We start from the raw sequence: 57,671 nt of genomic DNA, 5'->3' as shown, positions 1-57,671 counted from the left end.
CAATAAGACGGTAACTTTTTCGGCAAAGGAGGTAAAAGAACCAGTGAGTACGACAACGCCGGAACCAACTGCAAGTGGTACTACAACGCCGACGACGCAAGATCAAATCTCCGAACTTGAGAAGCAACGGGATAAATTAACCTATGAACTTCTGAGTTGGCCGAGCAAATATGATTTAAGTAATCTGACAGATGAACAGAAAAAAGAAGCAGAGGAAATGAAAAGGAAAATTGACGATCTTCAAAAACAAATCGACGCTCTGAAAGAACAATTGAAATAATGAGTTCGGTTAGCTTCTGGATAATTGTAGTGTTGTTATTGATTTGCTTAGCTGGCGGCATCGAAGAATGGATTAGGAGAGGAAAAGGAGAGCGGCTTATTTCATACGTTTTCTTCTTCTTCTCTGCATGCTTTATATATCTACTGGTTAAGAAACTATCCGAATAAAACAAAAGGACTCCTCATCATGAGGGGTCCTTTGATTTTAAAAGGATGTAAGCAATACATACACCCTTTATATCATCCAATCTGGATGGGATGAATTCTGTCCGTTAAGCACGGAAAGTATTAAACGTTTCTCATATCGTCCCAGAATTCGTTGTTGTTCTTATTCTGGTCTTCCATATAGAAGTTGAAATAATAATCACGCCAGTATTCCTGAGTTGCGTACTCATTTTCGTATCCAGGAATAGTTAAAATATAGTTGAAGAACCGATTAAAAGCTCGTTCTTCTTTGGCTCGCAGATCCCTTATGTCTTCGCGTCTAGACTTTATCGTCTTAAGAACGTTCTCGTGATTTTTTTCCGGATCGTTAAGTAATTCTTCTAGGTAGGTGAGATCACCTTCAGCTTCCTGTCGATGAATTCTTGTCTCGGCATAGATTTCAAAAAGAGCGTCTGACCTTTTGTTGTTAAGGGATCTCCCAATAATGAAATCGATGGACTCGTCTAACACTTCGGCGATCATATAAAGAGCTTCTAAGTTTGGTTGCCCAGTTCCCTTTTCGAATCGGCCATAATATTGCTGAGATACGCCGATTTTATCAGCCATTTCTTTTTGGGTTAACCCCTTAAGTTCACGTAACCATTTGAGTCGAGAAGAGAATAGCTCGATAAGCGTCACAAAGAACACCTTCCATATTTACGAAGTATACTATATGGTGTATCATATAACTCAGGAGGTGATAACATGGCAAAGCCTAAAACCAAGATCGAGTATCTGCGAAAAATAAACTTCCTTAGCCAGAAGGAAGTAGCGGATACATTAGGGATGTCGCAGCAGTATTATGGACGACTTGAAAAGCGCCCTGAGAAATTATCGCTTGGTGTTGCTCTTGAGTTGAAGGCACTCCTCAAAGTAAATCACATCGACGATCTACTCGGCGAAGTCAGCTAACAACTATATGGTTAGTGTAACACCAATCACAGATTTTAAACAGGGAGGAACACGAGTGGATAATCAACTGATGATGTTTGAAGGAAGTCATGAGGTTATGATTCTCCTACAAAGTGATGTCGATTTTGATTTTAAAGGGGAATTTCTGATCCGCGCGAAAGACATTGCTCATGTATTGGAATATCAAGGTTCATCAGCAACTCAAGAAGTACTTAAATTCACCAAAGAAGATCAAGTGTTCATAGTAAGGAATTCTAATATGGTGAATCGCCATATTAGATTGCACAATACCGGAGAGACATTCGTCACAAATTTAGCACTGAATCGAATCTTGGGTAAATCGGAAAAGCCTAAGGCTGAATCATTCCAGGATTGGCTTTATGAAGACATCCTCCCAAGTGTACAGAAAAATGGTCGTTACGAGGTTGGATCTGGGCATAATTCAGGAAGGTACAGGTCGTGGCTAAAGCAAGCGGAGGATCACATTAAGTTCGCTAAATTACTTTCGACTACGGCGGGAGTTAAGCCCGGAATCGCTTTGGCTGCTGCGATAAGTGAAGCCGAGAAAGAGACTGGTGTGTCTCTTGATGTGTACAAGAAGCTCCTTCCGGCCGCAGATCATGAAACAGGAATTCTTACTCCGACTCTGATTGCAGAGAAAACCGGAATGAAGAGCGGTATTGCAGTTAACAAACTACTTGAGGAACTTGGCCTCCAATACATCGAGAAGACGATAAGGAAGTCTAAGAGCACCGGAAAGGATAAAGAGGTTAAGACATGGAGGCTTACCGAAGAAGGTAAGAAGTACGGCGAAGAATTCCCGTTTGTAAGGAATGGGCATAGTGGCTATCAAATCAAATGGAGTGAAGATGTACTTGAACTCATTCAACGTAAATCTGCATAAAAAGAACCTTTCCTAATAGTCTTGGCGGACAGGAAAGGTTCAGCACCAGAAGGGCGAAGCGCCCATATAGCTAAAGTATACCGCATATGGGCGCCCCCTGACAATCAGGAGGGTAACATGAGCGTAATTGAAGAAGCATTCGTCAAACGTATCGAAGAAGTGGAGGAAATCAACCACGATTACCTTGTCGCATCAGGTCTTCAAGAAAGATATGTAAACCTCTATGAAGCAGTAATGAAGTTGGTTCCCGAATGTGCTGTAAAGCTTCTTCTCGAACTCGATTCAGTAATGGTGAATATTGAGTTAGGCATTCAGGCACGAGCTTACAAGCTTGGATTGATCGACGGTATGACACTTCTCGGAAAATGAAATAAGTGACTCCACGATTTCGTGGGGTCATTTTTATATTCGAAAGGAGGAACACCATATGGCATCGGCAACATCACCGGGATATGATCTCTCTGTACGACAGGCATTACGTGGAAAAGGGGTATCCGACTCCGATATCGGATACAACAAAGCGACCGGATATGTCACTGTCGGCGGACAGAACTTCCTAAAGCCCGCTAAAGCATACTCCGGCACATCGTTCACGGATCAGAATTCCTTTAACTCTGCCTGGAACGATTATCAGAAGGCGAAGACGCAACCTATGACTACGGCAACGCCGTCGTATACACCGGCTACAACGGCTACACCGACGGTATTGCAATACAACCCATACAACACGAATAACCCCTACGATAGCCAATACAGCGAACTACTCTCGTCATTACTGAATCAGGCACGCAATCCTACGCCTGTAAGTGTGAGTGATATCTACAATTCGCCTCAATACGCTGCACAACAAGCACAAGCGCAGAGACAGGCTCAGCAAGGCATTAGAGCAGCGCAAGAGGCGATGGGTGCATCTGGTTTCGGACGATCTACGGCGCTCGCAGAACGGGCACAGGGAATCCAAAACGACGCGAATGCGTACTTGGAGACACAAGTTCTTCCGCAACTCATGTCACAAGCACAGAATGAGCGTCAACAGCAGTTGCAGAATCAGTTGACGTTGCTGAACCAACTCCAAAGCGCGCAGGGTGTATATGATAATCGCTATAACAATGCCCAGGACTTAGCACTCCAAAAGGGACAACTAACCGGTTCTTACCTTGATCCGTCTGTGTCGTCTCTTATCGGTCAAATCTTGCAAGAGAAACAGAATTACGGTTCGGCACAAGATGCAACATCGCGCCAACAAGCCAACGTCAATGCAAATGCTCTACGTTCTCAGTTGGCTGCTCTTGGCGTTGATCCTTCGTTGTTCGGTGCTAATCAAACGCTGGCACAAGCACAGGCAAACATGAGTCGTGCAGGAACACAGACGCTAGCCGCTCGTAACCAACAATTTGACCAAGACGTTACCATGGCCGAACTAACCGGCAGATTGCCAGATGGTACACCTACAAATGCATATCAACAGCAACAACTCGCTAACTTGTGGACAGTGGCAGAACAGACCGGCGTGATCCCGAACGAGCTGGCCGATATGTACGGTATCCCACGTGGCACACAGACACAAGCGGCTAAACAGTTTGCGCTTAACTATGCACTTGATGAACAAAGAACAAACGCAAGCATAGCGAATCAAGAAGCACAGACGGCGCTCGACTATCAGCGCTATAACGATTCGCTATGGAATCCGCAAGGGGCGACGAGTACAAGCGGACTAACGCCGAATCAAGCCTATGACGCTATTCGTTCGCAGTACCTTGTGACTGATCCGGATACGAAGAAAAGCTACATCACCAAGAACAAGGACGAGCGCAAAAACATGATCGCTCAGATTATCGCGCTTGGAATGCCTGATGCACAGACTGACCAACTGGCCGCGGCTCTTGGTATCACGTCTAAGGAATGGCAGGATGTAACGGGTGTTCCGTTGGGGGAGTAGCGACCGGCAACGTAAAAGTGCCAACACGTTACGCCGGATTGATTAACTCGGCTACTGAAAAATACGGATTGCCTAGCGGATTGCTTGCGGCGGTGGCACAGGCCGAATCCTCTTGGAATCCGAATGCAGTAAGTAGCGCAGGCGCTAGAGGATTGTTCCAGTTCATGCCGGCTACGGCTAAGGGATATGGCATCGACCCGACGAATCCAGTACAGGCCACGGACGCGGCCGGCAAGATGCTGTCCGGTCTTATGGCGAAGTACGATGGAGACTTGTCTAAGGCGCTGGCGGCTTATAATTGGGGCGGTGGAAACTTGGATAAGGCTATCAAGAAATACGGTTCTAATTGGCTATCCCACGCTCCAACAGAGACACAGAAGTACATTCGAAAAATCCTTGGATAACGGGCGGTGAACACATTGGCATCTAAATACGATAAGTTCCGTGAACAGTATGCTGATAAGTTTCAGTCTTATAATCGGCAATACACCGGAGGCGCCACTAGAACGCCAACATCACAGCCCGTTACACAGGGAAGTAAGTACGATTCCGTTCGTTCCAAGATTAGGGACGGCGGCATTGAATCTGTTACGAAGCCGCAGACAACCGTGCTGAAGAACCTGGTTACAACGATCGGAAAAGCTGTGGCAAAGAATGCTGCATCTCCAGCACCGCAGAGAACGATTCAGCTTACTCCAGAACAACAACGTTTGAAGAGTTCCGGTCTGGATGCTCAGGGAATTCAGAATAGTATCAAGTCCTTCGATGTAAATACAGCAAAAGCAGCAGCGAATAACTTTAGGGCACAACAATCACCTGTAGATAAATTCTTGGATGAGCGTAAAGAGGCGAATGAATCGGCTCCGAAACTGATCCGGGACTTCGCAAACACAATGGATTATCTAATTTACGGAAATAAATATGGCCGTGAAATCGCCGGTATCGGACAAGGCGCACTTACATCCACGACAGGGCTTTCTCCTGAGGATGTGGGTACGCCTTCTGTCGGTTCTCCAGTTTCAAAAGGAATCGGTACCGTCGTAGGAATCGCAGCTAATCCGGCTCAAATTCCCGGCGGCATGATTAACGCCCCGTATGCGGCCCCTATAACCCAAACAATAGCAGGTACAGTAGGGAGTAGGGTTGCCAACCCAACAGCGTCTAGAATCGCCACAGAGGCTACTAGAGAGGCTATCGCTGGTGTACCTGTGAGCGTAGGTCAATCGCTGATGACTGGGCAAACGAGTCCACGTGAATTGGCAGAAAGCGTAGCGCTTGGAGCCGGTCTTGGTGCTGGTGGAGGATCGTTATTGCGCGGGGTAGCAGAAGCTGCACAAGTAGGCGTAAACGCGCTTAGACCTACGCTAGAGGAAATTACAAAGAACCAGTTAATGGCTGTTCGCAACTCGATGGCTAAGAGTTTTCCGACGGCATTGCGTAATCCTGGCGCACAACAACAACTGGATAAGGTCATGTCAGAGATTCAGCCAATTGTTACGGAACGAATTACACCGCCGCTTGAGAACGATAACGAATTGGCGAAGTGGGTACGAAATAACTTTGATCCGAATATGTCCTTGAACGAGGTCCGTAAGCTCTCATACGACGATCTGGCAGAGATGGCGAAGGAACTGAGCAACCGCAAGGGAATCGTCTATGATGAGGCTGTAAAAGTCGCCAGAGAGCGCGGATATGACTTGCCCGCATTGTTGGAGGGTAAAGGCAATACAATCGCTCAGAAAGGCTCACAGATACGTAGCCAGAGGGCTTATGGGGTACGCACCGAGGAACTACCTAATGTGCGTAGAAATATCCCTGATACCAACGTTCCCGATGAAACGCAGCCTACAAATCTAAGTTGGTTTCAACGTTTATTCGGAAACCAGGGTGTCGGTATCCGTGCCGGATCGAGGAACGTAAAAACCGGGACCCAGCAACAAATCGTCAACAATGCGCTTAAGAGTGATAAGGAAGGCGTTATAAACGCTATCGGTACTGCTGGACGTAATACGTATCAAACGCTTGTTGACTCTCTAAGTCCTATCAAAAGAGCGTTCGGCCAGAAAGCCTATGACATTGCGATGGACGCTAACCGCGCTAGTAACATTGCAAACACGATCATCCATGACAAATTCGTGGATCTCGAAGGCAATGTTCTCGGAAAAGGAATGTCCGAAATCTTCAAGCAAGTTCCGCGCGGACTGGATAACGAAGCGATTGATTACCTTGTTCTACGGGATGCAAAATCGCGTGTAGCAAGAGGCGAAAAGGTCTACGAAGATCGGCTAGATATGAACGATGAGTTTAAGATTCAAAAACGAATTGAGGATTACGAAAGAAAGTACCCGGTTCTTAAGGAGTTGGGTACGGACTGGGATGCATTTACGAAGAACATTCGCCAAGTATACGGTCTTGATTCTGGCCTACTGAACGCTGAACAAGTAAAGGCGATGGAAACGTTGCGACCTAATTATGCACCGATGCGCCGTCAATTCAAACTGTCTGAACGTGTAAAGCGTACATTCGGCGGAACAAATACCGGGTTTAGCGGCCAGAAAGCGCCGATTCAATCCGTTTCTCCAACCGGTTCGGTAAGGAAGATCGTTGACCCTCGTCGTACCATTATGGAAGCGACCGAAAAATGGGTTCAGAACAGCATGAACAATCGTGTCATGCAGTACATTGGCGATGAAGTCATGGCGAACCCCGATGCGCTCAAGGATATTGCAGAGATTGTTCGGACGCCTACCAAGACGGCAAACAAGATGGCGAAGGCATTCGCAGACGCCGATGATCTTGCGAATGCTATCGCTGCCGGGAATGAGGAGCAGTTCCTTGATGACTTGTCCAAGCAATTCCGAAAATTGTTTGATAAGGCCAAAGCCGGAGACGATACCGTTCTAACCTACATGAAGAATGGGCAACCAGTCGCAATCCGAATAAAAGACCCCGAAGCTATTCGCGCTCTCGCATCACTTGGACCGCAGCAAACGGGATTTATCGTCAAGGCATTGGGAGGACTCAGCAACCTTACAAAACGCTCTGCCACTGGTTTGTTGGCTCCGTTGTTCGCAGTACGACAACTCACCGTCGATCTTCCGCAAGCGCTGATCCAATCGCCTAATGCGGTCAGACACTTGGGGGATTATACCCATGCTCTCGTAAGCAGTATTGTCGAAGCTGTACCTGGTCTTCGAAACACCAAGTTAGCTAGTTTAGCGACAGATTTCCGGCGTTCTGGCGGTGTATATTCCTCTTTGCTCAAAACAGAGAAGGGGATTAACAAAAGCTTACGAGGCATGAAGCGAAATCCTTACCTTTCTCCTGCGGGCGTTGCACAAGGCGTTACAGCAACGGTTAAGGCTCCGTTTAAGGCGCTGGAGAAGGTAGGAGACGTAGCAGAGAACTTGAACAGGATCGCGGCTTATAAAGGCTCCTTAAGAGCTTCTGGCAACGTCAGAACACCGGAGAGTGTGCGTAATGCCATTAATGCAGCACGAGATATTACGACTAACTTTTCTCGTAAGGGCACGGCAGCAAAGGAACTGGAGAGTCTTATTCCTTATAACAACGCCGCCGTTCAAGGTCTTCGCCGGTTCCTGGTCACATACAAAAAGCATCCAGTTAAAGCTACTATAGGTACATTAGCACTTGCAGTAGCTCCTAAGATGCTCGAATATGCGACGTTTGGAAATGATCCCGACTATCAGCGCATTCCCGCACGGGACCGCTACCGCAAACTGTTTATCTCCAAGCGTCCTGATGGGTCGTTTGTGAGTATCCAGATGCCGCCCGAATATAACGCCATTGGAGCCCTTACGGAAGACTTGATGCGTCGTTATATCGGGGATGATCCACAAGCGATGAAAGGCGTAGCCGATGCTCTCATGAACGCTTATACGCCTCCTGCTGTGGCTGGACTGGCACAAGGGGCAACACAAGGAGGAGGGATCGATCAAAGTATTTGGGGCGCTGCGAACGCAACGTCGCTCGGTCCTATCGCTGGTGTCGCCGCTAACCAGTCCTTTACTGGTTCTCCAATCGTTCCGAAGTCAATGGAGGACGTATCACCGCAATATCAATATGACGAGAAGACGACGGTCGCAGCGAAAAAATTAGGAAGCATCTTGAAATGGTCGCCCAAGAAAATTGATTATCTTCTCAGACAATATACAGGTGATATCGGGCGCTATATCCTACCTCTTACTTCGACTACGGGGAGCGCGGAAGTACAGAAGACGCTTGCGAAAAACTTCATTACCGATCCTATCTATACCAACACGCTTACCGATGATTATTACAAAGCCAAGGATTTAATAAACCGTGTCGAAGAGGATAACAAAGCGGTTGGTAAGGCGCTTCCGTCGTGGTATTCGGAGGACATCCATAAGCTTATGACTTCGACGGCCAAGGATACAATCGGAGCGCAACTTAAGGAACTGAACACGCAGAAGAAAACCATTAACGCGGATAAACTCATGAGCAACCGCGAGAAGGCCAATAAACTGCGGGATATTCAAGTTCAGATTAACAGTCTGTACACCGACATTCTATCCCGACTTGAAGATGCAGGAGTACCGATTAGGGGGCGCTAATTAGCGTCCCTTTCTCATTGAAAGGAGAATCGCATGATAAAGATGGTGATACGATTTTGCCATTGTTGCGATGTAGAGGTGGATAAATGCAAGTACCTGACGCGCCTCCGTCAATTCGGGATAGGCAAGGATAACGACTTGCTTAACGCACTCTCTTATGAAATAGAGGTGCCATCATGTACGAGCTTTACGAGTGGATCAGGCAGCATCGGCACAATCCTGTAACATGGGCCGCATTAGTTCCGCTCATTATCATCATCTTAGATAAGCTTGGACGGGAGTTTATAACCGATCAGGTCAAGAGATTGCTTCATATTCAGCATAGAGATGAGTTTAAAGAGTATATCGCCAATCAGAAGCGAATCGAGCGGAAGATTGATCGTCTTGCATTATATATGGAGGTGCCAGAATGGAATGTAGAAGAGACAAGCTATACCGCCAATACGGTAAAGACTTCGTCGATATTATCACGCTTGGGGCGATTAAGTGCCCAGTATGTAAAACAATTCACTATGCGGAGGCGAAAAAACATGAACTATAAGACGCTTATCCCATCCCTTATCGGCGCTATTAAGCTGATTCTACAGCCTTTTGGAGTCGATCTAAGCGAGATTACAGATGAGCAAATCAACCTCGTTGTGAACGGAATCTCCGCTCTGCTGGTTATCTGGGGCATCTTTGCGAAGCACATCAAGAAAGGAGCGAAAAAGAGTGACGCTACCAACAACCTTAACGTACCCATCGAATCTGCTGAGTAACCTATCGTCAGTCCAGATTGTAGACTTGCGACCGGTACTTCCGACTAATCCTAAGTACACGTGGGAATCGCTGAATGGCTTCCGTAATCTCAACGATCTGACGACCATCGTATTCCATCACGACGCCTTGTCTAAGGCCAGTACACGCGGCTACGATAACCGTACATTGGCTACCAGGATAGCACAGAGTCACATCAACACCAAGAAGAACCGGTCGGAAGGAGACGCAGGTTTCCCATACCACGCTTGGATTCGCAACGGCGTTATCCATATCACGAATAACCTTGAAGCCCTTACCTACGGGGTGGCATCGAACAACGGATACACGGTTCATATTTGTGTCTCTGGAGACTATGCGAATCACGATACACTTACGGATCAGGACCGAAATGCGCTGTATGCGGCATACTTTCTGTACAAGCAATGGCTACCGAAGTTCCGTCAGTTGATGGGCCATAAGGAGCTTAGTCCGACCGCATGTCCCGGCTACGATATGGCTAAGGTACGCAAGGATATCGCATCAATCGAACTCGAAATGTCGCTCAACAATACGCCGAATACGGCTCTAGCGCGTATCTTCGGGTTCCATACGCGGTATCAGGACTTGTACAATAAGGCAGTAAACGCCAAAGACCCGAACCAAGCAGCTGCACAGGCGAAGCTTCTGGACATTATCCAAGTGGCAATCGATAAAGGGTACTATGTGCCGCAATAATTTCCTTGACAAAACATCGATACAACCAAATTGCCGAAAAACCAGAAAAAATACAACCAAAAGAAAAGGGCTTGCTCCCATGAGGGGGTGAGCCTATTTATTTTTGTCTATTGAATAGTCATATGACTAAATGGATGCTATAATCAGGTAAAGGAGGAATAGCATGATACGGAATAAGACGATTAAATTCGATATGGAAAAGCCGGAAGAAAAGGAATTATGGGACTGGCTCCAGATGCAGCCTCATGGTGATTTCAGCGTAATTACAAAACAATTCTGGCGACTTAGTAAAGAAAAGGGATCGCAGTTACATAAATTATTGCATGATGAGTATTGGGATGATCTTAGGAAGAAAACTGAGATGAAGGAGTGAAGTTAGTGAGAATTGTAAATAGAAAGGAGTTCCTACATCTCCCGTCTGGAACCGTTTACTCTAGATTCCAACCCATGATGATCGAAGGGCTAATGGTAAAGGGAGACTCATTAAGCAACGATTGGACTTACTCTAACCTAATTGAAGATGTAGACGCGAATAGTTCTGAAGAATTTTCCAATATACTTCTAGATGCAATGGACAACGGGACATCATTCAGCATGGATCTTGAATGTTACGGACGCGATGGTTCGTATGATGATTCTTCCATGTTCGCCATTTATGATAGAGACGATGTGGAACGACTTGTTGACAGACTGCAATCGATTCTAAGAAGTTATCAAAAGGAGGAACAGAAATGAGCCGTATAGATAATATAAGGAAACGACTGCAAATTAAAATTGGAATTGAACAAATGAAAGAACTTCCAGCAGGTTCGAAGAACATACTGTTAGATGATATTCAATATTTACTATCTAAACTAGAGATTGCAGAGAAGGCATTGGAAGTATCAAGGAAGATAATTGAACATCACGCAGAAGTTGTAGATGATGAATGGGGATCAGGTTCACAAAAGAACTTTGCTCAGTTAAAAGAAGAAGGCGAGATACCAAAAGAATGGTATATCGTTGATGATGCACTCAAACAAATAAAAGAGGGATGATGAAAATGAAAGCATACATTTACGCACGTACATCAACGGAATTACAAGACCCAGCAAGTCAAGTTGAATTGTGTCAAAAATACGCCGAAGAAAATGGATATGAAGTAAAGGATGTATTTATAGATAGGGGATATTCAGCGACCGATGATAGACCTAGATTCAGCAAACTAAATGAAGCGCTTGAAAAAGAAAAAGCAGTTGTTATCGTTGCACATATTGACCGTCTATTTGAACGAGATAAAGATAAGTTCCAAGAGTTCAATTTCAAATATGAAGTTAAATCAGTAAAGGGATGATTCCGCATCATCCCTTTAATACACCTTCTGCCACTTTGGACGTTCCATATCTACTTTATACGGTGGAAACTCCGGTGGATTCCTCTCCAGCTTATCCGCAAATCCTTCCATCATCGCTTGTATCTCCTCATCGGCCACGCGCCGTTTAACCCCGAACCGTTCCTTTGCCCCTCGCGTTGCTACATTAATGTAGATCATATCTCCTTGATCCTCTATCCAAGTGGATATGCCGAGTGTACGCAGCTCCTTCTTCACGTCCTGCAACCTCGTCCGATAATACCGGCCAAGTGCCTTGTTAAACATGATGGCTGCGTCCTTTAATGTGATATGCCGCGATTCGGTTAGTTCCTGGATGCTCTCTACAAGCTTCGGGAGTAAAAGTGTGATGTGCATGTGTTCGCGGATTAGGTTTGTGGTATTCTCGTCGAGTTCGATCATGGGATTCACCTCATGATTATTTTACACAGAACACACGTTCTTATTCAATAGTTATTCACATCACATTTTTTATCACACGAATATTACTCACTCATATACAACCTTACCAATGGGTACAAGATAAAACATTGAGATTACTCATTTTTCCAAAGGATTGCGCATAAATGACCTTTTAGCTTAAAATAAGCGGAAGTGAGCTTGTCCGGACTGTCCGGGGCAAGCGAAGAGAGAGAAGCAAGGAGGACCCTTCGTGGCCGAACAAATAGACCTGTTCGCCAAATCGGCGGCACAGGCGGGAACGGAATACGGCGCCGACGACATCCAGGTGCTGGAAGGTTTGACGGCCGTGCGCAAGCGGCCGGGTATGTACATCGGCAGCACGACCTCGTCCGGCTTGCACCATCTGGTGTGGGAGATCGTGGACAACGCGGTGGACGAGCATCTGGCCAAGTTTTGCTCGCGGATCGACGTCACCGTGCATGCGGACAACTCCGTCACGGTGCAGGACAACGGGCGCGGCATTCCGACCGGGATGCACAAGACGGGAATTCCGACGCCCCAAGTCGTGTATACGATCCTGCACGCGGGCGGCAAATTCGGAGGCGGCGGCTACAAGAAATCGGGAGGCCTGCACGGCGTCGGCGCTTCCGTAACGAACGCGCTGTCCGAATGGCTGGAGGTCGAGATCTACCGCGACGGCAAAATACATAAAATGCGGTTCGAGACGTGGACGGACACGGCCGGCAAGGAGCACGTCGGCGAACCGGTCACCGGGCTCGAGGTGCTGGGCAACACGAACAAGACCGGCACGAAGGTGACGTTCAAGCCGGACCCGAAGGTTTTCCACGGCAACGTGAACTTGAACTACGATACGCTCGCCGAGCGCTTGCAGGAGATCGCCTTCCTGAACTCGGGGCTCAAGGTCGTGCTTAAGGACCAGCGGGCCGGCGGGAAGGAAGAGACGTTCTACTACGAAGGCGGCGCGAGCCAGTTCGTCCAGTTCCTGAACGAGGACAAAACGGTGCTGCACGACGTTATCCACTTCTCCGCCGAGAAGGACGACATCGAGGTCGAGGTGGCGCTGCAGTACAACGACGGCTACACCGAGACGATCGCCTCGTTCGTCAACTCGATTCCGACGCGCGGCGGCGGCACGCACGAGACCGGCTTCAAGACGGCGTACACCCGCGTCATGAACGAATACGCGCGCAAGACCGGGCAGCTTAAGGAGAAGGATAAGAATCTCGAAGGCAACGACCTGCGCGAAGGGATGATGGCCGTCATCAACATCAAGATGGCGGACGTCGAATTCGTCGGCCAGACGAAGGACCAGCTCGGGAGCGCTTCCGCGCGCAGCGCGACGGATGCGGTCGTCTCCGAGAAGATGGCCGTGTTCCTGGAGGAGAATCCGCAGGTCGGCCAATCGCTCATCCGCAAGGCGATTCAGGCGTCCAGGGCGCGCGAGGCGGCCCGCAAGGCGCGCGACGAGATTCGCAGCGGCAAGAAGCGGAGCGACAGCCCGAGCCTCGGCGGCAAGCTGTCGCCGGCTCAATCGAAGGACAGCTCGCGCAACGAGCTGTTCATCGTCGAAGGCGACTCCGCGGGCGGCTCGGCCAAGCAGGGGCGCGATTCGAAGTATCAGGCGATCCTGCCGCTCAAGGGCAAGCCGATGAACCCGGAGAAGGCGAAGCTCGTCGACATTCTCAAGAACGACGAGTACAAGGCGATCATCGCGACGATCGGGGCGGGCATCGGCTCGGAATTCGACGTCGAGGAGAGCAATTACTCCAAGATCATCATCATGACGGACGCCGACACGGACGGCGCGCATATTCAGGTCCTTTTGCTCACCTTCTTCTACCGGTACATGAAGTCGCTGATCGACGCGGGCAAGGTGTTCATCGCCCAGCCGCCCCTGTATAAGATCACGCGCAAGTCCGGCAAGCTGGAGACCGTCCGGTACGCCTGGACGGACGAGCAGCTGCAGAATTACATGAAGGAGATCGGCAAGGGCGCGGAGCTGCAGCGGTACAAGGGTCTCGGCGAGATGAACCCGGAGCAGCTGTGGGAGACGACGATGAATCCGGAGACGCGCACGCTTCTGCAGGTGCAGATCGAGGACGCCGCCAAGGCCGAGCGCCGCGTGTCGACGCTGATGGGCGACAAGGTCGATCCGCGCAAACGGTGGATCATCGACAATGTCGATTTCACCGAGTACGAGGAGTAGGACGGCCACCCGCATAGAAGAAAGGGGCGTTGACGCTTGAGTTTGCTGGAACAGTTTTTGCCGGCGTTCCTGGAGGAGGTCGTTGGAGACCGCTTCGGGCGCTATTCCAAATACATTATTCAAGACCGGGCCATTCCCGACGTGCGCGACGGCTTGAAGCCGGTGCAGCGGCGCATTCTGTACGCGATGTACGATTCGGGCAATACGCCCGACAAGCCGTATCGCAAGTCCGCGAAGACGGTCGGGGACGTCATGGGCAACTATCATCCCCACGGCGACTCGTCCATCTACGACGGCATGGTGCGCATGGCGCAGCCGTGGAAGATGGCGCACACTCTTGTCGACGGCCACGGCAACTGGGGCTCGATGGACGACGATCCGCCGGCCGCCATGCGTTATACCGAGGCGCGCCTGTCGCCGATCGCGATGGAGCTGCTGCGCGACATCGAGAAGCGTACCGTGCTTTTCAAAGACAACTTCGACAATACGGCGAAGGAGCCGGTCGTGCTTCCGGCCCGGTTCCCGAACCTTCTCGTCAACGGAGTCAGCGGCATCTCGTCCGGCTTCGCGACGGAGATTCCGCCACATAATCTGCGCGAGGTCATTAACGCTTGCGTGGCGCTTATGGACAAGCCGGACATGACCGTAGCCGAGCTCATGGGCGTGCTGCGCGGCCCCGACTTCCCGACGGGCGGCCTTATCATGGGCGAAGAGGGCATCCGCGACGCCTACGAGACCGGCAAAGGGCGGATTTACATCCGCTCCAAGACGGCCATCGAGGATTTGCGCGGCGGCAAGCAGCAGATCGTCGTCACCGAGATTCCGTATCAGGTGGTCAAATCCAAGCTCGTCGCGGCGATCGACAACCTGCGGGCGGAGAAGAAGGTCGAAGGCATCGCCGAAGTCCGGGACGAGAGCGGCCGGAACGGCCTGCGCATCGTCATCGAGCTGAAGAAGGAAGCGGACGCGGAGGGCATTCTCGCCTATTTGCTCAAGAAGACCGACCTTCAGGTCGTCTACAACTTCAACATGGTCGCCATCGTCAACAAGGCGCCGCGCCAGCTCGGCCTGAAGCCGATTCTGGAGGCGTATATCGCCCACCAGAAGGAAGTTGTCACGCACCGGACGCAGTTCGACCTGGAGAAGGCGGAGGACCGCGCCCACGTGCTCGAAGGGCTCGTCAAGGCGCTCAACCTGCTGGACGAGGTCATCGAGACGATCAAGGCGTCGAAGAACCGCCAGGACGCTCAGAACAACCTCGTCGCCAAGTTCGGCTTCTCCGAGCGTCAGGCCGACGCGATTCTGACTTTGCAGTTGTACCGCCTGACCAATCTCGAGATTACGTCGCTCGAGAAGGAGCATGCGGACACGCTGAAGAAGATCAACCAGCTTCGCTCGATCCTCGACAATCCGAAGAAGCTGCTCGGCGTCATCAAGGACGAGCTCGGCGAGATCAGCGGCAAGTTCGGCATCGACCGCCGTTCGGTCATCCAAGGCGAGGTCGAGGAGCTGAAGGTCAATCTCGAAGTAACCGTTCCTTCGGAAGACGTCGTCATGACGCTGAGCCGCCAAGGCTACGTGAAAAGGACGAGTCTGCTCTCCTTCACCCGTTCGGGAGGAGACCTGGGCAGCTCCGGCGTCAAGGAAGGCGATGTCATCCGTTGGACGCTCCAGCCGAACACGCTCGACTCGCTGCTTCTGTTCACGCAGAAGGGCCAGTACTTCCTGCTTCCGGTTCACCAGATCCCGGAATTCAAGTGGAAGGACACCGGCACCGCGATCGTCAACCTGCTGCCGCTGTCCAAGGATGACCGCATCGTCTCGGTCATCCCGACCAAGCCCGGCGACTGGAACGCCGCGGCCGCCGCAGGGCCTGAGGGCTCCGCCCTCGTGTTCGTCACGAAGCGCGGCCAGGTGAAGCGCACCTTGCTCGCGGAATACGCGACGAACCGGAGCACCGCCATCTCCGCGGCCAAGGTCGCGGACGGGGACGAGATCGTCTCCGTCTACCGCAGCGACGCCCCGGAGGAGATCCTGCTCGTGACGGAGCAGGGGATGAGCATTCGCTTCCTGGAGAGCGAGGTCAGTCTGCAGGGCCGCGTGGCCGGAGGCGTTCGCGGCATCTCCTTGAAGGAAGGCGACGGCGTCGCCGCGGCCTTCCCGGTGTCTGGCGACGAGGGCGAGATTCTCGTTCTCACCGATCTCGGCTATGCCAAGCGCTCGCTGCTGATCGACTATCCGCAGCAGGGGCGCGGCGGCAAGGGCATCCAGACGTTCGAGTTCAAGGAAGGCAAACGCGTCAAACCGAACGGCAACCGTCTCGTCTCGGCTTACCACGTCAAGGAAGCCGCAGCGTTGGGGGCGGTAACGGCCGGAGGCGTATACGGGGAGTTCAACTCGGAGGATGCGCCGATCGACGATCGCCGCTCCATCGGCAAGTCGGTGCTAGCCGTCGATCGCGGAGACCCGCTGACGGAATCGTTCCGCAAGCCGACATTGACCTTATAGCGGGGCGAGGGTCCATTCGTGCAATGGCCTCGCTTTAACGCGAAAGCGGCCCCATATCCCCATCGCTCAGGAGGGGAATCGGGCCGCTTTGCTCTATTCGTTTTTATATCAACAGTGCCATTATCCCTCCGACTCAGGGACGGTAATCCTGTTAGATTCGCAACCGCTATCCCTCCGGCTCAGGGACGATCATCTTATTTGATTCGCATGGTGCCATTATCCCCGCGATTCAGGGGCAGACCGCTTGCGAGTAAGGATCATGTGCCTTTATCCCCTTGACTCAGGTACATGCATTTTACAAACTGCGATCATGTGACATTATCCCCTTGAGTCAGGGGGTGTACAGTCTGTTAGCATGCAAAGTCTTGGGCGTCGATCCCACCGGCTCGGTAGGGAAAGAATGCCAACGGTTACGCAGCGGGCGAGGTATTATTTTTCGCTAATACGGTATGCCTCTGAGTCAATGGGATAATAGAATCACGAGCTGCGTAAACCGTGAGGCGCTCCTGAGTAAGCGGGATAATGGCATCGCACTTTACAGGAGCCATAGTAACATCCTGATTCTAGGGGATAATGGCGCCGTTGAGTCGCTTGCTAGACGGATGCATCCCCTGAGCCGATGGGATAATGGCATCGAAGAGTTTATCGCTAGCTGAGATGCCCTGACTCAAGGGGATAATGGCACCTTTGTTCCGAGCGGAATGAATGCCTACCTGAGCCGGAGGGATAACGGGACAAGTTGGGGGAACGAGATTTCTATTAGATTAGATGACCTGAGCAGAAGGGATAAGGGGCGCGTTAATCGTACGGGCCGTCGCCGGAATCTGTACGGTCGATCCACTTGAGCAGCATCTCCAGCACGACCCAGAGCGGAACCGGCTCCTCGAGCCGCTCCAGCCAATACGGGTCCTCCAGAAGGCCGGCATCCTTCGCCATCTGGCCGATCATTTTGATCTTCTCTTCCGCGGAGCTCACGATTGCTCGCCTCCGAACCGCGCTCTCTAATTTCCACGCGTTTCTCCATCGTTTGCCTCTAGTATATGTCGGCGTTTGTCGCATCGTACCATCTTCTGAGGATTTAGGTCGTAAATCATTAACTTCGTTAATCTATCTTTCGACACCGCCGACGGGTATAATAAAGGAGAAGGCACTGTTCGGGAACATGGAGGGGATGATGATGGAGATGGCGGCGGAATTTGTGAAAAGCTGGATAAAACTCACGAAAGATTGGCACACGCAAATGGATGCGGAGCTGGCGCCGAACTTGACTGGAGGACAGCTGCAAGTGCTGGAGCTGATGATGGCCCACGAGCCGATGAAGCCTTCGGATCTGCTTCCTTACTTGGAGACGACTCCCGCGGCCATCACGACCCTGCTGGACCGAATGGAGCGGGGAGGGCTCGTCCGGAGGGAGAGGGATGCCAGCGATCGGCGGATCGTCTGGGTGAGCATGACGGACAAAGGCAGAGCGGAAGCGGAGAGAGGGCTGAAGGTCCGCAGCGACATCGTCGGCCGCTCCTTGGAACGGCTGTCGCTTCATAACCGGCAGCTGCTCATTTACTTGATCGGCAAAGTGTCGGGAACGAGAGACTCAGCTTCCGCCGCCTCCTCCGAGCGAGCCGCATCGGGGAGTCACGGAGAGAAGCGGGCATCCGAGGCCGGGGCGCGGATCCGCGCCGAATCCGCCGTGGAGACGGGCGCGGAAGCGGCCAGCGGCTAATAGCCCAGCCGGAAGCGCCCCAGCCGGAAGCGCGAGAGATAGCGGGGTGAACCCAAGCCTATTTCGCAAGATGCGACCGTGCGTGAACGATGCGACCGCGCAAGAACGATGCGACCGCGCAAGAACGATGCGACTGTGCAAGAACGATGCAACCGCGCAAGAATGATGCGACTAAGCGAGAACGATGATGCGGTCATAGAAAAAAACTCAACCGGCGGGAGCGGCCGATAGATGCCGCAAATGCCGGTTGAGTCCGTTTAAGAGGGCGGTAAGCTTCTTGTAGTCGGCTTCCGTGAGACCCGGCTCGTTTTTCCGGGCTACCGTCTCGGGAAGCGGGAGGACGGTAAAATACTTCTTTTTGTTCACGATCCGCGAATGAACCCAGGTCGGCGTCGCCTCCACGTCGCCCCATTCGGTCCTCGACGTTCCGTCCGCCGCCGTCGTCTTCGATAGCGTAAGCTTCAGGATGACGCCGACGTCCTTCCAGTCGTCCTTCTGCCCGGAGATGAAGTTGCCGAGCGAGTAGATCACGAAGCCTCGCCGCGACCCGCCGGGGGCTCCGGCGTCGGGGACCTCGACGGTCTCGTAAGGCTGCACGACGTGGGGGTGGCTGCCGAGGATAAGGTCGGCCCCGGAGGCGATCATGTCGCGTGCGAGGCTACGCTGGCTGTCGTTCGGCATCCGCTGGTATTCGGTGCCGAAGTGGAGCGAGACGACGACGGCGTCTGCGCCGGCGCGGCGCAGCTTCGCGATATCGGCCGCGATCGTCTTCCGGTCGATCAGATTGATGACGTACGGTTTATCCTTCGGGATCGGAATCCCGTTCGTCCCGTACGAGTAGGCGAGGAACCCGAGCTTGATGCCGTTCCTCTCTTCGATGACCAGCCGCTGCGAATCCGTCCGCGACAGCGCCGTTCCGACGGGCACGAGACCGGCCCCTCGCAGGTTGCGCAAGGTCCGGGCCGCGCCGATATAGCCTCGATCCAGCGTATGGTTGTTGGCGGTGGACAGGATCTGGAACCCCGAACCGCGAAGGGCGTCCGCTAGCTCCGGCGGCGCGTTGAAGCGCGGATAGCCGGAATACTTCAGATCGGCTCCCGCGATCGGCGTCTCCAGGTTGCCGACGACCCAATCCCCTTCCGACAGGAGAGGCTTCACCTTGCGGAACCAAGGGGAGAAGTCGTAGCGGCCCGTCTTGGGATCGTAATAAGCGGGGAGCTGGGGAGAGTGCACCATGATGTCGCCGACGGCCACGAGAGAAGCCTCCGTCGTGACGGGAGGCTTCTCTAGGCCGGGCTCGAAGGAAGCGGGCCGGCCGCCCTCGGCGGCTTCGCCTCCGCCGGACGAAGGGGCCGCAGGCGAGCTTGACGGAGCCTCGGGCTGCGGAGTCGAAGGATTCGACGGATTCGGCGGAGTCGTCTGAGCCGGGACCGCGGGAAGAGAAGGGGAGGCGGGGGCCGAAGACGGCGAGGGAGGCGCCGAAGCGTCGAAGCTGCAGGCCGTCAGCGCCGCCGCCAGGAGGAGGCAACAGGCGAGTTTCCCTTTTCCGAACCGTTCCCTCTTCATCCCCTCAACTCCCCCGGCGATCGTCCGATCGGCTTTAATCTTCGCTCTCCCAGCGTCCGTAAATCCCGCAAGGAAGCGTCAGGCCGCTCGCGGTGATCGGAAGCCCGATCTCCCCGCAATCGAGCTTGCCTCCGAATTTGCGGCCGATGGCCATGTGAAGCAGATTGCGAAGCACCGTCGGAGACAGGCCGGTCGTGTACGAATTGACGAGCACGAACAGCGGCTTGTCGGACAGAATCGTCCGGCAGCTCTCGAGGAACGGATACAGGTTCTCCTCGAGCTTCCACATCTCCCCGTTCGGACCGCGGCCGTAAGAAGGCGGGTCCATGATGATCGCCTCGTACTGGCGGCCTCTGCGCTGCTCCCGCTGAACGAACTTGAACACGTCGTCCGTGATGTAGCGGATCGGCGCCGAATCCAGACCGGACAGCTGAGCGTTCTCCTTGGCCCACTGGACCATGCCCTTGGCGGCGTCCACGTGGCACACTTCCGCCCCGGCCGAGGCGGCGGCGACGGTGGCGCCTCCCGTATACGCGAACAAATTCAGGACTCGGATCGGGCGTCCCGCGTTGCGGATGCGGTCCATCATCCAGCTCCAGTTGACCGCCTGCTCCGGGAACAGCCCCGTATGCTTGAAGTTGGTGGGGCGGATGTGGAACTTCAGCGGGCCGTAGCCGATCGTCCAGCGCTCGGGCAAATCCTTCTTGAACTGCCATTGCCCGCCTCCGGAGGAGCTGCGAAAATAATGGCCGTCCGCGTTCTTCCACTCGTGGGTCTCGCGCGTCAACGGCCAAATGATTTGGGGATCGGGCCGGCGAAGGATGACCTTCCCCCAGCGCTCGAGCTTCTCTCCGCCGCCCGTATCGATCAATTCGTAATCTTGCCAGTCGGTTGCCATTCTCATCGGGTCTGCGTTCATCCTTTTCCTGTCGTTAGACGTTGTCGTTGCAAGCGATTGCTCCTTCATCGTACCGGCTCGGCCGGCGTCATGCGAGTTCGTTACCCCTCGGCCCGGGCGCATCCCGAATCGGGCGCGAACCGGTAGCCGAACCCCCGCACCGTCTGGATAAAAACCGGGTTCGCCGGATCGGGCTCGATCTTCTTCCGCAGGTTGCTGACGTGAACCATCAGCGTCCGGGTGTCGCCCATGCTGTCCGTATGCCAGACGAGACGGTACAGTTCGTCCAGCGGGAAGACGCGGTTGGGCTGGCGGGCGAGCACCGTCAGCAGCTCGAACTCCTTGACGGAGAGCGGCACGGGTTCGCCGCCGCGGCGCACCTCGAGTCGCTTGAGGTCGATCTCCAGCCCGGAGAAGTTCAGTACGGGCTGCTCGTCCTCGGGCGGCCGCTCTCTCGTCCGCCGGCGCCGCAGGTGCGCCTGCACGCGCGCGACGAGCTGGCTCGGGCTGAACGGCTTCGTGACGTAATCGTCGCCGCCCTCGGTCAGCCCGTAAATAATGTCCGCGTCCTCGCTCTTGCAGCTGAGGAACAGAATGGGGACGTTCGCGCAGCTGCCTTGGCGCAGCGTCCGGCACACCTCGATTCCGTCGGCTCCCCCGAGGGAGACGTCCAGAATGATGAGGTCCGGGGACACCGTCTCGGCGATCCGGATCGCGTCGATGCCGTTGTCCGAAGTATGTACGGCGAAGCCTTCCCTCTCCAGGTAAAGCCTTATGAGTTCCGTTATCTCCCGTTCGTCGTCGACGACGAGGATTCCGGCAGTCGGCCTGCTCACTTCTTCATCCTCCATAAGCCTTACGATATACATACCTAACATATTATACTTAAAGCGTTGACGGGGAATCAATGCGCGTTTACGATTGGGAGGGTATGCGATCGTATCGGGAGAGAGTGGAATGATTGGGAAAATAATCAAGGCAACGGGAAGAACCTATCTTATCCCGTTATGGATAGCGTGGATCGGGCTAGTCGCGCTCACCGGCTGCTCCCCTTCCGAGAGCAAGCCGCTTCCGCGGGCGGAGGACGGCGTTCTCGACTTGAGGGACCGCCCGTTCGAAGCGAACGGCGTTCTGCCGCTTGAAGGAGAGTGGGCGTTCGAATGGCGCGGAGACGGGCAAGACTCGCCCGTACGCTCCAAGCTGGAGGTGCCGCGCACCTGGGGCGGCGCCGAGCTGGACGAAGGCGTGAAGCTGAGCGACCAGGGGCGGGGCGTGTACAAGCTGACGATCCTGCACAAGCCCGAGAAGGCGATGCTCGCCGTCCGGCTGCCGAACATCTCGACCTCGTACGACCTATACGTGGACGGCGAACGAGCGCTGTCCCGCGGACGGCCGGGCGCGGAAGCGGGGGAGGCCCGGCCGTACCAGCTTCCCGCGACGGTCTATTTCGACGGCGGCCGGGACCGGACCGAGCTTACGCTGGACGTCTCCAACTTCGACCACCGCCGCGGCGGCATCCGCACGGAGCTCATTATGGGCACGGCCGAGCAGATTCAGAAGCTCGAGTTCAACCAGCAAGCGCAGGAGATGATCGTGTTCGGCTGCCTGATCATGATCGGGCTGTACCATATGGGTCTGTACGTTCTGAGGCGCAAGGAATCGACGAATCTGTTCTTCGCCCTGCTGTGCCTGTTCGTCGCCTGCCGCATGGGCGTCATCGGCGAAGGCATGTTCTTCCGCTGGCTCCCCGGGCTGACCTGGACGGCGGGAGCGCGGCTGGAATATACGTCGTTCGCCTTGAGCGCTCTGTTCGGCTTCGCGTATTACCAGCGCATGTACCCGAACGAGATCGCGAAAGGCTGGCTGCTGGCGTCGAGAATCGGAGGAGCGGCTCTTCTTCTCGCCAGCTGGCTGCTCCCGGTTCTTCACGTCAGCTCGCACATCGCCTTTTATCAAGCCTACGTCTTGATACTGAGCGCGAGGACGCTGGCCGGACTGATGGCCGCCTGGTACCGGAAGCGGGAAGGCGCGCGGCTCGCCTTGGTCGGCGTCGCGGGACTCGTGGCGACGATCGTGAACGACATCTTTTTCTACAACGGTTGGTGGCGTTCCTACGATCTGGTGTCGTTCGGCCTGCTCTTCCTGATCCTGCTCAACTCCTTCGCGATCTCGCTGCGATTCTCGCGAACGTTCGTGCGGGCCGAGCAGATGTCGGCGGAGCTGAAGGAATGGAATCTTCGTCTCGAGGAGAGAATCGCGGAGAGGACCGAGGAGCTGCGCCGATCGTACGCCGAGCTCGAGGAGTCGAAGATCGGCCTGGAGCGAATGGAGCAATCCCGCCGTCAGCTCGTCAGCAACATCTCCCACGACCTGCGCACGCCGATGACGCTTATTCAGGGCTATCTCGAAGCGCTGCGGGACGGAGTCATCAGCGATCCGAAGCAGCGAGATTCGACGATCCGGTCCATGCTGACGAAGGTCGAAGGCTTGAACGGGCTTATCCAGGATCTGTTCGAGCTGTCGATGCTGGAGGCCCGGCGGGCGCCGATGGCGTACGAGACGGTCCGGCTGACGGATTGGCTTCGGCGTCTGACGGACGAATACGAGCCGGAGCTGAAGGAGAAGGGGATCGAGTTCGTCGGCTACGGAGAAGGGGAAGACTTCGGGCGGGGGGCGGTAAGGATCGACGAGCACCGGATGGACCGCGTGTTCGCGAATCTGATCTACAACGCGGTCAAATATACGCCGAAGGGCGGACGCATCGCGTTATCGTTCGCCGTCGACGCCCGGCGGCGGACGGTTCAAGCGAAGGTATCGGATACGGGGAGCGGCATCCATCCGGACGATTTGCCGCACATTTTCGAACGGTTCTACAAAAACGACAAGGCCCGCCATTCTTCCTCGGGAGGGAGCGGACTCGGGCTGTCCATCGCCAAAGAGATCGTGGAGATGCACGACGGGCGGTTGACGGCGGAGAACGGGGAGAAGGGCGGCAGCGTTTTCATAATTACGCTGCCGCTTCACGCCGCCGCGAACCCGGAAGTATCGTGACGAGCTTGCTCTAGCCGCTTCCTTCGCTTCTTTGGTCTTGCTTCATCATGTCCAGCAGCAGGCCGATCGATTGCTTGCGCTGCTCCTGGTTCATGTCCTTGAGCAGCCTCATGATCTCCCTGGAATCGGTCGCGTCGGCCGAATCCGGTGATTGATTCCCGGCATTGCCGCCGATAATGTAATCCAGGGATACGTCGAAAAACGCGGCAAGCTTGATCAAGGTCTCGTAAACGGGCTGTCGGTTGTTGATTTCGTAATGACTGTAAGCGGAGCGGGTGATGCCGATGTGCCGGGCCACTTCTTCTTGCGATATGCTGCGTTTCAGTCTAAGCTCGCGCAGGCGTTCTCCCATGTTCATTTTCATATCTCCTTGCAAACGTGGAATGGAAGGATTCAGCCATGACAAGGGACGAGCGGCTCGCCCGTACATGAGTTCGCAATGGTGCTACTAGTAATTTATGATACAATTCGTATCCATGTCAAGCGGAGCGTGTCAAAAATCGCAATTATTATTTATCTTTAATATACATGCGTCTTTTATAGCCTTTTATTTCAGATACGTATTGTAACATAATGGAAAAACGCAACCGGATTACCAGACTTTCTAGTCGTATATACCTAAACTCGACGGAGGGGCGAGCATGAATTACGCCAATTTAACGCTGCATACGGACAAGTATCAGATCAACATGATGTACGCCCACTGGCGTAACGGCACGGAGGGTGAGAAGTCCGTGTTCGAGGCTTACTTCCGCAAGCTTCCGTTCGGCAACGGCTTCGCGGTCTTCGCGGGGCTCGAGCGGTTTATTCGATACGTCCGCGAGCTGCGCTTCGACGAAGACGTCCTCGCGTATTTGGCCGGCCAGGAGGAGCGGTACGACCCGGCTTTTCTGGATCGGCTGCGGCATTTCCGGTTCACCGGCAACGTCTGGTCGATGGAGGAAGGCGCCGTCGTATTCGCGAACGAGCCGCTCGTCCGGATCGAAGCGAGCGCGTTCGAAGCGCATCTGCTCGAGACCGCCCTGCTCAACTTCATCAACTACCAGACATTGATCGCGACGAAGGCGGCCCGCATTCGGCAGGTGGCGCGGGACGAGACGCTGCTCGAATTCGGCACGCGCAGGGCGCAGGAGGCGGACGCCGCCGTCTGGGGAGCCCGAGCCTCTTACATCGCCGGCTTCGACGCGACGTCCAATCTGCGCGCGGGCATGCTGTTCGGCATCCCGACCTCGGGGACGCATGCGCATGCATGGGTGCAGCAGTACGACACCGAGGAGGAGGCGTTCGAGCAGTACGCGGAGGCGCTGCCCGATCAGGTGACGCTGCTGGTGGACACCTACGATACGCTGAAGAGCGGGGTGCCGAACGCGATCAAAGTCGCGAAGCGGATGGAGGCGCGAGGGCATCGGATGAAGGCGATCCGGCTGGACAGCGGGGACTTGTCGTACTTGTCCAAGGCCGCGCGCAAGATGCTCGACGAAGCCGGGCTCCCGTACGTGAAGATCGTCGCGTCCAACGATCTTGACGAGAACATCATCCTCAACCTCAAAGCGCAAGGCGCGCGCATCGACAGCTGGGGCGTCGGGACGCAGCTGATCACGGCGGCGGACCAGCCTTCGCTCGGCGGCGTATACAAGCTCGTGGAGAGGGAACGGGACGGCAAGCGCGAGCCCGTCATCAAGATCTCCGGCAACCCGGAGAAGGTGTCGACGCCGGGAGCCAAGGACGTGTATCGCATTATCAGCAAAGAGAACGGCATCGCCATCGCCGATTACGTGACGCTGCTGGACGAGACCGACGTCGCGAACGGCGAGCCGATCGATCTGTTCGACCCCGTGCACCCCTATATCCATCAGGTCGTGCACGACTATAAGGCGATCCCGATGCTGAAGCCTATCTTCCAGGACGGGGAGCAGGTGTACGAGCTGCCGGACCTGGACCGGATACGCCGGTACCATCGGGAGCAGCTGGAGCTGTTCTGGCCCGAGCATCTGCGGAAGCTGAATCCGGAGCCTTACCCGGTCGACTTGAGCACGAAGGCGTGGCAGCAGAAGATGGATTTGATTCGAAAATACAAATTCCGCTGACGGGAATAGGTTGTCCCTTCCTTGGAAATCATTCTCTCGAATCCGTCCGGGCTAGCGGCATCGGACGAACGGGAGGAATAACAGATGGACGACTCCGCAACGGGCAAGGGAAGCACGTTAACGAACCGGCAAGGCCACCCCGTCACGGACAATCAGAGCCTTCGGACCGTCGGCTCGCGCGGGCCTTCCACGCTGGAGAATTACGATTTTCTCGAGAAAATCACGCACTTCGATCGGGAGCGCACGCCCGAGAGGGTCGTGCATGCCCGGGGGGCCGGCGCATACGGCGTCTTCGAAGCGTACGGCAAAGTCGGGGACGAGCCCGTCTCCAAGTACACGAGGGCGAAGCTGTTCCAGGAGGCGGGGAAGCGGACTCCGGTGTTCGTTCGCTTTTCGACGGTCATCCATGGCGCTCACTCCCCCGAGACGCTGCGGGACCCGCGGGGCTTCGCGGTGAAGTTCTATACGGAGGACGGGAACTGGGACCTGGTCGGGAACAATCTGAAGGTGTTTTTCATACGGGATGCCATGAAGTTCCCGGATCTCGTCCATGCCTTCAAGCCGGACCCCGTCACCAACATTCAGGACGCGGAGAGAATCTTCGACTTCGTCTCCAATTCGCCGGAAGCGCTCCACATGGTCACGTTCCTGTTCTCCCCGTGGGGCATTCCGGCCAATTACCGGCAGATGCAGGGCTCCGGCGTCAATACGTACAAGTGGGTCAATTCGAACGGGGAAGCCGTGCTCGTCAAGTATCATTGGCAGCCGCTCAAGCAGGGGCTCAAAAACTTGACGGCATCCCAAGCCATGGAAGTGCAGGCGAAAAACTTCAACCACGCCACCCAGGATCTGTACGAAGCGATCGCGCGCGGCGACTATCCCGAATGGGAGCTCTGCATCCAATGGATGAGCGACGACGACCATCCGGAGCTGGACTTCGATCCGCTCGATCCGACCAAGCTGTGGCCGGAGGAGCAGTTCCCGTTCCTTCCGGTCGGCAAGATGACGCTAAACCGCAATCCCGACAACTACTTCGCCGAAGTGGAGCAGGCGGCGTTCGGAACGGGAGTCCTGGTCGACGGGCTGGACTTCTCCGACGACAAGCTGCTGCAAGGGCGGACGTTCTCCTATTCCGATACGCAGCGCTACCGGGTGGGGGCGAACTATCTACAGCTTCCGGTGAACGCGCCGAAGACTCCGGTGGCGACGAACCAGGAAGGGGGACAGATGCTGTACAAGGTCGACCGCTCCCATCCGCACGTCAATTACGAGCCGTCCACGATCGGCGGGCTGCGCGAAGCGCCGAAGACCGCGCCCGACCACGAGCCTTACGCGGAAGGCAAAATCGTGCGGCAGACGATCGAGCGCAAGAACGACTACAAGCAGGCCGGGGAACGCTACCGGTTGTTGGAGGAGTGGGAGCGGGACGATCTCATCGGCAATCTGGTGAGCGCGCTCGCCACTTGCCGTCTCGAGATCCGCGACAGGATGGTGGAGCACTTCAAGCGATGCGACCCGGATTACGGAGCGCGCGTGGAGGAAGGACTTCGGGGCGTCGGCAACGAGGACGGCGGCCTGCTCGGCATCCAGAACCCGGGCGGCACCGTGCTGGAGGCCGAACGGAAGAGCCATGCCGCGGACCCCTATTAATCGCGCCCCGTCAAGAGCGGCCATGTGCCGCTCTTTTCTATTCAGCGGCGGCTTGTGCCGCTATCCCATCGGCTCAGTGGCGTGTCCCGGCGCTCAATTCGGCGAATGCCTGCAATGCCGCTATCCCCTCGGTTCAGGGGCAGTCTGTTTATTATTTCGACTGTCGCCTTCAGTGCCGCTATCCCATCGAATCAGGTGCTGCTTCTGCATTCTCTTATCGCTTATCGCCAAGCTGTACCCTTATCCCCGTGGATCAGGGACTTCCCCGGCTCCCCCCTGATTCACCAACATCTGGTCTCTATCCCCATGGCTCAGGGACTTCTAGCCGATAAATTTTTTTGCCAAAGCGTCCCATTATCCCATGGAATCAGGTTCCTTAGCAGCTGTACGCAACCCCTTATTTACCTCTAGGTTACACCACTATCCCCCCGGCTCAGGAAGCCGCCGCCAAGCCGATCGCTCCCACTGTGCCATTATCCCCCCGAATCAGGAATCCCGACCGAAGCTTCCATTTCGTATACCTGTCAATTCGTGCCGCTATCCCCTTGATTCAGGATTGGCCATTGCGGAGCTCTCTTTCATTTAATCTATACGGATTGCGACAAAGGAGGGGGAGAGGTGGAAATTCCATTCAGCGACTACTATCTCAGAAGAACGAAGGCGGCTCTTCAACGTTGTTGGACTGAATGAAGGGGTTAATGGCACGTCTGTACAAAAAGAGAGATGCACTTCCGGGCAGTCCTGAGCGAACGGGATAGTGAGTGGCACGAGGGTGAGAGGCTCAAAAGGCGGAACTGAATGAAGGGGATAATGGTACATCTGTACAAAAAAAGATATGCACTTCTAGGCAGTCCTGAGCGAACGGGATAGTGGCATGAGGTGAGAGGCGTAAAAGGCGGAACTGAGTGAAGGGGATAATGGCACATCTGTACAAAAAGAGATATGCACTTCCAGTCAGTCCTGAGCGGATGGGATAGAGGCACAAGGCTGGACGGAGCAATATAGGGAACTGAGGGGGAGGGATAATGGCAGGGCGGATTGTCAGGCGGAGTGTGGGAGGGGGCGAGGCGGGGCGAAAGGGAGGATAAGGGAACGAAAGGGAGCCAAAAAGAGCGAAAGGGGGCAAAAAGGAGCGGAAGGGGACGGAAGGGAATGGAAGGGGCTGGGAAGCCGCTGGAGTGCAAAAAACCGGAGGGCATACATGCCGGCTCCGGTTTTTCGATTGCTTTTTTTAGATTACTTTGGTCGTCCACGATTCGCAGTTCCAGACGTCGGTGGCGACGTCGCGGTAAAATTCGGGTTCGTGGCTGATGAGCAGGATCGAGCCTTTGTATGCCTGGAGGGCGCGCTTCAGCTCGTCCTTGGCGTCGACGTCCAAGTGGTTGGTGGGCTCGTCGAGCACGAGGATGTTCGTCTCGCGGTTGATGAGCTTGCACAGACGGACTTTGGCTTTCTCTCCGCCGCTAAGCACCGAGATGCGGCTCTCGATGTGCTTCGTCGTCAGCCCGCACTTGGCGAGCGCGGCGCGCACTTCGAATTGGGTGAACGCAGGAAAATCGTTCCACACCGATTCGATGCAGGTCAGCTCGTTGTCGGCGCTGCTCTCCTGCTCGAAGTAGCCGATCGCCTGGTTGTCGCCGCGTTCGACGGAGCCTGACAGCGCCGGAATCTCGCCCAGGATGCTGCGCAGCAGGGTCGTCTTGCCGATGCCGTTCGCGCCGACGAGGGCGATCTTCTGGCCGCGCTCCATCTTCAGGTCGAGAGGGCGGCTGAGCGGTTCGTCGTACCCGATGACGAGCCCCTTCGTCTCGAAGATCATCCGGCTCGGCGTGCGCGCCTCCTTGAAGCGGAACTCGGGCTTCGGCTTCTCCTTGGCCAGCTCGATGATCTCCATGCTGTCCAGCTTCTTCTGCCGGGACATCGCCATGTTGCGCGTGGAGACGCGGGCTTTGTTGCGGGCGACGAAGTCCTTCAGGTCGGCGATCTCCTGCTGCTGCCGTTTGTAGGCGGATTCGAGCTGGGCCTGCTTCGCCTCATGCTGCTGCACGAAAGAATCGTAGTCGCCGACGTACCGGTTCAATTGCTGATTGCTCATATGGTAAATCAGGTTGATGACGCTGTTCAGGAACGGAATGTCGTGCGAGATGAGGATAAAGGCGTTCTCGTAATTTTGCAAATACCGCTTCAGCCACTCGATATGCGACTCGTCCAAGTAGTTGGTCGGCTCGTCGAGCAGCAGTATGTCCGGCTTCTCCAGCAGCAGCTTGGCCAGAAGCACCTTCGTCCGCTGGCCGCCGCTCAAGTCGTTGACGTCGCGGTCCAGCCCGATATCGACGAGACCGAGGCCGCGCGCGATCTCCTCCACCTTGGCGTCGATCAGGTAGAAGTCGTTGTTGTTGAGCAGATCCTGAATCGTGCCGACTTCTTCGAGAAGCTGCTCGAGCTCCTCGGGCGAAGCTTCCCCCATTTTATCGTACATCTGGTTCATCTCGGCTTCGGCGTCGATCAAGTATTGAAAAGCGCCCTTCAGGACGTCGCGGATGGTCATGCCGTTGTGTAGGACGGAATGCTGGTCCAGATAGCCGACGCGAACCTTCTTGGCCCACTCGATCTTGCCGGCGTCCGGCTCCAGCTTGCCCATGACGATGTTCATAAACGTCGACTTGCCTTCGCCGTTGGCGCCGACCAGCCCGACGTGCTCGCCCTTCAGCAGCCGGAACGAGACGTCGTTGAAGATCGCCCGGTCCCCGAAGCCGTGGCTTAAATTCGTAACCGTCAAAATACTCATCTATCGACACCTTTTCTATCCGTGATTTTCGTATGGAACGACATTCTTCATTATAGTTCGGCGACGCCGTCAAACTCAACGGAAAAAACAAGCGGAGCCCCGGCTCTTACGTTTCCGGCCGGGCGGATGTATAATCGTGGAAGAACAGCTAATCTAGGGTCGCAACCGATTCGGGAGAGGAGACGGGTTAATGAACAAGATGGAGCTGATTCAGCACGGTTGGGAGAGCTGCTACGACAAGGAGGACTGGTATCCTCCTCTGAAGGACGCGCTTCAAGGCGTAACCTGGGAGCAGGCGAATTGGCGCCCCCGGACGGGAGGCCCGATCAATACGATCTGGCAGACCGTGAATCACCTCATTTTCTACAAGGAACGGTTCCTCAAACGATTGACCGGGGAAGAAGCCGAATATCCCGAAGGGATCAGCAACGACGACACGTTCGGCGGAGCGGGAGCGGACGAGGCTTCGTGGAACGAGACGCTGGCGCGGCTGGAGGAGGTCCATCACGCGATTCGGGACCGGCTGGCCGATATGGACAAGAAGGACTTCGAGAAGCGCATTCCGAAGACGCCGACCGGCCTGTGGGCGAACAGTCTGATCTTGCACGACGCTTACCACACGGGACAGATCATTCTCATTCGCAAGCTGCAGAAGTCTTGGCCGGCCCGCCGTTCGTTCGACTAGGGACGTGTGAGGATTCGCCTTTGGGGAAAATGAAATGGATCGATTTATCCCTTCCTATCTATAACGGGATGCCGGTCTACCCGGGAGATCCCGAGGTGACGGTCGAGGTCGCCCACACGCACGAAGAACGCTCGTGGGAGCTGAGACGGCTGTCTCTCGGCACCCACACCGGCACTCACGTGGACGCGCCCTCCCACATGCACGCCGGAGCCGCTTCGCTCGACGAGCTGCCTCCCGAACGGTTCTGCGGACCGTCGCGGCTCGTCCGTCTGTCGGATGAATGGCCGTCCGGTATCGGCCTGTTCTTCGCGGAGAGCGTCGGCGCCGACAGCTTCGAGCGCATCGCGGCGGCTAACCCTCCGTTCGTCGGCGGGGAGCTGTCGGAGGAGCTGGAGAGGGCGCTCCTCGGCCGAGGCATCCCGACGTACACCGACTTGTACCGGCTCGATCGGATTCCGCTCGGGAAGGACTTCATGTTCTACGGGTTTCCGCTTCGGATCGCGGGAGGCGACGGTTCTCCCGTCCGGGCGGTCGCCATGCTGGACGAATAAGCGACGATTGAAGCGGGAGGGTCGCATGAACATCCTCGAGACGGCATTGCTCGCTAACGATCTGGAGCCGATTAAACGGTTTTATATGGATACGCTCGGACTGTCGGTCGCGACGGAGACGGAGGAACGCGTATCCTTCCGAGCGGGAGCCTCCCGGCTGACGTTCGAACGGTCGGCGGATGTCGCGAATCCGTATTACCACTTCGCATTTAACGTATCGACGTCCCGGATGGAGACCGCGCTCGAGTGGCTGGAAGCCAAGGGAGTCGAGGTGCGATTCGTCCGGGGAAGCCGGATCGTTCATTCGGAATCGTGGAATTCGGAATCGGTGTATTTCGGCGATCCCGCGGGGAACGTCGTCGAGCTGATCGCGAGGCACTCGCTGCCGGGCGGAAGCTCGGAGCCGTACCATCCGGGCAGCGTGTTCGGCATTAGCGAGATCGGTCTGCCGGCGGACGACGTCCCGGCACTGTCGGCCTATCTCCAAGACGTCGCCGGCGTAGACGTCTATCGGAGAGAAGACGTCTCGTTCGCTCCGCTCGGAGACGAGGAAGGGCTGTTTATTTTGTCGTCCGTCGGAAGGACCTGGCTCGGGTCGGAACAGCCTTCGGTCGTTTATCCGCTTCGGGTCGCGCTGCGCCAAGAGGGGCGGGACTTGCCCCGGATTTTGCATTATCCTTATTCTTTGGAATTCAGATAGAAGCGGGTCAAGGAGCTTCATCGATTCGCGGAGGAGCGCCTTATGAACGAACAACGCGCAATATTAAGAAGCTCGAACGTCGTCACCGTCGACAGTCTCGCAGAAGACTTGCGCGCCATCGGAGTGCGGGCGGGGGATACGCTGATCGTCCACTCCTCGCTGAGCCGGATCGGGTGGGTATGCGGCGGCCCCGTCGCGGTCGTCCAAGCCTTGATGGAGACGATCACGCCGCAAGGCAACCTGGTCATGCCGACTCATACCGGCGACTACTCGGAGCCGTCCAAATGGATGAAGCCACCCGTGCCGGAATCGTGGTGGGAGACGATCCGGAAGACGATGCCGGCGTTCGACCCGAAGGTGACGCCGACGAGGGGGATGGGCGCGATCCCGGAATGCTTCCGGACGTTCGCCGGCGTGCTCCGCAGCGACCATCCCGCCTTGTCGTTCGCGGCATGGGGGAAGGACGCCGAGTTCATCGTCACGGACCATTCGCTGGAGTTCGGACTGGGCGAGCGGTCGCCGCTCGCCCGCGTCTACGACCTGGACGGCAAGGTGCTCCTGCTGGGAGTCTCCTACGACAGCAACACGTCGTTCCACTTGGCCGAGAACCGGGTTCCGAACCCGCCGCTGGCTTGGGAGGGGGCTCCGGTTCTGGAGAACGGCGTGCGGGTATGGAAGAAATACCGCGAGATCGCCTTCGACACGGACCGCTTCGACGAGCTCGGCGAGGCGTTCGAAGCGAGCCCCGGCCGCCCGGTGACGAACGGGCGGATCGGCGTCGCGGCATCGAAGCTGTTCCGGCAGCGGGACGGCGTCGACTTCGCCGTCGAATGGCTGAAGGACAACCCCGCAGGGAGGGAAGAGTATTGAAGCTGGCCATGCTCATCATCGACATGCAGAAGCTGTTCATCGATCCGTACCGGGATCGGATGGACGTGAATCGCGCGTGCGAACACATCAATTACGTGGCCGGGATGCTGAGAGAGGCCGGACATCCGATTATCCGCATCCGGGACGTGGAGGAGAAGGACGCGGGCGAAGAGAGATTAGCCGAGATTCCGGAGATCGTCGCGGCCTCTTCGGACCTTCAGATCGAGAAGGTGCATTCGAACGCTTTTTGGGAGACGAATCTGGAAGCCATTCTGCGGGAGCATGCTCCCGACCTGGTCATCGTCTCGGGTTACGCGGCCCAGTATTGCGTTCTCGCGACGTATAACGGAGCGGTCGAACGCGGCTTCCGCGCGGTTCTGCTGCAGGGCGGCATCTTGAGCGAGCATGCCGACGCCGTTACGGCCGCCTATCGCGACCGCAACCTGATCTCCCACCCGGTCGTCAGGGCGGCGGTGAATTCGAACCCATGAGTTACAAGGATACGTTGATCCTCGTCTCCGCCGACTGCCCGGTCGAACGCGGCGTCGTGCCGACTTCCCATAAAGAGACTCCGCCGGCACACGTCATCCAGTACGAGCTGCTGTTGCGGAATCCGTACGTCTATACGCACGAGGAGCTTCTCTATCAGGTGCACATCCGCCATAAGGGCGTGCCGGAGGAAGAATGGGAGAGCCGGCGGGAGGAAATCTGGAACGAGCTGTTCTCGAAGCCGCATCCGTGCCTGCGCGCTTCGGCTTTGCCGAAGAAGTTCGGGTGGGGCGTGCACTACGACTCCGAAGGGCGGATCGCGTTGTACGCCATGGAGTCGCCGGAATACCAGGAGTGGGCGAGCGGCGAGGCCTCTGGCGATGGCGAGGGTCCGAAGCTTCTGCCGGCGATGCGGAACAAGAAGGCGTAATACGCCAGCGCTTGCGTCAGCTGTCGGCTGTTGGCTTCGGCTGCCATAGACAGGCCGGGGCCGTCCGCCGCCATAAGGTTCGGCACGACGGGGAGCAATTAGGCGCCGCAGTGTCGAGTAAGGCTCCAACAAGCGGAAAAAACCGTCTTGTTGGGCGCCGCAGCGTCGAGAGAGGCTCCAACAAGCGGAAAAAACCGTCTTGTTGGGCGCCGCAGCGTCGAGTAAGGCTCCAATAAGCGGAAAAAACCGTCTTGTTGGGCATCGCAGAGGCGAGAGAGGCTTCAACAAGCGGAAAAACCCGTCTTGTCGACAGTGCCGGCTCGTTCGCCAAAATAGAAGCAACAAAAAAATCTCTTCCGTTTTCGACAAAACGGGAGAGATTTATTTTTGTTTTTGTTTGAAAACGGATATTCAAACAAAAACAAAAATGCTATAATCCAAATAAGCAAAAACAAAAACAAAACCAATCATCCGGAGGTCTGAAATCATGGTACAAAGCTTGTGGGACTCTTCGAAAGCATCGCAATACGAGAGCGGACTCGATCAACTCGTCTACCGTTCGAACCTGATCGGCGCGGATCGCCGCGTCTGCAACTGGGGCGGCGGCAATACGTCGGCCAAAACGGTGATCAAGGACTTCCGCGGTCGCGACGTCGAAGTGATGTACGTGAAGGGGAGCGGCTCCGACCTCGCGACGATGAAGGCCGGCAACTTCACCGGCCTGCGCATGGACGACATCCGCCCGCTGTTCGAGCTGGACGCGATGACCGACGAAGACATGGTCGCGTACCTCGCGAACTGCATGATCGACGCCAAGCATCCCCGCGCTTCGATCGAGACGCTTCTGCATGCTTTTCTCCCGTTCAAGCACGTCGACCATACCCATCCGGACTCTATCATCAGCCTCTGCTGCGCGCATAACGGCAAGGAGCTCGCCAAGGAGATCTTCGGCGACCGCTTCGTGTGGGTGCCGTACGTCCGCCCGGGCTTCACGCTGTCCAAGATGATCGCCCAAGGCGTGCTCGCCAACCCGAAGGCCGAGCTCGTGCTCATGGAGAAGCACGGCCTCGTCACCTGGGGCGAGACATCCGAGGAAGCGTACGCGCAGACGATCAAGATCATCTCCGAAGCCGAGGCTTACATCGAAGCCCGCGTCGACGAAGCGAAGCTGTTCGGCGGCGCGAAGCATGCGGCCCTGCCGGCCGACGTTCGCCGCAAGATCGCGGCCGAGATCATGCCGACCGTGCGCGGAGCCGTCAGCGACTCCAAGAAGATGATCCTCTCCTTCGACGACCAGGACGACGTGCTCGCGTTTGTCGGTGGCGAGAATTCGCCGAAGCTGTCCCAAGTCGGCGCCGCTTGCCCGGACCACCTCGTGCACACGAAGGTCGTGCCGCTGTTCGTCGACTGGACGCCGAACGCGGACGACGTCGAAGGCCTGAAGGCGATCCTGAAGGACGGCATCGCCGCCTACAAAGAGCAATACAAAGCCTACTTCGAGCGCAACAAAAACGAAGGGGACGTCATGTTCGAAGCCGCTCCGCGCGTCATCCTTATCCCCGGCGTCGGCATGATCAACACCGGCAAGAGCTGGGCCAACTCGCAGGTGAGCGGCGCCCTGTACCACCGCGCGATCGCCGTCATGCGCGGCGCGACGGCTCTCGGCGAATTCGTCTCTCTCAGCGAGAACGAATCCTACAACGTCGAATACTGGCCGCTCGAGCTTTACAAGCTGTCGCTCGCTCCGCCGGAAGCCGAATTCTCCCGCCAGGTCGCGTTCATTACGGGCGGCGCCGGCGGCATCGGCAGCGAGACGGCCCGCCGCCTCGTCTCCGAAGGCGCGCACGTCGTGCTCGCCGACCTGAACCTCGAAGGCGCCGAGAAGGTCGCCGCCGAGATCAACGCCAAGTATGGCGAGAACCGGGCCATCGCCGTTAAAATGGACGTAACCGACGAAGAAGCGGTGAAGGCGGCTTACGCGCAAACGGCCCTGACCTACGGCGGCGTCGACATCATCGTCAACAACGCCGGCCTGGCCACGTCCAGCCCGTTCGACGAGACGTCGCTCAAGGAATGGAACCTGAACATGAACGTGCTCGGCACCGGCTACTTCCTCGTGGCGCGCGAAGCGTTCAAGGTCATGAAGACGCAGGCGATCGGCGGCAGCATGGTGTTCATCGGCTCCAAGAACTCCGTCTACGCCGGCAAGAACGTCACCGCCTACAGCTCGGCGAAGGCGCTCGAAGCGCATCTGGCCCGCTGCATCGCGGCCGAAGGCGGCGAGCTCGGCATCCGCGTCAACACGATTCTGCCGGACGCCATCCTGCAAGGCTCCGCCATCTGGAACAGCAACTGGCGCAACGAGCGGGCCGCCGCTTACGGCATCGAGCCGGACCAACTCGAAGAGTACTACCGCAAGCGCACGACGCTGCTCGTCAACATCTATCCGAAGGACATCGCGGAAGGCGTCGCGTTCTTCGCCTCGTCCAAGGCGGCCAAGACGACGGGCTGCATGCTGACGATCGACGGCGGCGTTCCGGCCGCGTTCACCCGCTAATCCATTAGAGGAGGGCGAATCCATGCACCTCGCCAGAGGAGAGAAGAATTGGATCATACCGGACGGCTACATTCCGCCGACGAGCGCGGGCTCCCTCGAGAGCCACGAGTCGGTCTGCGTGCTGAACGTGTCGTCCGAGGAAGCGCTGCTGAACTTCACGATCTACTTCGAAGACCGGGAGCCGATCGAGGACATCCTCGTCGTCGTCCCGCCCAGGCGCACCAAGCATATTCGCACCTCATCCCTCGCCAAGGAGGGGACGTCGATTCCGGTCGGCGTTCCCTACGCGATCGAGGTGCGCAGCGATATTCCGATTTTCGTCCAATACAGCCGACTGGACGCGACCCAGGCCGAGAACGCCTTGATGTCGGTCGTCGCCTACCCGGTCAAATAAACGGAGGAGGGGCAGCCTCATGACTTCCGCGATTGAGCGCAGCTACAACGAAGCGAAGGAACTGTACGCCAAGCACGGCATCGACGTCGATCAAGTGCTGGAACGACTGGCGCAAATCAAAATTTCCATGCACTGCTGGCAAGGAGACGACGTCCGCGGCTTCCTGAACCGCGACCAGGATCTGACCGGCGGCATCGCCGTCACCGGCAACTACCCCGGAGCGGCCCGCACGCCGGAGGAATTGCGCGCCGATCTCGAGAAAGCGTTCTCACTCATTCCCGGCAAGCACAAAGTCAATCTCCACGCGATCTATGCCGACACGGAGGAGAAGGTCGATCTTGACGCGCTGGAGCCTCGCCACTTCGCGAAGTGGGTCGACTGGGCCAAGGAGCAGGGCCTCGGCCTCGACTTCAACCCGACCTGCTTCTCGCACGAGAAGTCGAGCGACGGCTTCACGCTCAGCCATCCGGACGCGGACATCCGCCGCTTCTGGATCGACCATTGCAAGGCGTCCCGCCGCATCGGCGCCTACTTCGGCGAGCAGCTCGGCCAGACGTGCGTCACGAACGTGTGGGTGCCGGACGGCTACAAGGACATCCCGGCCGACCGCCTGGCGCCGCGCCGCCGCCTGAAGGAATCGCTCGACGAAGTGTTCGCGGAGCCGCTGAACCCGGCCCACAACCTCGACGCCGTCGAGAGCAAGGTGTTCGGCCTCGGCGCGGAAGCGTACACGGTCGGGTCCCACGAATTCTATATGGGCTACGGCATCCAGAACAACAAGCTGATCTGCCTCGACGCCGGCCACTTCCATCCGACCGAGGTCATCTCCAACAAGCTGAGCTCGCTCTCGCTGTTCGCGGAAGGCATCCTGCTGCACGTCAGCCGCCCGGTCCGCTGGGACAGCGACCACGTCGTCATCCTCGACGACGAGCTGCTGGACATCGGCCGCGAGCTCGTGCGCGGCGACCTGCTCGCCAAGACGCACATCGGCCTCGACTTCTTCGACGCCAGCATCAACCGCGTCGCGGCTTGGGTCATCGGCACCCGCAACACGATCAAGGCGCTGCTCCGCGCGATGCTGGAGCCGGCCGAGGCGCTGCGCCAAGCCGAGCTCGCGGGCGACTACACGACGCGTCTCGCGCTCAGCGAAGAGTTCAAGACATATCCGTTCGGGGCGGTATGGGACTATTATTGCGAGAAAATGGGCGTTCCGGTCCGCGAGCAGTGGCTCGCCGACGTCAAAGCCTACGAGCAAGAAGTTCTGCTGAAGCGAGGTTGATGCCGCTTGGCTAACGTACTCGCCTACGATCTCGGGGCGAGCAGCGGAAGGGCGCTGCTCGGCCGCCTCGAGGGCAACAAGATCGTCACCGAAGACCTGCACCGGTTCCCCAACGACCCGGTGCAGGTCGGCGACCGGCTGCATTGGGACATTCTCCGCCTCTATCACGAGCTGAAGCAGGGACTCCTGAAGGCGAAGCATCAAAAAGTCGAAGTGAAGAGCCTCGCCATCGATTCGTGGGCCGTCGACTTCGGGCTCATCGGCACGAACGGGGAGCTGCTCGGCAACCCGTATCATTACCGGGACCGCCATACGGACGGCATGATGGAGAAGCTGTTCGAGGAGATTCCGGCGGCGGACGTGTTCGCGCGCACGGGCATCCAGTTTCTGGCGTTCAACTCGATTTTCCAGCTGTACGCGCTCAAGCGGGCGAGATCGCCGATGCTTCGCGATGCCCAGCGGTTCCTGATGATTCCGGACCTGCTCCGCTACTTCCTGACGAGCGAGATGGCGAACGAATTCACGAACGCGACGACGACCCAGCTGTACAACCCGGTCCTGAACGAATGGGATAAGACGCTGCTGCAGGCGATCGGCGTATCCGAGACGCTGTTCGCCCCGGTCGTCCATCCGGGAACGCAGGTCGGCTCCTTGCGGCCGTCGCTTATCGAGGAGCTCGGCGTCGGCCCGATCCCCGTCTACGCCGTCGCCGAGCACGACACCGGCTCGGCCGTCGCCGCCGTTCCCGCGCTCGACCGCTCGTTCGCGTACTTGAGCTGCGGAACGTGGTCGCTTATGGGGACGGAGGTCCGGCAGCCGGTGCTCGGCGACCTGGCGCGCGAGCTGAACTTCACGAACGAAGGCGGCGTCGACGGGACGTTCCGCTTGCTCAAGAACATCATGGGCCTGTGGATTCTGAACGAGACGCGCCGGGAATGGGAGAGGGCCGGCCAGTCCTACACCTTCCCCGAGCTGGTGAAGCTGGCCGGCGAGGCGCCCGCCTTCGCGGCCTTCATCGATCCGGACGACGACGCGTTCCTGCCTCCCGGGGATATGCCCGGCCGGATTCGCCGGTACTGCGAGCGCACGGGGCAGAAGGCGCCGGAGCAGCCGGGCGAAGTCGTCCGCTGCATTCTGGAGAGCCTTGCCCTCAAATATCGTTACGTGCTAGAGTTGACGGAGCGGCTCTCGGGCCAGCGCTTCAACGGCCTCCACATGGTCGGCGGCGGCATTCAGAACGCGCTGCTCTGCCAATGGTCGGCCAACGCGATCGCCAAGCCCGTCTGGGCGGGGCCCGCGGAAGGAAGCGCGATCGGCAATCTGGTCGTGCAATGGATCGCCCAAGGCGAGCTGTCCGACATCTGGGAAGCGCGCAAGGTCGTTCGCGACTCGTTCCCGGTGACGGTCTACGAGCCTCAGGAGCGCGAAGCTTGGGAGAACGCCTACGGCGGCTTCCTTCGCGTCGCGGGTTTATCGCGAGCCTAACTCTATTTTGAAGGAACGGAAAGAGGTTGAAGGTGCCATGCTGGTCGCGGAACGCTATGAGAAAATCGTACAGCTGGTCAACGACAGGGGGAGCATTCGGGTATCCGAGCTGAGCGAGCTCTGCCAGGTGACGGAGGAGACGATCCGACGCGACCTCGACCGTCTGGAGATGGCCGGGCGCCTTCGCCGCTCGCATGGCGGCGCCGTCAGCATCAAGGATCAGCAGCCTCTTCATGCGGAGATCCCCTATACGGAGCGGGAGATCATCCGCGCGGAAGAGAAGAGGCGCATCGCGGCGGAAGCGGTCAAGCTGATCCGGCCGAAGGACCGCATCCTGCTGGATGCCAGCTCTACCGCCTGGTACATGGCGTCGAGCATGCCGGACATTCCGCTGACGGTGCTCACGAACTCGATCAAGGTCGCGACCGAGCTCGCCGGCAAGGAGAAGATCGAGGTCATCTCCACCGGCGGCATTCTCGCGCAGCGTTCGCTGTCGTTCGTCGGCCCGCTGGCCGAGCGCTCGCTGGACGCCTACCACGTCGACAAGGCGTTCTTGTCGTGCAAGGGCGTCCATCTGGAGCGGGGCATCAGCGAGTCGAACGAGCTTCAGGCGCGCGTGAAGCAGAAGATGGTCGGCATGGCCGACCAGGTCATCGTGCTCGCCGATTCCAGCAAGTTCGGCGTGCAGGCGTTCACGCACGTCGCCGATCTGGCCGACGTCGATTCGATCGTCACCGACCGGAGCATCGATCCGGAGACGCTCCGTCAGCTCGCGGATCGATCGATCGCCGTCACGACGGTGTAAGCATAGAGGAAGGCAACCGATATTCGGCCCCCGATCGCCTTGCAGGCGAGCGGAGGGCCTTATTCGCTGTCGGCGGTTCGCGCGACTCCACCCCCTAAGCGCTAGGCCGTCCGTATGAAAGGCATGAAATCATGTATCGCCTTTGAAAATTTGAGAACTTTTAACAGCTCCGTCTCGTTTAATACACAAAGCTCCAAATGAACGGCCTAGTTCCGGAGGAGGTCCCGATAATGCGGATTGCGGGCGGTGGTCCGGAAGGTCGCGGGAGCGGATTATGCGGGAGAGAGGCGGGCGCGTCATGAAGTATTTAGCCGTTCTAAGCTTGTTCCTCATGCTGGCAACCGGATGTCGGGATAAGGAGAACGCCCCTCTCGTCAAGGAAGTCTCGTCCGGGATCATCACGCTCCGCGTTCAAGCGGAGAGAGTAGAAGCATCCCGAATCCAAGTGCACGCGGAAATCGTAAATACGGGCGGCCGTCCCATCGAGATTCTCCACATGGATCCTTTGGTCGGCATCGAAGCCAGGCCCCGCGACCGGGAGCCGGAATTCGTTCGAAGCTTCGTCGGGATCCGAGGGCAATTGGGCCCGAACGAGGCGTACAGTTACGAGAAGGACCGAATTCTGGATATACGGCGAAAAGATAAAGTTCTCTACGCGCAAGCGATTCTCTCGGTCGGAGAAGAAGAGATCAAGATCGACTTGGACATTCCTCTCCGTCAAATTCGATAATGTCGGATCTATTCGAATCATGTGATTGTTTTCACATACATATCCCATCCAAGGAGCTATACTGAAGCCATCTTAAGAGCTTCGCCATTGGAGGGATTCCCATGAAAACTCACGAGCCGGAACTGCCGCTGACCGCCCCCGAAGGCATTCAACTGTCGGAACGCCTATGCGATGCCCTCGCCAGAGTCAAGAAGGAGCACGCCGGATTGCAGGAAGGGCTGAAGAGGCTGTACCGCGAAGCCTGCGCCGTCCGGGGCGAGAACGACCCGCGTCTGATCTCCGATAAATTGGACGTTCTCATTCGCACCGTACAAGCTTACAAGAAGAGCTTGGCCGACCATTCGGAATGGGAGGAGAACGAGCTGTTCCCGCTCGCGGTCTGGTACTTCGGCAACGACATGGACGTGTTCACGCTCATGGAGCAGGAGCACGAGATGGCGGAGCATTACATCGACGCGTTCCTCGTTCAGGTCGCGCAGACTCCCCGGCCGCTCGATCACGAAGGGGCGGTGCGGCTCGCTTCGTATCTGCTTCAAGCGTACGCGCTGCTGCGCAACCACTTCAAGGAGGAAGAGGAGATCCTCGAAGCGTTCGCGGATCAATCGAACGGTTATGGATTTTAACCGAGGCGCGAACGCGATGGAAGAGAGCGGCCCGCTGGAAGCGCTGCTGAACAAGTCTTCGTCCAAAAAAGCAAGCATGGGGCAAAGCCTGCCCCGCTACTTCGTATACTGCGCGATGGCCGGCGCTTACGTCGGGATGGGGGTCGCGCTTATGTTCTCCGTCTCCGCGCCGCTCTACGCCGCCCATTCCCCGTACACCACGCTTGTCATGGGGCTCGTATTCGGCATCGCGCTGCTGCTCATCGTCTTCGCCGGAGCCGAGCTGTTCACGGGCAACAACCTGACGTTCGCGCTCGGCGCCATGGGCGGCCGGATCACGTGGGGGGACGCGGGCCGCAACTGGCTCTGGTGCTGGCTCGGCAACTTCGCGGGAGCGCTCCTCTTCGCCTGGCTCCTATACCTGTCGGGGGTATTCTCGGCCGCGGGTCCCGACCATCAGCTGTTCGTCTTGGCGGCGAAGAAGATGCATCTGCCGTTCGGCCAGCTGTTCGTCCGGGGCATTCTGTGCAACTGGCTCGTCTGTCTCGCCGTCTGGTGCCTGTCCGCCGTGAAGAGCGAGACCGCGAAAATCGTCCTGTGCGCCTGGTGCCTGCTCGCCTTCGTGTCGTCGGGCTTCGAGCACAGCGTCGCCAACATGACGACGTTGACTTTATCGCTGCTGCTCGAGCACCCGGATACCGTTACCGTCGCGGGCCTCGTCCATAACCTCGTTCCGGTGACCCTCGGCAACATCGTCGGCGGCGCGGGATTCGTCGGCGGAGCCTACTGGTATGCAAGCCGAAGTCCGGCGAAGAGAGGGAGGGAGGCTTCGACGCCGGCGAGCCGCGAGGGATATCCTTTAAAATAAGGGGGGGACTCCGCCGACTCCTCCGGCTCCGCCGTTCGGGCGGAGTTTTTTTGTGCGCGAAATCCGGAATTCCCTCTTGCCAAACATGTCTGACAACCTGATAATAAGATTATATTTGAGCTGCGAGGTGCGTCATGAAGGTCTCCTTGTTCATTACTTGCTTAAGCGACGCGTTCTATCCCCGGGTCGGCGAGGCGATGGTCCGCCTGCTCGCCCGCTACGGCGTCCGGCTCGACTTCCCGACGGTGCAGACGTGCTGCGGCCAGCCCGCGTTCAACAGCGGCTACTGGGAAGAGGCTAGGGATTCGGCGAGAACGATTTTGGAAGCGTTTGAAGACAGCGACTTCGTCATCTCCCCGTCCGGCTCCTGCACGGGCATGATCCACCATTATCCGAAGCTGTTCGAGAACGATCCGGCCATGCTGGAGAAGGCGAAGAAGCTGCAAGCGAAGTCGTACGAATTCACCCAGTTCCTTGTGAACGTGCTCGGCGTCACCGACGTCGGTGCTTCGTTCCCGCATAAGGTCACGTACCACCCGTCCTGCCACGGCAGCCGTCTGCTCGGCGTCAAGGACGAGCCGATGGAGCTGATGAAGCGCGTGAAGGGGCTGGAATTCGTGCCGCTGCCGTTCGCGGAGGACTGCTGCGGGTTCGGCGGCACGTTCGCGGTGAAGATGGCCGACATCTCCGGCGCGATGGTGTCCGAGAAGGTCGACCACGTGAAGGAGACCGAAGCCGAGGTGCTCGTCGGGCTCGACATGGCGTGCCTGATGAACATCGCGGGCAATCTGAGATTCAGGGGCGAGCCGGTTCGGGTCATGCACTTGGCCGAGCTGCTCGCGGAGGGGGCGAAGCTGGCATGAGCGCGAAGACGATGCCGAACACGGTCAAGAAGAGAGCGGAGCTGGCGCTGAACGACGACTTCCTGCGCAAGGCGGTCAAGTTCACGACGGAGCGGCTGCGCAACGGGAAGAAGAACGCATCGGCCGAGCACGGCAACTGGGACGAGTGGCGGGAGCGCGGCCGGCAAATCCGGCTTCACACGATCGCCCATCTCGATTATTATCTGAATATGTTCGTGGACAACGCCAGAGCGAACGGCGTTCACGTCCACTTCGCCGACACGGGGGCCGACGCGGTGCGCATCGCCCTCGAGATCGCCAAGAACAAGCAGGCGAAGACCGTCGTGAAGTCGAAGTCGATGGTGTCCGAGGAGCTTCACTTGAACCATGCCCTCGAAGGCATCGGGGTCGAAGCGATCGAGACCGACCTGGGCGAATACATCATCCAGCTTGCGGGCGAGACGCCGTCCCATATCGTCATCCCCGCCATCCACAAGAACCGGTACCAGATCGCGGACCTGCTGTCCGAAGTGGCCGGCGAGAAGCTGGAGGCGGACACGACCGTGCTCGCGGGCTTCGTCCGCAAGAAGCTGCGGGAGAACTTCCTCGAAGCGGACATCGGCATGACCGGCTGCAACTTCGCGATCGCGGAGACCGGCTCGATGGTGCTGTTCGAGAACGAGGGCAACGCCCGGATGGTGACGACCCTTCCGAAAACGCAAATTACCTTGATGGGCATGGAGCGCATTATCCCTTCGTTTCAGGACTTGGAAGTGATGGCGACGCTGCTGCCCCGTTCCGCGACCGGCCAGAAGCTGACGATGTACATGTCCGGCATCACGGGCCCGCGCCGCGAAGCGGACGCCGACGGCCCGGACGAGATGCACATCATCATCGTCGACAACGGCCGATCGCTGCAGCTCGGGGATCCCGAATTCCAGGAGTTGCTCAACTGCATCCGCTGCGGCGCCTGCCTGAACGCCTGCCCGGTGTACCGCCATATCGGCGGCCATGCGTACGGCGGCACGTACAGCGGCCCGATCGGCGCCGTGCTGACGCCCGCGCTCAACAAGAACGTCGCGGAATGGGACGATATCGCCAACGCGTCGAGCTTGTGCGGCGCCTGCTACGAGGCGTGCCCGGTGAAGATTCCGCTGCACGAGATGCTCATCTACCTTCGCCGCCGCAAGGTGGAGAAGGGGCACGGCAACAAGCTGGAAGGCGCCGGCATGAAGGGCTTCGCCGTTCTCATGGGCAACGCGAAGCGGTTCCGCGCGGCGCTCAAGATGGGGCAGATCGGTCAGAAGCTCGTCGTCCGGGACGGCGGCATCCGCGCGAAGATCGGTCCGCTCAAGGGCTGGAACAGCTACCGCGTCCTGCCGAGCCTGCCGAAGTCGACGTTCCGCCAGCGCTTCGCGACGCTGGACCAGGAGATTCGTCAAGGGCTGCAGGAGATGAGCCCCGAGATTCGCGGCCGGATGGAAGCGGCGCTGAAGAAGCGGGAGCGGGAAGGAGGCGGCGGGCATCATGGCTGATACGCATCAAGAATGGTTGAGAAAGATGGAGGAGCAGTCCCGCGCCAAGCAGGCGTCGTTCATGGACGGCATCGCGAAGAAGCTCGGGCGTCCGCGCCTGGCGAAGGCTCCGGAGCATCCGTTCCGCGGCGCGCCGGACTTCTGGAACGCGTTCGAATGGACGCCGGAGGAGCGGATCGAGCGCTTCTCGGACAACTGGAGAAGCGTCGGCGGCCACGTCGCCCGCCTCTCCGACATGAACGCCGTCCGCGACTTCATCGCGGGCAAGGCGAAGGAGATGGGCGCGCGGTACGTCGTGCGCCAGAACGAGGCCGAGCTGGCGGAGCTCGGCCTGGAAGAGGCGCTGCCGGAAGCCGCGGTGTCCGTCTGGAACACCGATCCGGACACCTATTGGAAGGCGCGCTCGGCGGAGGCCGACTTCGGCGTCGTCATGGCCGATTACGCGGCCGCGTACACGGGCTCGGTCGCCGTCCTGTCCTCCAAGGACAAGGGACGCTCGGTGTCGCTGCTGCCGACCGTGCTCATGATCGTGATCCCGGTCGATCGGCTTCGCACGCGCCTGGGCGAGGTGCTCGTCGAATTCGACCGCGCCGGGCGCGAGAACCTGCCGGCCGGCATTCACTTCATCTCCGGGCCGAGCCGTTCGTCGGACATCGAGAACGACCTGACGATCGGCGTGCACGGTCCGGGCGTCGTCTACGCGCTGCTCGTCGGATAAGGGAACGTCGGATATAGAGAGAAGGAGCGGATGGGAGCGAATGGAAGTCACCCCTCTTACGAAGCGGAACCATTACGAGGAGATCACCGAGCAGCTGAAGCGCCAGATCCTCGAAGGCAAGCTGAAGATCGGCGACAAGCTGCCGTCGACGAAGACGATGTCGGAGCGGTTCGGCGTCGGCCGCTCGACAACCCGCGAAGCGCTCAGCGCCTTGAAGGCGATGGGGCTTATCGAGATCCGCCAGGGCGGCGGCTGCACCGTCATCCGCGACAGCCTGGCGCCGGATCCCGCCGGGCTGCCGGAGCTGGAGTCGCTGCGGATGAACCGGGAGACGCTGCTCGAGCTGATCGAAGTGCGGCAGTCGCTCGAGGTGTCGATCGCGACGCTGGCGGCGGAGAAGCGCACGGACGAGGACGTGGCGTCGCTCGCCGCCATCGTCCGCGAGATGGAAGCCGCCGTCGGCGACGACCTCGAAGGGGAGCGGACCGACATCGCCTTCCATCTCGCCCTCGTCGCCGCGACGCGCAACAAGATGATGGCCCGGCTGTTCGATTCGATCATGACGCCGATGGAGCAGGCGATCCGCGAAGTGCGGCGGGTCGAGCTGTACGCGAACCGGTCGGTCGCGGAGCGGCTGCTCGCCGAGCACAAGGCGATCTTCGGCGCCGTGGCGGAACGCGATTCCGCGGGAGCGGCCGAGAGCATGAAGCGGCATCTGAGACACGTCGAAGGGATTCTGACGAAGTATTTGTGAGCTTTTCCCGAATTTTCTCCGTCCGGAGGCTTGCCAGCTTGTCTGGTTGTGACCTATAATTCGCCTATGCGGCAAAGTTCCCGTCCGATGAATGATTACCTGACATAGATGGTCGATTGTCGGACGCGAACGCGCGAAGGGGGATGAGGACATGGCCATATACGTTCTGCAGGCGATGCTCGGAATCGCGTTTCTGATGAGCGGGATCGCGAAGCTGGCCGGAGCGAGGATGCATGCGAACAACTTCAGGAAGTGGGGGTTCTCCCCGAACGTTCGCCTCCTTGTGGGAGGCGCCGAAGTTCTGGGAGGAATCGGCATGCTGGCCGGCATCTGGGTTCCGGTTCTCGCGGTATTGGCCGGCCTCGGGCTGGCGGCGCTGATGGTCGGGGCCTTGGGCGTGCACCGTCGGGCGAAGGATCCCTTCTCGCAATGGGCGCCGGCGTTCGTGTTCCTGCTCGTGGCGGCGTCCGTCGCCGTCCGGCACGCTTCGGACTGGTTCTCATGAGAGGCAATTCCGCCATAAGCTCCATTCGCCTTACACGAACCGTCAGCTTTTATGACGGTTTTTTCTTTTTTTGTGCGGGCAAGCGCTGGCGCAATCGGTCGAAAACAAATACAATGACGTAAATAGAGACAGACGAGGTGACCGGCTATGAACGTACGCAAGCATAGATTGTTCGACACGGAGAACATCCACTCGGGAGAAGACCGGGACGAATACGAGAAGGACTACGCGAGGCTGATCCAATCCCCCGCGTTCCGACGGCTGCAGGGCAAGTCGCAGGTGTTCGGCGCGGGTTCGGGCGACTATTACCGGACGAGGCTGACCCATTCGCTGGAGGTGTCGCAGATCGCGCGCGAGGTAGCCCGCCGCCTCGGCAAGAGCTACCCGTTCCTGGCGGCGAAGGAGCATCCGGGCTTGATGATCGATCCGGAGGTCGTGGAGGTCGCCGCGCTGGCGCACGATCTCGGGCATCCCCCGTTCGGGCACAAGGGCGAAGAAGTGCTGAACGACGTGCTGACGGAAGGGTTCGGGATGAAGTACGAGGGCAACGCCCAGAACTTCCGGATCCTGATGTTCCTCGAGAAGCGGGCGGGCAGCGACAGCGGCCTCGACCTGACGGCGGCGGTGCTGCTCGCGATCAACAAATACCCGTTCTGCATCGACGAGCCGGGACGGCTTAAGGGCGTGTTCGCCCGAGAGTGGGAAGGCATTCATTATTTGCGCGGCCTATGGGGAATGCCGGAAGGCGTCGCGACGCTCGAAGCGCAGCTCATGGACTTGTGCGACGACATCGCCTATTCGACGCACGATCTCGAGGACGGCATCCGGGCGGGCAAGATTCAGATCAGCCGCAGCCTGTTCGAGGACGATCGGCTCGTCGCGAACGTCATCCAGGAGATCGTGGACGATCAAGGCAACGACAGCATGAATTGGGACCGCGTGGACATGCCGGAGATGGTCCGGCAGGTGCTGAGCGACTTCGCGCGGCAGTGGGAGGCGCTCTTCGAGGAATGCGGCCGCGAGCCGTCCCGGACGAGACGGGAGATGAAGGCGCGCTGGGTGCGCAAGTTCGCGAGCCACGTAGGCATTATCGACGATCCGGATACCGGGTGGAAAAGAGTCACGTTCGTTCGAGACGGCGCGGAGGATCTGGAGCTGCTGCGGACGATGGAGATTCTGAAGAAGCTGGCTTGGGTGACGCTGATCAAGGATTTCCGCGTGCAGCGGCTTCACAAGCGAAGCGAAGTCATGATCCGGCGGCTGTGGGACAGCTTCAAGGAATACGAGACCGGGCGGCTCATCATTCCGCCGGACTGGCTCGAGAGCTACGAGCGGCAGAAGGATCGATGGCCGTGGGAGCGGCTGGCGGCCGACTATATCGCGGGCATGACCGACGCGTACGCGGAGAAGGTGTACGCCGAGTTTTTCGCGAGCCGTTCGGGTTCGATCTACGAGAGGGATTAAGAAAGGCGATCTCCGCGAAGGATAGTGCCGTCGGCCGCCGTTTCGAAGGCCGAATAAAGAAATCTATTTTTTGCGAAGAACACCGCTTGACATACCCTATGGGGGTATATTATGATGAGTTCGTGAGGTGACCGAAGCATGGAACATTCTAACGCTCGCGAGTTTGACCATCCGGAGAGCTGTCCTGCAGGCGGCTCGGAGAGGAAGAGTCATCACTCGGATAAGATGAAGGCGAATCTGTTGTCGAGGCTGAACCGGATCGAAGGCCAAATCCGCGGTATCAAAGGCCTGATCGAGAAGGACACCTACTGCGACGACGTACTGAATCAGATTGCCGCCGCGCAATCGGCCCTGAACAGCGTCGGCAGGCTGCTGCTCGAAGGCCATATGAAGAGCTGCATCATCGAACGCATTCAGGCGGGCGAGAACGAAGTCATCGACGAACTTCTGGTCACCGTCAACAAATTAATGAAATGATTCATAGGAGGGCTTACCTATGCAGAACATAACGTTGAAGGTCGATGGAATGTCGTGCGGACACTGCGTGAACTCGGTCGAAGGAGCCGTCGGCAAGCTGGGCGCGAAGGCGAAGGTCGATCTGGCCGCGGGCTCCGTGGCGATCGAATACGACGAAGCGAAGATCAGCCTCGACGCGATCAAGGAAGCGATCGAGGATCAAGGGTACGACGTCGCCTGAAGCTGGGCGATCGCCAACGACCGGAGCCGCCGGCGGCGGCTCCTCTTTTTACCCTTTAACATACCCTACCGGGGTATCCGATAGCAGACTAAACGGAAGGTGAAGCCCATGAGTACGACAACGCAAACGAGGCTCCAAAGCGTCGACCTGGAGATCGGCGGCATGACCTGCGCGGCTTGCGCGAACCGCATCGAGAAGGGATTGAACAAGGTGCCGGGCGTCGGCAAGGCGACGGTCAACCTGGCGCTGGAGACGGCCCACGTCGAGCTCGCTCCGGAAGGGGCGGCGACGGTGCCGGACCTGATCCGCAAGGTCGAGCAGCTCGGCTACCGGGCCGCGCGCAAGACCGAGGAGGCGGCCGATCCGGCGGAACGTCGCCGGAAGGATATCGTTCGCCACAGCCGCAAGCTGATCGTATCCGCCATCCTGTCGCTGCCTCTTCTGTGGGCGATGGTCGGGCACTTCTCGTTCACATCGTGGATCTGGGTGCCGGAGCTGTTCATGAATCCTTGGTTCCAGCTCGTCCTGGCCACTCCGGTGCAGTTCGTCATCGGCCGGCACTTCTACGTCGGCGCCTACAAGGCGCTGCGCAACGGCAGCGCCAACATGGACGTTCTCGTCGCGCTCGGCACTTCGGCGGCTTACTTCTACAGTCTCTATCTGACGATCGAGTCGATCGGCATGCCGGCTCATCATCGGGTCGACATGTACTACGAGACGAGCTCGGTGCTCATCACCCTGATCCTGCTCGGCAAGCTGTTCGAGGCGATGGCCAAGGGACGCTCGTCCGAAGCGATCCGCTCGCTGATGAAGCTGCAGGCGAAGACCGCTCTCGTCGTGCGCGACGGTCAGGAAGTTCGCGTGCCGGTGGAAGAGGTCGCCGTCGGCGACGTCTGCATCGTCAAGCCGGGCGAGAAGGTGCCGGTCGACGGCGAAGTCGTCGACGGCCAGTCGGCCGTCGACGAATCGATGCTGACCGGCGAGAGCCTTCCGGTCGACAAGCGGGCCGGCGACGCCGTCTACGGCGCGACGGTGAACAAGAACGGCATGCTCAAAATCCGCGCGACCCGCATCGGCAAGGAGACGGCGCTGTCCCAGATCATTCGCGTCGTCGAGCAGGCGCAGGGCTCCAAAGCCCCGATCCAGCGGGTGGCGGACCGCATCTCCGGCATCTTCGTGCCGATCGTCGTCGGCATCGCCATCGCGACGTTCCTCGTCTGGTTCTTCGCGGTCGATTCCGGCAGCTTCTCTTCCGCTCTGGAAGCGGCGATCGCGGTGCTCGTCATCGCTTGCCCTTGCGCGCTGGGCTTGGCGACTCCGACGTCGATCATGGCCGGTTCGGGCCGCTCGGCCGAGCTCGGCGTGCTGTTCAAAGGCGGCGAGCATCTGGAAGCGACGCATGCGGTCGATACGATCGTGCTCGATAAGACCGGTACGGTAACGAAGGGGACGCCGGAGCTGACGGACGTCATCGCGGAGGAAGCGTGGCCGCGGGAGCGTCTGCTCGGCTGGATCGGAGCGGCGGAACGCCGTTCCGAGCATCCGCTGGCGGAAGCGATCGTTCGCGGCATTCGGGAAGGCGGCGAGGCGGCGATCCCCGAAGCGGATTCGTTCGAGGCGATCCCGGGGCACGGCGTGTCGGCGGAAGTCGAAGGGCATCGCCTGTTGATCGGCACCCGCAAGTTGATGCGGGAGAGCGGCGTGAACGTGCGCCAAGAAGCGCTCGACGCGATGAGCCGTCTGGAGGAAGAAGGCAAGACCGTCATGCTCGTCGCGGTCGACGAGGTTTATGCGGCATCGGTGGCCGTGGCCGACACGATCAAGGAGACGTCGAGGCAAGCCGTCGAGACGCTGAAGGGCCTCGGGCTGCGGGTCGTCATGATGACCGGCGACAACGAGCGGACCGCGAAGGCGATCGCCCGGCAGGCCGGAATCGACGAGGTGCTGGCGGAGGTTCTGCCGGAAGGCAAGGCCGCGGAAGTGCGCAAGCTGCAGGATGCGGGGCGCAAGGTCGCCATGGTCGGCGACGGCATCAACGACGCTCCGGCGCTGGCGACGGCCGACATCGGCATGGCGATCGGCACGGGAACCGACGTGGCGATGGAGGCGGCCGACGTGACGCTGATGCGCGGCGACTTGAACGGCATCGCCGACGCGATCGCCATGAGCAAGAAGACGATGCGCAACATCCGCCAGAACCTGTTCTGGGCGCTCGCCTACAACGTCGTCGGCATCCCGATCGCGGCCAGCGGCCTGCTCGCCCCTTGGCTCGCCGGCGCGGCGATGGCGCTGAGCTCGGTGTCGGTCGTGCTGAACGCGCTGAGGCTGCAGCGGGCGAGAGGGTTCTCGCAAGGAGGCCGGGCATGAGTGGGATGACGGGGATGACGGATAGGCGCAGAACGACCGAAGCGCGGAGAATGCCGGTTAAGACGGGAAGGCCGGATGCGAAGGGGACGATGAGGTTGAAAAGAATATCGCTAGCGCTGCTCTTGGCGGCGGCGTTCGCCTCGGCGACGGCTTGCTCTTCCGCTCCGGCTTCGACGGGAGGTCATGAAGGGATGGACATGGGCTCTAGCGACGGCAAGCAGACGGCGACGAGCCATCATGGCGACGGCCCGGATGCGTCCGCGGAGCCGGAGCGATCCGGCGGGCAGGCCGGTCATAACGGAGAATCGAGCCATGACGGAGAATCCGGGCAGCATGGGGAATCCGGGCAGCATGGGGAATCCGGCCAGCACGGAGAATCCGGCCATGACGGAACGTCCGGTCACGGCGGGGCGGCGGAGGCCGTCTCCACCGTCGCCAAGTGGACGCTGTCCGCGGACGAGCCGCAGCCGAACGAGGAGACGACCGTTACGATCCGGGTTGAAACCGCCGCGGGCGACAAGGTCGAGAGCTTCGACATCAACCACGAGAAGAAGATGCATCTGATCGCGGTGAGCGAGGACCTGTCGTACTTCGACCATCTGCACCCGGAATACGAGGGAAGCGGGGAATTCAAGGTCAGGACGAAGTTCCCCCGGGCGGGCCGTTACAAGCTGATCGCCGACTATATTCCGTCCGGCGGCTCCGCGACGACGAATACCGAATGGATCGAAGTGGCGGGCGCTTCCGCCGAGAAGCAGGCCATCGAGCCGGACGAGAAGCTGGACAGAACCGCGGACGGTTACCGGGTCGAGCTGACGGTCGATCCGCTGAAGGCCAACAAGGAAGCGATGCTGACGTTCAAGCTGTCGGACGCTTCCTCCGGAGAGCCGATCGACGATCTCGAGCCTTACCTCGGGGCCGTCGGGCACGTCGTCATATTGAGCGCGGACACCGAGAAGTACCTGCACGTGCATCCGATGGACGAAGACGCGAAGGGGCCCGTCGCCGAATTCATGACGGAGTTCCCGGAGAGCGGCGTCTATAAAATATGGGGGCAATTCCAGCGAAACGGCAAGACGTTCGTCGTTCCGTTCACGGTGAAGGTCTCGTAAGGGACAAGGTTCCGGTCTAGCCATATTTGATCGGGATTGAGCGTAAATGCCGAGTCCGGTCCCGATATCGTCGGGTTCGATCGTCCCGGCGAGCCGCCTGGGGGACTGTAATCCGACATTGTCGGGTTAGAGCGTCCCGGCAAGCCGCTTTACAGACCGAACCCGATGCTGCAGGGCGCTGGTTCCGCTGGGTGAAGCCGATTCTATCGATAGCCGTCTCGCAAGGTTTAAGACCTTGGGGGCGGCTATTCGTTCGTTCGATGACAACGAGTGTTCCGAGGGGGACGGAGCAACGTGCCTGATGGGAGGGGATAATGGGTTGACCGAATGAATGGCATAATATATAGTTAGTTATTATTAGTAAGTTAATTTCGGATAACTAAGGAGAGACGCTGATGATATCGCCTATTTTTATCGGCCACGGTTCGCCCCTGATGGCGATCGACGACAACGAATGCGCCCGGTTCCTCACCGAATACGGCAAGACGGTCAAGCCGAAGGCCATCGTCCTTTTCACCGCTCACTGGGAGAGCGAGACGACGGCGATCTCGGCGATCGAAGGCGCGTACGACACGATCTACGACTTCGGCGGCTTCCCCGGCGAGCTGTACGAGGTCCGCTACCCCGCTCCGGGCTCGGTTCCGCTGGCGGAGCGGGTCGCGCGGATGCTCGGGGAGAAGGGCATCGCTTCGAGGCTCGACGCCCGTCGGGGGCTCGATCACGGCTCTTGGGTCGTCTTGTCGAGAATGTTCCCCGATGCCGATATCCCCGTCGTTCAGGCGTCGGTGAACCCGTACTTGCCGCCGAAGGAGCAGTACCGGATCGGAGAAGCGCTGAGAGGCCTCGGCCGGGAGGACATTCTCGTCATCGGCAGCGGGGCGACCGTCCATAACTTCCGGACGATGAATCCGAGCGCGAAGGAGCCGGACGCCTGGGCCGTCGCCTTCGACGATTGGCTCGTGGAGCATCTGGGCAAGCGCGATCTGGACGCCCTGTTCCGCTATGAGGAGCTGGCTCCGAACGCCCGCGTCGCCGTTCCCCGGCCGGAGCATTTCGTTCCGCTCTACATCGCCTTTGGCAGCGGCGATCCGGCTTCGGAGGTCAAGGAGATCCACCGCAGCTACGAGATGGGGGCTTTGAGTTACTTGTCGCTCGCTTTCTGAACCGCCGCGCACCCGATGAGGCCCTATCCCTGAGTCGAGGGGATAGGGCTCTAACGCGTATAGAAGCGATGATTTGTTTCACGTGAAGCGGCGGGATCCGCTACGATTCGCTTCGATTCTCCCCGACGGCTCCGTCGACGATGACCGAATGGGCGGATTGACGTCGGGCTTTGAAGGGTGATACATTGATTCTACATAATTCTTAGAGAATCGATGCGAATTCGCGGATAAAGATGGAGAGTGGACCCGTTGAGCAGCCTGAACTTGATCGTAAGAGACGCGACGGAGAACGACCGGGAAGCGGTCTCGGCCGTGACCGTAAGCGCGTACGCCCAGTACGAGGAGCCGATCTCGGCGACCGGCCGGTGGCAGGCCTACGTGGAAGAACTGCGCGCTTCGGCGTACGAGGGCTATCCGTTCGCCCGGATCGTGGCCGAGACGGAGGAGGGAGAGATCGTCGGCAGCGTCCAGCTGTTCGCCGATTCGGAGGCGGCTTACGACGATCCGGAGCTCGGGATCCGGTCGCCGATTATCCGGTATCTCGCCGTCTCGCCCGCGGCCCGAGGACGGGGCGTCGCGACGCTCCTGCTCCAAGAGAGCATCCGCCGCTCGCGGGCGCGGGGAGCGGACTCGGTCTATTTGCACACGAACGATATTATGGATGCCGCCATCCGGCTCTACGAACGGCACGGCTTCCGGCGCGCCGAGGATAAGGACATCCGTCTCGGGGAGACGCTGATCAAGAGCTTCCGCCTGGCTTTGAACGAGTAGAGACGAGACGGATCCCTTGGGGGAACGTCGGGCTTGAATTCATTCACGCGGCAAGACCATGCAAGCGAGTCGCTTCGAGCAAGCGAGGCCCGCCTTCGGCTTCGCTTGTTTTCTTTGGCCGGCGATTCTGGTATATTAGGTGCATCTTAAATAAGTTAGGTACTGCCTAAAATGGAGGGTCGACATGCTGGTGTGGATGCTCAGGCAGATCATGGCCGAGAAGGGGATTTGGACGGGAGCCGCGCTGGCGCGCCTGTTGAAGGAGAAGGCCGGCTACGAGCTGTCCGCCCCTTCCATTAGCGCCCTGCTCCGGGGGCAGCCGAAGCAGATGAAGGCCGAGACGCTCGACGCGCTGTGCACGGCGCTGGAATGCACGCCCGGCGATCTATGGCGGCATACCCCGCCCGGGACCCAAGGAGCTTAACGAACAGAAGAAGGAGACGAACGCGCGATGGCTTCGAGAACGATATTGCCTTTCGGCGACCCGATCTTAAGGAAGAAGGCCAGGCCCGTGACGGAATACGGGCCGCGGACGGAGAAGCTGATGGACGATTTGAGAGACACGCTGTACGCGGAAGAGGGCCGCGCCGGGCTGGCCGCGCCGCAGATCGGCATCCTGCGCAGAGCCGTCGTCATGGATTGCGGGGACGGGCTTATCGAGCTGATCAATCCGGAGATTGTGGAGAGCGGCGGGGAGCAGACGGGGACGGAAGCCTGCTTGTCGTATCCCGGCTTCGCGGGCTTCGTGAAGCGCGCCCAATTCGTGAAGCTCCGCGCCTTCAACCGAAAGGGAGAGCCGTTCGAGCTGGAAGGGGAAGGCTACTTGGCCCGCTGCATCCAGCACGAGCTCGACCACCTGGACGGCGTGCTGTTCGTCGACCGGGCCGAGGGGGACTATTTGTTCCACGAACAGACGCAGCAGAAGGTCCGGCTGATCGACGTGCTCCGATTGACGAACCAATAGGTGGGTGCGGAAGGCAAGAGAACGCATAAGGTCGAAGGATGACGCAGAACGAGGGAACGGATGAGACGATCTCGATAGCTTGGGAGGAGTTGCCGCGGCAGCTCCTCTTTAATATGAACAAGGAGATCACGAAGCGAACGAAATTCGATCGCACGATCGTATCCGTTGACAACGATCGCGGAGATCGTCTAACCTTTGATCTGACATGCCGGGCAGGCGGCTCGCGCCTTGGCACAGATCGGCGGCTTCGTGCCGTGCGGGAGGTGGCGTTCATCTTAATCGGAGTAGACATCGGAACGACGTCGATATGCGGGGTGTTGCTGGACGCCGCGAACGGACGAATCGTGAAATCGATTACGAAGGAGAATACCGCAGGTTTGCCTTCTTCGGAGACATGGGAATTTACCCAGGACGCTTCCGTCATTTGGGATCTCGCGCTGCGCATCGTCGGCAAGCTTCGAGCCGAGGCGGGGTACGTGAGCGGAATCGGCGTCACCGGGCAGATGCACGGCATCCTCTATGTAGACGAGGCCGGAGCCCCCGTCTCCCCGCTGTATACGTGGCAGGATCGGCGCGGCGGATTGCCGGGCGAAGACGGCGTCTCGTACGTCGATCGGCTTCGGCGGTTGACCGGGTATCCGGTCGCGGCCGGCTTCGGCATGGCGACGCATTATTATCAGCAGCAGCATGGCCTAGTCCCGGAGCGGGCGGCGGCTCTGTGCACGATCCCGGATTACGTCGCGATGAGATTGGCCGGGCTCGCGAGGCCCGCGACGGATCCGACGAACGCGGCCGGCTTGGGCCTGTACGACCTCCGGAAGCTCGGCTTCGACCTGGCCGCCCTGCAACGGGCGGGTATCGATCCCGATCTGCTGCCGAAGCAGGTTCCGTCGGGTACGGTCATCGGCCGCACGCCGGACGGGATTCCCGTCGTCAGCGCGATCGGGGACAACCAGGCGAGCTTCCTGGGAGCCGTTCGGAACGTTCGAAGCTCGGCGCTGCTCAACGTCGGCACCGGATCGCAAATCTCCGCCTACGCGGACCGATATTCGGAAGCCGAGGAGATCGAGACGCGTCCTTTTCCCGGCGGAGGGTATTTGTTGGTGGGTGCCTCTCTTAGCGGGGGCAAATCGTACGCGATGCTCGAGCGACTGTTCCGGGAGATCTGCATCTTGTTCTCCGGAACCGCGATTCCCGATATCTACGCGGCCATGAATCTTCTGGCCGAGGACGAGCCGGAGCCGGGCTCGAAGCTGACGGTGAACACGTCCTTCTTCGGCACCCGGGCGGATCCGCACCGTCTGGGGACGATCGGCGGCATCGGCCCCGCGAACCTGACCGCCCGGCACCTGATCGTCGGCGTCCTGGAAGGGATGGCCGAGGAGCTTCACGGGTACTTCGCCAAGTTCCCGTCCCCGGTCAAAGACCGGCTGACCGCGCTCGTCGCGTCCGGCAACGGAGTGAGGAGCAACGACGCTCTGCGCCGAATGCTGGAGAAGCGGTTCGGCCTGCCGCTGGAGGTTCCCGAGGATCGGGAGGAGGCGTCGCGCGGCGCGGCGCTGTGCGCGGGAGTCGGCGTCGGAATCTACCCGGGCTTTATCGACCGCGAGTAAGAACGGATGTCGAACGGAAGGTTGAAGAGGGAGCGAAGGCGCCGGATGGTCCGCGGGAAGGCGAACGATACCCCGGCGATCCGAGCAAGAGCTCGCATTCCGCGGCCGGAGGCCGGGGCTGCGGGCTCTTTTTCTACGGCGTGCCCAGA

Annotated in this window: 57 protein-coding genes (1 of these 57 running past the window's edge); 49 read left to right on the top strand and 8 right to left on the bottom strand. The window is 58.3% G+C overall.

Annotation, left to right across the window (positions count from 1 at the left end; all coding sequences use genetic code 11):
* Positions 1 to 280: the 3' portion of a stalk domain-containing protein gene (locus tag H7B90_RS23540; protein WP_185138344.1), read on the top strand. The gene continues 221 nt to the left of window position 1, outside the view; only the last 280 of its 501 coding nucleotides appear in the window; the start codon falls outside the window, past its left edge; the stop codon is at positions 278 to 280.
* Between the two features lie 287 nt (positions 281 to 567).
* On the opposite strand, the gene H7B90_RS23535 is transcribed toward H7B90_RS23540, so the two are convergent.
* A complete protein-coding gene (locus H7B90_RS23535) occupies positions 568 to 1,122 on the bottom strand; it encodes a helix-turn-helix domain-containing protein (RefSeq protein WP_185138343.1) in 555 nt (184 codons plus the stop codon).
* Between the two features lie 66 nt (positions 1,123 to 1,188).
* On the opposite strand from H7B90_RS23535, the gene H7B90_RS23530 reads away from it, so the two are divergent.
* The 12 genes from H7B90_RS23530 (at position 1,189) to H7B90_RS23475 (ending at position 11,639) form a co-directional block, all read left to right on the top strand.
* Positions 1,189 to 1,395 (top strand): helix-turn-helix transcriptional regulator, encoded by a 207-nt coding sequence (locus H7B90_RS23530; protein ID WP_185138342.1) that lies wholly within the window; start codon positions 1,189 to 1,191, stop codon positions 1,393 to 1,395.
* Positions 1,396 to 1,450: 55 nt separating this feature from the next.
* A complete protein-coding gene (locus tag H7B90_RS23525) occupies positions 1,451 to 2,299 on the top strand; it encodes a BRO family protein (RefSeq protein WP_185138341.1) in 849 nt (282 codons plus the stop codon).
* 117 nt (positions 2,300 to 2,416) lie between these two features.
* Positions 2,417 to 2,668, top strand: coding sequence for a hypothetical protein (locus H7B90_RS23520; RefSeq protein ID WP_185138340.1), 252 nt, complete (start codon positions 2,417 to 2,419; stop codon positions 2,666 to 2,668).
* Positions 2,669 to 2,726: 58 nt separating this feature from the next.
* Entirely contained in the window at positions 2,727 to 4,238 is a 1,512-nt protein-coding gene (locus H7B90_RS23515) for a hypothetical protein (RefSeq protein WP_185138339.1), read from the top strand.
* Entirely contained in the window at positions 4,202 to 4,642 is a 441-nt protein-coding gene (locus H7B90_RS23510) for a lytic transglycosylase domain-containing protein (protein ID WP_185138338.1), read from the top strand. The genes H7B90_RS23515 and H7B90_RS23510 overlap by 37 nt, the downstream gene beginning before the upstream one ends.
* 6 nt (positions 4,643 to 4,648) lie before the next feature.
* On the top strand, positions 4,649 to 8,833 hold the full coding sequence (locus tag H7B90_RS23505) for an LPD38 domain-containing protein (protein ID WP_185138337.1): 4,185 nt from the start codon (positions 4,649 to 4,651) through the stop codon (positions 8,831 to 8,833).
* Positions 8,834 to 9,009: 176 nt separating this feature from the next.
* Positions 9,010 to 9,591 carry a hypothetical protein gene (locus H7B90_RS23500; RefSeq protein ID WP_185138336.1) on the top strand — a complete coding sequence of 194 codons (582 nt, stop codon included), beginning with the start codon at positions 9,010 to 9,012 and terminating at the stop codon, positions 9,589 to 9,591.
* Complete coding sequence (locus tag H7B90_RS23495) at positions 9,545 to 10,306, top strand: peptidoglycan recognition protein family protein (protein WP_185138335.1); 762 nt, start codon at positions 9,545 to 9,547, stop codon at positions 10,304 to 10,306. The genes H7B90_RS23500 and H7B90_RS23495 overlap by 47 nt, the downstream gene beginning before the upstream one ends.
* Positions 10,307 to 10,469: 163 nt before the next feature.
* Positions 10,470 to 10,679, top strand: a complete 210-nt coding sequence (locus H7B90_RS23490; RefSeq protein WP_185138334.1) for a hypothetical protein — start codon at positions 10,470 to 10,472, stop codon at positions 10,677 to 10,679.
* Between the two features lie 5 nt (positions 10,680 to 10,684).
* Positions 10,685 to 11,041 carry a hypothetical protein gene (locus H7B90_RS23485; RefSeq protein ID WP_185138333.1) on the top strand — a complete coding sequence of 119 codons (357 nt, stop codon included), beginning with the start codon at positions 10,685 to 10,687 and terminating at the stop codon, positions 11,039 to 11,041.
* Positions 11,038 to 11,343: a hypothetical protein gene (locus tag H7B90_RS23480; RefSeq protein WP_185138332.1), complete on the top strand. Its 306-nt coding sequence runs from the start codon at positions 11,038 to 11,040 to the stop codon at positions 11,341 to 11,343. The genes H7B90_RS23485 and H7B90_RS23480 overlap by 4 nt, the downstream gene beginning before the upstream one ends.
* Before the next feature lie 5 nt (positions 11,344 to 11,348).
* On the top strand, positions 11,349 to 11,639 hold the full coding sequence (locus tag H7B90_RS23475) for a recombinase family protein (protein WP_185138331.1): 291 nt from the start codon (positions 11,349 to 11,351) through the stop codon (positions 11,637 to 11,639).
* 15 nt (positions 11,640 to 11,654) lie between these two features.
* On the opposite strand, the gene H7B90_RS23470 is transcribed toward H7B90_RS23475, so the two are convergent.
* Entirely contained in the window at positions 11,655 to 12,077 is a 423-nt protein-coding gene (locus H7B90_RS23470) for a YhjD family protein (RefSeq protein ID WP_185138330.1), read from the bottom strand.
* Between the two features lie 250 nt (positions 12,078 to 12,327).
* Here H7B90_RS23470 and parE point away from each other — a divergent pair, with 250 nt between their 5' ends.
* Positions 12,328 to 14,304 carry a DNA topoisomerase IV subunit B gene (parE, locus tag H7B90_RS23465; RefSeq protein WP_185138329.1) on the top strand — a complete coding sequence of 659 codons (1,977 nt, stop codon included), beginning with the start codon at positions 12,328 to 12,330 and terminating at the stop codon, positions 14,302 to 14,304.
* Positions 14,305 to 14,340: 36 nt separating this feature from the next.
* Complete coding sequence (gene gyrA, locus H7B90_RS23460) at positions 14,341 to 16,812, top strand: DNA gyrase subunit A (RefSeq protein ID WP_185138328.1); 2,472 nt, start codon at positions 14,341 to 14,343, stop codon at positions 16,810 to 16,812.
* Positions 16,813 to 17,610: 798 nt separating this feature from the next.
* Here the strand turns inward: gyrA and H7B90_RS23455 are convergent.
* Complete coding sequence (locus tag H7B90_RS23455) at positions 17,611 to 17,787, bottom strand: hypothetical protein (protein WP_185138394.1); 177 nt, start codon at positions 17,785 to 17,787, stop codon at positions 17,611 to 17,613.
* A gap of 208 nt (positions 17,788 to 17,995) precedes the next feature.
* On the opposite strand from H7B90_RS23455, the gene H7B90_RS23450 reads away from it, so the two are divergent.
* The gene (locus tag H7B90_RS23450; protein WP_306421736.1) at positions 17,996 to 18,532 is read left to right on the top strand and encodes a MarR family winged helix-turn-helix transcriptional regulator; all 537 of its coding nucleotides are present in this window, start codon (positions 17,996 to 17,998) and stop codon (positions 18,530 to 18,532) included.
* Positions 18,533 to 18,739: 207 nt separating this feature from the next.
* On the opposite strand, the gene H7B90_RS23445 is transcribed toward H7B90_RS23450, so the two are convergent.
* Positions 18,740 to 19,786, bottom strand: a complete 1,047-nt coding sequence (locus H7B90_RS23445; RefSeq protein ID WP_185138326.1) for a CapA family protein — start codon at positions 19,784 to 19,786, stop codon at positions 18,740 to 18,742.
* On the opposite strand from H7B90_RS23445, the gene H7B90_RS23440 reads away from it, so the two are divergent.
* Entirely contained in the window at positions 19,767 to 19,955 is a 189-nt protein-coding gene (locus tag H7B90_RS23440; RefSeq protein WP_185138325.1) for a hypothetical protein, read from the top strand. The two genes, H7B90_RS23445 and H7B90_RS23440, sit on opposite strands and share 20 nt — an antisense overlap.
* A gap of 177 nt (positions 19,956 to 20,132) precedes the next feature.
* Here H7B90_RS23440 and H7B90_RS23435 read toward each other — a convergent pair whose 3' ends face one another.
* A complete protein-coding gene (locus tag H7B90_RS23435) occupies positions 20,133 to 21,002 on the bottom strand; it encodes a class I SAM-dependent methyltransferase (RefSeq protein WP_185138324.1) in 870 nt (289 codons plus the stop codon).
* Between the two features lie 95 nt (positions 21,003 to 21,097).
* Complete coding sequence (locus H7B90_RS23430; protein WP_246578413.1) at positions 21,098 to 21,832, bottom strand: response regulator; 735 nt, start codon at positions 21,830 to 21,832, stop codon at positions 21,098 to 21,100.
* Between the two features lie 121 nt (positions 21,833 to 21,953).
* Here H7B90_RS23430 and H7B90_RS23425 point away from each other — a divergent pair, with 121 nt between their 5' ends.
* The gene (locus tag H7B90_RS23425) at positions 21,954 to 24,047 is read left to right on the top strand and encodes a sensor histidine kinase (RefSeq protein WP_185138323.1); all 2,094 of its coding nucleotides are present in this window, start codon (positions 21,954 to 21,956) and stop codon (positions 24,045 to 24,047) included.
* A gap of 10 nt (positions 24,048 to 24,057) precedes the next feature.
* Here H7B90_RS23425 and H7B90_RS23420 read toward each other — a convergent pair whose 3' ends face one another.
* Positions 24,058 to 24,405, bottom strand: coding sequence for a helix-turn-helix domain-containing protein (locus H7B90_RS23420; protein WP_185138322.1), 348 nt, complete (start codon positions 24,403 to 24,405; stop codon positions 24,058 to 24,060).
* A 283-nt stretch (positions 24,406 to 24,688) separates the two neighbouring features.
* On the opposite strand from H7B90_RS23420, the gene H7B90_RS23415 reads away from it, so the two are divergent.
* Positions 24,689 to 26,134: a nicotinate phosphoribosyltransferase gene (locus H7B90_RS23415; RefSeq protein WP_185138321.1), complete on the top strand. Its 1,446-nt coding sequence runs from the start codon at positions 24,689 to 24,691 to the stop codon at positions 26,132 to 26,134.
* A gap of 84 nt (positions 26,135 to 26,218) precedes the next feature.
* The gene (locus tag H7B90_RS23410) at positions 26,219 to 27,784 is read left to right on the top strand and encodes a catalase (protein WP_185138320.1); all 1,566 of its coding nucleotides are present in this window, start codon (positions 26,219 to 26,221) and stop codon (positions 27,782 to 27,784) included.
* A gap of 1,231 nt (positions 27,785 to 29,015) precedes the next feature.
* Here H7B90_RS23410 and H7B90_RS23405 read toward each other — a convergent pair.
* On the bottom strand, positions 29,016 to 30,572 hold the full coding sequence (locus H7B90_RS23405) for an ABC-F family ATP-binding cassette domain-containing protein (RefSeq protein WP_185138319.1): 1,557 nt from the start codon (positions 30,570 to 30,572) through the stop codon (positions 29,016 to 29,018).
* A 190-nt stretch (positions 30,573 to 30,762) separates the two neighbouring features.
* Between H7B90_RS23405 and H7B90_RS23400 the strand changes: the two genes are divergently transcribed.
* The 29 genes from H7B90_RS23400 to H7B90_RS23260 all read left to right on the top strand — a co-directional run bounded on the left by H7B90_RS23400 (position 30,763) and on the right by H7B90_RS23260 (position 57,522).
* A complete protein-coding gene (locus H7B90_RS23400) occupies positions 30,763 to 31,257 on the top strand; it encodes a DinB family protein (RefSeq protein WP_185138318.1) in 495 nt (164 codons plus the stop codon).
* 29 nt (positions 31,258 to 31,286) lie between these two features.
* Positions 31,287 to 31,808, top strand: a complete 522-nt coding sequence (locus H7B90_RS23395; RefSeq protein ID WP_185138389.1) for a cyclase family protein — start codon at positions 31,287 to 31,289, stop codon at positions 31,806 to 31,808.
* Between the two features lie 25 nt (positions 31,809 to 31,833).
* Positions 31,834 to 32,508 carry a VOC family protein gene (locus H7B90_RS23390; protein ID WP_185138317.1) on the top strand — a complete coding sequence of 225 codons (675 nt, stop codon included), beginning with the start codon at positions 31,834 to 31,836 and terminating at the stop codon, positions 32,506 to 32,508.
* A gap of 42 nt (positions 32,509 to 32,550) precedes the next feature.
* Positions 32,551 to 33,378 (top strand): AAC(3) family N-acetyltransferase, encoded by an 828-nt coding sequence (locus H7B90_RS23385; RefSeq protein WP_185138316.1) that lies wholly within the window; start codon positions 32,551 to 32,553, stop codon positions 33,376 to 33,378.
* Complete coding sequence (locus tag H7B90_RS23380) at positions 33,375 to 33,869, top strand: cysteine hydrolase family protein (protein ID WP_185138315.1); 495 nt, start codon at positions 33,375 to 33,377, stop codon at positions 33,867 to 33,869. The genes H7B90_RS23385 and H7B90_RS23380 overlap by 4 nt, the downstream gene beginning before the upstream one ends.
* Positions 33,866 to 34,297: a DUF6157 family protein gene (locus tag H7B90_RS23375; RefSeq protein WP_185138314.1), complete on the top strand. Its 432-nt coding sequence runs from the start codon at positions 33,866 to 33,868 to the stop codon at positions 34,295 to 34,297. Before H7B90_RS23380 ends, H7B90_RS23375 begins: the two co-directional genes overlap by 4 nt.
* 487 nt (positions 34,298 to 34,784) lie before the next feature.
* A complete protein-coding gene (locus H7B90_RS23370) occupies positions 34,785 to 36,854 on the top strand; it encodes a bifunctional aldolase/short-chain dehydrogenase (RefSeq protein ID WP_185138313.1) in 2,070 nt (689 codons plus the stop codon).
* Positions 36,855 to 36,876: 22 nt separating this feature from the next.
* Positions 36,877 to 37,248 carry a sensory rhodopsin transducer gene (locus H7B90_RS23365; RefSeq protein ID WP_185138312.1) on the top strand — a complete coding sequence of 124 codons (372 nt, stop codon included), beginning with the start codon at positions 36,877 to 36,879 and terminating at the stop codon, positions 37,246 to 37,248.
* A 19-nt stretch (positions 37,249 to 37,267) separates the two neighbouring features.
* Positions 37,268 to 38,527, top strand: a complete 1,260-nt coding sequence (rhaA, locus tag H7B90_RS23360) for an L-rhamnose isomerase (RefSeq protein WP_185138311.1) — start codon at positions 37,268 to 37,270, stop codon at positions 38,525 to 38,527.
* A 6-nt stretch (positions 38,528 to 38,533) separates the two neighbouring features.
* A complete protein-coding gene (locus tag H7B90_RS23355; protein WP_185138310.1) occupies positions 38,534 to 40,012 on the top strand; it encodes a rhamnulokinase in 1,479 nt (492 codons plus the stop codon).
* A gap of 37 nt (positions 40,013 to 40,049) precedes the next feature.
* Entirely contained in the window at positions 40,050 to 40,817 is a 768-nt protein-coding gene (locus H7B90_RS23350; protein WP_185138309.1) for a DeoR/GlpR family DNA-binding transcription regulator, read from the top strand.
* 298 nt (positions 40,818 to 41,115) lie between these two features.
* Entirely contained in the window at positions 41,116 to 41,547 is a 432-nt protein-coding gene (locus H7B90_RS23345) for a hypothetical protein (protein WP_185138308.1), read from the top strand.
* Between the two features lie 101 nt (positions 41,548 to 41,648).
* On the top strand, positions 41,649 to 42,170 hold the full coding sequence (locus H7B90_RS23340) for a hemerythrin domain-containing protein (RefSeq protein ID WP_185138307.1): 522 nt from the start codon (positions 41,649 to 41,651) through the stop codon (positions 42,168 to 42,170).
* Positions 42,160 to 43,017, top strand: coding sequence for a formate/nitrite transporter family protein (locus H7B90_RS23335; RefSeq protein WP_246578414.1), 858 nt, complete (start codon positions 42,160 to 42,162; stop codon positions 43,015 to 43,017). Before H7B90_RS23340 ends, H7B90_RS23335 begins: the two co-directional genes overlap by 11 nt.
* Before the next feature lie 134 nt (positions 43,018 to 43,151).
* Entirely contained in the window at positions 43,152 to 43,880 is a 729-nt protein-coding gene (locus tag H7B90_RS23330; protein WP_185138306.1) for a (Fe-S)-binding protein, read from the top strand.
* Entirely contained in the window at positions 43,877 to 45,394 is a 1,518-nt protein-coding gene (locus H7B90_RS23325) for a LutB/LldF family L-lactate oxidation iron-sulfur protein (protein ID WP_185138305.1), read from the top strand. The genes H7B90_RS23330 and H7B90_RS23325 overlap by 4 nt, the downstream gene beginning before the upstream one ends.
* Positions 45,387 to 46,112, top strand: a complete 726-nt coding sequence (locus H7B90_RS23320) for a LutC/YkgG family protein (RefSeq protein ID WP_185138304.1) — start codon at positions 45,387 to 45,389, stop codon at positions 46,110 to 46,112. The genes H7B90_RS23325 and H7B90_RS23320 overlap by 8 nt, the downstream gene beginning before the upstream one ends.
* A gap of 40 nt (positions 46,113 to 46,152) precedes the next feature.
* Positions 46,153 to 46,866 (top strand): FadR/GntR family transcriptional regulator, encoded by a 714-nt coding sequence (locus tag H7B90_RS23315; RefSeq protein WP_185138303.1) that lies wholly within the window; start codon positions 46,153 to 46,155, stop codon positions 46,864 to 46,866.
* 151 nt (positions 46,867 to 47,017) lie between these two features.
* A complete protein-coding gene (locus H7B90_RS23310; RefSeq protein ID WP_185138302.1) occupies positions 47,018 to 47,371 on the top strand; it encodes a DoxX family protein in 354 nt (117 codons plus the stop codon).
* A gap of 147 nt (positions 47,372 to 47,518) precedes the next feature.
* Positions 47,519 to 48,835 (top strand): deoxyguanosinetriphosphate triphosphohydrolase family protein, encoded by a 1,317-nt coding sequence (locus H7B90_RS23305; protein ID WP_185138301.1) that lies wholly within the window; start codon positions 47,519 to 47,521, stop codon positions 48,833 to 48,835.
* Positions 48,836 to 48,973: 138 nt separating this feature from the next.
* Complete coding sequence (locus H7B90_RS23300; protein WP_185138300.1) at positions 48,974 to 49,312, top strand: metal-sensitive transcriptional regulator; 339 nt, start codon at positions 48,974 to 48,976, stop codon at positions 49,310 to 49,312.
* Between the two features lie 19 nt (positions 49,313 to 49,331).
* Positions 49,332 to 49,532 carry a copper chaperone CopZ gene (gene copZ / locus H7B90_RS23295; protein WP_185138299.1) on the top strand — a complete coding sequence of 67 codons (201 nt, stop codon included), beginning with the start codon at positions 49,332 to 49,334 and terminating at the stop codon, positions 49,530 to 49,532.
* Positions 49,533 to 49,640: 108 nt separating this feature from the next.
* Complete coding sequence (locus H7B90_RS23290) at positions 49,641 to 51,899, top strand: heavy metal translocating P-type ATPase (RefSeq protein ID WP_185138298.1); 2,259 nt, start codon at positions 49,641 to 49,643, stop codon at positions 51,897 to 51,899.
* On the top strand, positions 51,896 to 53,011 hold the full coding sequence (locus H7B90_RS23285; RefSeq protein ID WP_185138297.1) for a DUF8832 domain-containing protein: 1,116 nt from the start codon (positions 51,896 to 51,898) through the stop codon (positions 53,009 to 53,011). Before H7B90_RS23290 ends, H7B90_RS23285 begins: the two co-directional genes overlap by 4 nt.
* Before the next feature lie 395 nt (positions 53,012 to 53,406).
* Positions 53,407 to 54,174 (top strand): DODA-type extradiol aromatic ring-opening family dioxygenase, encoded by a 768-nt coding sequence (locus tag H7B90_RS23280; protein WP_185138296.1) that lies wholly within the window; start codon positions 53,407 to 53,409, stop codon positions 54,172 to 54,174.
* Between the two features lie 249 nt (positions 54,175 to 54,423).
* Positions 54,424 to 54,945, top strand: a complete 522-nt coding sequence (locus tag H7B90_RS23275) for a GNAT family N-acetyltransferase (RefSeq protein ID WP_185138295.1) — start codon at positions 54,424 to 54,426, stop codon at positions 54,943 to 54,945.
* A 184-nt stretch (positions 54,946 to 55,129) separates the two neighbouring features.
* Positions 55,130 to 55,369 carry a helix-turn-helix domain-containing protein gene (locus H7B90_RS23270; protein WP_185138294.1) on the top strand — a complete coding sequence of 80 codons (240 nt, stop codon included), beginning with the start codon at positions 55,130 to 55,132 and terminating at the stop codon, positions 55,367 to 55,369.
* A gap of 27 nt (positions 55,370 to 55,396) precedes the next feature.
* Positions 55,397 to 55,909 (top strand): peptide deformylase, encoded by a 513-nt coding sequence (def, locus tag H7B90_RS23265; protein WP_185138293.1) that lies wholly within the window; start codon positions 55,397 to 55,399, stop codon positions 55,907 to 55,909.
* A 254-nt stretch (positions 55,910 to 56,163) separates the two neighbouring features.
* Positions 56,164 to 57,522 (top strand): sedoheptulokinase, encoded by a 1,359-nt coding sequence (locus H7B90_RS23260; RefSeq protein WP_185138292.1) that lies wholly within the window; start codon positions 56,164 to 56,166, stop codon positions 57,520 to 57,522.
* The last annotated feature ends 149 nt before the right edge of the window (positions 57,523 to 57,671 follow it).

Origin of the sequence: Cohnella xylanilytica (assembly GCF_014212175.1) — a bacterium.
Lineage (GTDB): Bacteria > Bacillota > Bacilli > Paenibacillales > Paenibacillaceae > Cohnella > Cohnella xylanilytica.
Note: the sequence above shows the minus strand (reverse complement) of the source record. Positions and strands in the feature narration are given on the sequence as shown.

Coding starts and splice junctions, on each gene's coding strand:
- H7B90_RS23405 (WP_185138319.1), bottom strand. CDS start 30,572: ATGAGTATTTTGACGGTTACGAATTTAAGCCACGGCTTCGGGGACCGG.
- H7B90_RS23390 (WP_185138317.1), top strand. CDS start 31,834: ATGAACATCCTCGAGACGGCATTGCTCGCTAACGATCTGGAGCCGATT.
- H7B90_RS23300 (WP_185138300.1), top strand. CDS start 48,974: ATGGAACATTCTAACGCTCGCGAGTTTGACCATCCGGAGAGCTGTCCT.
- H7B90_RS23515 (WP_185138339.1), top strand. CDS start 2,727: ATGGCATCGGCAACATCACCGGGATATGATCTCTCTGTACGACAGGCA.
- H7B90_RS23365 (WP_185138312.1), top strand. CDS start 36,877: ATGCACCTCGCCAGAGGAGAGAAGAATTGGATCATACCGGACGGCTAC.
- H7B90_RS23330 (WP_185138306.1), top strand. CDS start 43,152: ATGAAGGTCTCCTTGTTCATTACTTGCTTAAGCGACGCGTTCTATCCC.
- H7B90_RS23370 (WP_185138313.1), top strand. CDS start 34,785: ATGGTACAAAGCTTGTGGGACTCTTCGAAAGCATCGCAATACGAGAGC.
- H7B90_RS23470 (WP_185138330.1), bottom strand. CDS start 12,077: ATGATCGAACTCGACGAGAATACCACAAACCTAATCCGCGAACACATG.
- H7B90_RS23375 (WP_185138314.1), top strand. CDS start 33,866: ATGAGTTACAAGGATACGTTGATCCTCGTCTCCGCCGACTGCCCGGTC.
- H7B90_RS23400 (WP_185138318.1), top strand. CDS start 30,763: ATGAACAAGATGGAGCTGATTCAGCACGGTTGGGAGAGCTGCTACGAC.
- H7B90_RS23490 (WP_185138334.1), top strand. CDS start 10,470: ATGATACGGAATAAGACGATTAAATTCGATATGGAAAAGCCGGAAGAA.
- H7B90_RS23435 (WP_185138324.1), bottom strand. CDS start 21,002: ATGAGAATGGCAACCGACTGGCAAGATTACGAATTGATCGATACGGGC.
- H7B90_RS23500 (WP_185138336.1), top strand. CDS start 9,010: ATGTACGAGCTTTACGAGTGGATCAGGCAGCATCGGCACAATCCTGTA.
- H7B90_RS23520 (WP_185138340.1), top strand. CDS start 2,417: ATGAGCGTAATTGAAGAAGCATTCGTCAAACGTATCGAAGAAGTGGAG.
- def (WP_185138293.1), top strand. CDS start 55,397: ATGGCTTCGAGAACGATATTGCCTTTCGGCGACCCGATCTTAAGGAAG.
- H7B90_RS23480 (WP_185138332.1), top strand. CDS start 11,038: ATGAGCCGTATAGATAATATAAGGAAACGACTGCAAATTAAAATTGGA.
- H7B90_RS23415 (WP_185138321.1), top strand. CDS start 24,689: ATGAATTACGCCAATTTAACGCTGCATACGGACAAGTATCAGATCAAC.
- copZ (WP_185138299.1), top strand. CDS start 49,332: ATGCAGAACATAACGTTGAAGGTCGATGGAATGTCGTGCGGACACTGC.
- H7B90_RS23335 (WP_246578414.1), top strand. CDS start 42,160: ATGGATTTTAACCGAGGCGCGAACGCGATGGAAGAGAGCGGCCCGCTG.
- H7B90_RS23285 (WP_185138297.1), top strand. CDS start 51,896: ATGAGTGGGATGACGGGGATGACGGATAGGCGCAGAACGACCGAAGCG.
- H7B90_RS23350 (WP_185138309.1), top strand. CDS start 40,050: ATGCTGGTCGCGGAACGCTATGAGAAAATCGTACAGCTGGTCAACGAC.
- H7B90_RS23325 (WP_185138305.1), top strand. CDS start 43,877: ATGAGCGCGAAGACGATGCCGAACACGGTCAAGAAGAGAGCGGAGCTG.
- H7B90_RS23315 (WP_185138303.1), top strand. CDS start 46,153: ATGGAAGTCACCCCTCTTACGAAGCGGAACCATTACGAGGAGATCACC.
- H7B90_RS23340 (WP_185138307.1), top strand. CDS start 41,649: ATGAAAACTCACGAGCCGGAACTGCCGCTGACCGCCCCCGAAGGCATT.
- H7B90_RS23305 (WP_185138301.1), top strand. CDS start 47,519: ATGAACGTACGCAAGCATAGATTGTTCGACACGGAGAACATCCACTCG.
- H7B90_RS23345 (WP_185138308.1), top strand. CDS start 41,116: ATGAAGTATTTAGCCGTTCTAAGCTTGTTCCTCATGCTGGCAACCGGA.
- H7B90_RS23450 (WP_306421736.1), top strand. CDS start 17,996: ATGGCGGCGGAATTTGTGAAAAGCTGGATAAAACTCACGAAAGATTGG.
- H7B90_RS23420 (WP_185138322.1), bottom strand. CDS start 24,405: ATGAACATGGGAGAACGCCTGCGCGAGCTTAGACTGAAACGCAGCATA.
- H7B90_RS23395 (WP_185138389.1), top strand. CDS start 31,287: ATGAAATGGATCGATTTATCCCTTCCTATCTATAACGGGATGCCGGTC.
- H7B90_RS23385 (WP_185138316.1), top strand. CDS start 32,551: ATGAACGAACAACGCGCAATATTAAGAAGCTCGAACGTCGTCACCGTC.
- H7B90_RS23510 (WP_185138338.1), top strand. CDS start 4,202: ATGGCAGGATGTAACGGGTGTTCCGTTGGGGGAGTAGCGACCGGCAAC.
- H7B90_RS23530 (WP_185138342.1), top strand. CDS start 1,189: ATGGCAAAGCCTAAAACCAAGATCGAGTATCTGCGAAAAATAAACTTC.
- H7B90_RS23280 (WP_185138296.1), top strand. CDS start 53,407: ATGATATCGCCTATTTTTATCGGCCACGGTTCGCCCCTGATGGCGATC.
- H7B90_RS23270 (WP_185138294.1), top strand. CDS start 55,130: ATGCTGGTGTGGATGCTCAGGCAGATCATGGCCGAGAAGGGGATTTGG.
- H7B90_RS23475 (WP_185138331.1), top strand. CDS start 11,349: ATGAAAGCATACATTTACGCACGTACATCAACGGAATTACAAGACCCA.
- H7B90_RS23320 (WP_185138304.1), top strand. CDS start 45,387: ATGGCTGATACGCATCAAGAATGGTTGAGAAAGATGGAGGAGCAGTCC.
- H7B90_RS23310 (WP_185138302.1), top strand. CDS start 47,018: ATGGCCATATACGTTCTGCAGGCGATGCTCGGAATCGCGTTTCTGATG.
- H7B90_RS23290 (WP_185138298.1), top strand. CDS start 49,641: ATGAGTACGACAACGCAAACGAGGCTCCAAAGCGTCGACCTGGAGATC.
- H7B90_RS23440 (WP_185138325.1), top strand. CDS start 19,767: ATGATGTCGCCGACGGCCACGAGAGAAGCCTCCGTCGTGACGGGAGGC.
- rhaA (WP_185138311.1), top strand. CDS start 37,268: ATGACTTCCGCGATTGAGCGCAGCTACAACGAAGCGAAGGAACTGTAC.
- H7B90_RS23425 (WP_185138323.1), top strand. CDS start 21,954: ATGATTGGGAAAATAATCAAGGCAACGGGAAGAACCTATCTTATCCCG.
- H7B90_RS23410 (WP_185138320.1), top strand. CDS start 26,219: ATGGACGACTCCGCAACGGGCAAGGGAAGCACGTTAACGAACCGGCAA.